Annotated in this window: 43 protein-coding genes and 1 pseudogene; 24 read left to right on the top strand and 20 right to left on the bottom strand. The window is 62.6% G+C overall.

Annotation, left to right across the window (positions count from 1 at the left end):
• Positions 1–1,875: 1,875 nt before the first annotated feature.
• A complete protein-coding gene (locus WH303_RS11090) occupies positions 1,876–2,184 on the bottom strand; it encodes a hypothetical protein (RefSeq protein ID WP_021027801.1) in 309 nt (102 codons plus the stop codon).
• Positions 2,185–2,425: 241 nt separating this feature from the next.
• Between WH303_RS11090 and secA the strand changes: the two genes are divergently transcribed.
• From secA to WH303_RS11070, 4 genes are all read left to right on the top strand, one after another.
• Positions 2,426–5,164, top strand: a complete 2,739-nt coding sequence (secA, locus tag WH303_RS11085; RefSeq protein WP_339518467.1) for a preprotein translocase subunit SecA — start codon at positions 2,426–2,428, stop codon at positions 5,162–5,164.
• A gap of 79 nt (positions 5,165–5,243) precedes the next feature.
• A complete protein-coding gene (gene argJ / locus WH303_RS11080) occupies positions 5,244–6,476 on the top strand; it encodes a bifunctional glutamate N-acetyltransferase/amino-acid acetyltransferase ArgJ (RefSeq protein WP_339518466.1) in 1,233 nt (410 codons plus the stop codon).
• An 84-nt stretch (positions 6,477–6,560) separates the two neighbouring features.
• Positions 6,561–7,517 (top strand): ATP-binding protein, encoded by a 957-nt coding sequence (locus WH303_RS11075; protein WP_339518465.1) that lies wholly within the window; start codon positions 6,561–6,563, stop codon positions 7,515–7,517.
• A 35-nt stretch (positions 7,518–7,552) separates the two neighbouring features.
• A complete protein-coding gene (locus WH303_RS11070) occupies positions 7,553–8,026 on the top strand; it encodes an NUDIX domain-containing protein (RefSeq protein ID WP_339518464.1) in 474 nt (157 codons plus the stop codon).
• A 48-nt stretch (positions 8,027–8,074) separates the two neighbouring features.
• Here WH303_RS11070 and WH303_RS11065 read toward each other — a convergent pair whose 3' ends face one another.
• The 7 genes from WH303_RS11065 to WH303_RS11035 all read right to left on the bottom strand — a co-directional run bounded on the left by WH303_RS11065 (position 8,075) and on the right by WH303_RS11035 (position 14,673).
• Positions 8,075–8,287, bottom strand: coding sequence for a DNA gyrase inhibitor YacG (locus tag WH303_RS11065; RefSeq protein ID WP_116927086.1), 213 nt, complete (start codon positions 8,285–8,287; stop codon positions 8,075–8,077).
• A gap of 48 nt (positions 8,288–8,335) precedes the next feature.
• A complete protein-coding gene (gene zapD / locus WH303_RS11060; protein WP_339518462.1) occupies positions 8,336–9,091 on the bottom strand; it encodes a cell division protein ZapD in 756 nt (251 codons plus the stop codon).
• A 3-nt stretch (positions 9,092–9,094) separates the two neighbouring features.
• Positions 9,095–9,724, bottom strand: coding sequence for a dephospho-CoA kinase (gene coaE, locus WH303_RS11055; RefSeq protein WP_339518461.1), 630 nt, complete (start codon positions 9,722–9,724; stop codon positions 9,095–9,097).
• A gap of 1 nt (position 9,725) precedes the next feature.
• Complete coding sequence (locus tag WH303_RS11050; protein WP_339518459.1) at positions 9,726–10,586, bottom strand: prepilin peptidase; 861 nt, start codon at positions 10,584–10,586, stop codon at positions 9,726–9,728.
• A gap of 17 nt (positions 10,587–10,603) precedes the next feature.
• Positions 10,604–11,824, bottom strand: coding sequence for a type II secretion system F family protein (locus WH303_RS11045; RefSeq protein WP_339518457.1), 1,221 nt, complete (start codon positions 11,822–11,824; stop codon positions 10,604–10,606).
• Between the two features lie 20 nt (positions 11,825–11,844).
• On the bottom strand, positions 11,845–13,578 hold the full coding sequence (gene pilB / locus WH303_RS11040) for a type IV-A pilus assembly ATPase PilB (protein ID WP_312988112.1): 1,734 nt from the start codon (positions 13,576–13,578) through the stop codon (positions 11,845–11,847).
• Positions 13,579–13,743: 165 nt separating this feature from the next.
• Positions 13,744–14,673: a polyprenyl synthetase family protein gene (locus WH303_RS11035; protein ID WP_339518480.1), complete on the bottom strand. Its 930-nt coding sequence runs from the start codon at positions 14,671–14,673 to the stop codon at positions 13,744–13,746.
• Between the two features lie 267 nt (positions 14,674–14,940).
• Here WH303_RS11035 and rplU point away from each other — a divergent pair, with 267 nt between their 5' ends.
• From rplU to proB, 4 genes are all read left to right on the top strand, one after another.
• Positions 14,941–15,252, top strand: coding sequence for a 50S ribosomal protein L21 (gene rplU / locus WH303_RS11030; RefSeq protein WP_027011098.1), 312 nt, complete (start codon positions 14,941–14,943; stop codon positions 15,250–15,252).
• A 15-nt stretch (positions 15,253–15,267) separates the two neighbouring features.
• Positions 15,268–15,528, top strand: a complete 261-nt coding sequence (gene rpmA / locus WH303_RS11025) for a 50S ribosomal protein L27 (RefSeq protein WP_021027814.1) — start codon at positions 15,268–15,270, stop codon at positions 15,526–15,528.
• A gap of 189 nt (positions 15,529–15,717) precedes the next feature.
• Positions 15,718–16,833 (top strand): Obg family GTPase CgtA, encoded by a 1,116-nt coding sequence (gene obgE, locus WH303_RS11020; RefSeq protein WP_312988113.1) that lies wholly within the window; start codon positions 15,718–15,720, stop codon positions 16,831–16,833.
• 85 nt (positions 16,834–16,918) lie between these two features.
• The gene (proB, locus tag WH303_RS11015; protein WP_312988114.1) at positions 16,919–18,058 is read left to right on the top strand and encodes a glutamate 5-kinase; all 1,140 of its coding nucleotides are present in this window, start codon (positions 16,919–16,921) and stop codon (positions 18,056–18,058) included.
• 292 nt (positions 18,059–18,350) lie between these two features.
• On the opposite strand, the pseudogene WH303_RS11010 reads toward proB, so the two are convergent.
• Positions 18,351–18,891: pseudogene (locus tag WH303_RS11010) on the bottom strand (RNA pyrophosphohydrolase); the annotation flags it as partial.
• A 92-nt stretch (positions 18,892–18,983) separates the two neighbouring features.
• Here WH303_RS11010 and WH303_RS11005 point away from each other — a divergent pair.
• Entirely contained in the window at positions 18,984–20,723 is a 1,740-nt protein-coding gene (locus tag WH303_RS11005) for a proline--tRNA ligase (protein ID WP_339518452.1), read from the top strand.
• Positions 20,724–20,850: 127 nt separating this feature from the next.
• Positions 20,851–21,462: a lytic transglycosylase domain-containing protein gene (locus tag WH303_RS11000; RefSeq protein ID WP_232539431.1), complete on the top strand. Its 612-nt coding sequence runs from the start codon at positions 20,851–20,853 to the stop codon at positions 21,460–21,462.
• A gap of 93 nt (positions 21,463–21,555) precedes the next feature.
• On the opposite strand, the gene WH303_RS10995 is transcribed toward WH303_RS11000, so the two are convergent.
• The 6 genes from WH303_RS10995 to hemA form a co-directional block, all read right to left on the bottom strand.
• Entirely contained in the window at positions 21,556–22,896 is a 1,341-nt protein-coding gene (locus tag WH303_RS10995) for a hemolysin family protein (RefSeq protein WP_339518450.1), read from the bottom strand.
• 349 nt (positions 22,897–23,245) lie between these two features.
• Positions 23,246–23,566 (bottom strand): Grx4 family monothiol glutaredoxin, encoded by a 321-nt coding sequence (gene grxD, locus WH303_RS10990; protein WP_021027821.1) that lies wholly within the window; start codon positions 23,564–23,566, stop codon positions 23,246–23,248.
• A 109-nt stretch (positions 23,567–23,675) separates the two neighbouring features.
• Positions 23,676–24,539, bottom strand: coding sequence for a peptide chain release factor N(5)-glutamine methyltransferase (gene prmC / locus WH303_RS10985; RefSeq protein WP_339518448.1), 864 nt, complete (start codon positions 24,537–24,539; stop codon positions 23,676–23,678).
• 22 nt (positions 24,540–24,561) lie between these two features.
• Positions 24,562–26,583, bottom strand: coding sequence for a PEP/pyruvate-binding domain-containing protein (locus WH303_RS10980; protein WP_339518447.1), 2,022 nt, complete (start codon positions 26,581–26,583; stop codon positions 24,562–24,564).
• An 8-nt stretch (positions 26,584–26,591) separates the two neighbouring features.
• Positions 26,592–27,677 carry a peptide chain release factor 1 gene (gene prfA / locus WH303_RS10975; RefSeq protein ID WP_312988121.1) on the bottom strand — a complete coding sequence of 362 codons (1,086 nt, stop codon included), beginning with the start codon at positions 27,675–27,677 and terminating at the stop codon, positions 26,592–26,594.
• 120 nt (positions 27,678–27,797) lie between these two features.
• Positions 27,798–29,114 carry a glutamyl-tRNA reductase gene (hemA, locus tag WH303_RS10970; protein ID WP_339518446.1) on the bottom strand — a complete coding sequence of 439 codons (1,317 nt, stop codon included), beginning with the start codon at positions 29,112–29,114 and terminating at the stop codon, positions 27,798–27,800.
• Between the two features lie 79 nt (positions 29,115–29,193).
• Here hemA and WH303_RS10965 point away from each other — a divergent pair, with 79 nt between their 5' ends.
• The 3 genes from WH303_RS10965 (at position 29,194) to WH303_RS10955 (ending at position 32,091) form a co-directional block, all read left to right on the top strand.
• Positions 29,194–29,472 (top strand): hypothetical protein, encoded by a 279-nt coding sequence (locus WH303_RS10965; protein WP_021027825.1) that lies wholly within the window; start codon positions 29,194–29,196, stop codon positions 29,470–29,472.
• 68 nt (positions 29,473–29,540) lie between these two features.
• Complete coding sequence (locus tag WH303_RS10960) at positions 29,541–30,980, top strand: hypothetical protein (RefSeq protein WP_339518445.1); 1,440 nt, start codon at positions 29,541–29,543, stop codon at positions 30,978–30,980.
• A gap of 136 nt (positions 30,981–31,116) precedes the next feature.
• A complete protein-coding gene (locus WH303_RS10955; RefSeq protein ID WP_339518444.1) occupies positions 31,117–32,091 on the top strand; it encodes a Bug family tripartite tricarboxylate transporter substrate binding protein in 975 nt (324 codons plus the stop codon).
• Positions 32,092–32,172: 81 nt separating this feature from the next.
• Here the strand turns inward: WH303_RS10955 and ugpQ are convergent, their stop codons facing one another.
• The 5 genes from ugpQ to ugpB all read right to left on the bottom strand — a co-directional run bounded on the left by ugpQ (position 32,173) and on the right by ugpB (position 37,283).
• Positions 32,173–32,946 (bottom strand): glycerophosphodiester phosphodiesterase, encoded by a 774-nt coding sequence (ugpQ, locus tag WH303_RS10950; RefSeq protein WP_339518442.1) that lies wholly within the window; start codon positions 32,944–32,946, stop codon positions 32,173–32,175.
• 115 nt (positions 32,947–33,061) lie between these two features.
• Complete coding sequence (locus WH303_RS10945) at positions 33,062–34,069, bottom strand: sn-glycerol-3-phosphate import ATP-binding protein UgpC (RefSeq protein ID WP_021027829.1); 1,008 nt, start codon at positions 34,067–34,069, stop codon at positions 33,062–33,064.
• 54 nt (positions 34,070–34,123) lie between these two features.
• Complete coding sequence (ugpE, locus tag WH303_RS10940; protein WP_021027830.1) at positions 34,124–34,972, bottom strand: sn-glycerol-3-phosphate ABC transporter permease UgpE; 849 nt, start codon at positions 34,970–34,972, stop codon at positions 34,124–34,126.
• Between the two features lie 2 nt (positions 34,973–34,974).
• The gene (gene ugpA, locus WH303_RS10935) at positions 34,975–35,856 is read right to left on the bottom strand and encodes a sn-glycerol-3-phosphate ABC transporter permease UgpA (protein WP_027011101.1); all 882 of its coding nucleotides are present in this window, start codon (positions 35,854–35,856) and stop codon (positions 34,975–34,977) included.
• A 110-nt stretch (positions 35,857–35,966) separates the two neighbouring features.
• Entirely contained in the window at positions 35,967–37,283 is a 1,317-nt protein-coding gene (ugpB, locus tag WH303_RS10930) for a sn-glycerol-3-phosphate ABC transporter substrate-binding protein UgpB (protein WP_133858713.1), read from the bottom strand.
• A gap of 503 nt (positions 37,284–37,786) precedes the next feature.
• Here ugpB and WH303_RS10925 point away from each other — a divergent pair.
• The 11 genes from WH303_RS10925 (at position 37,787) to aspS (ending at position 51,447) form a co-directional block, all read left to right on the top strand.
• On the top strand, positions 37,787–41,698 hold the full coding sequence (locus tag WH303_RS10925) for an FAD/FMN-binding oxidoreductase (RefSeq protein WP_339518440.1): 3,912 nt from the start codon (positions 37,787–37,789) through the stop codon (positions 41,696–41,698).
• Entirely contained in the window at positions 41,695–42,168 is a 474-nt protein-coding gene (locus tag WH303_RS10920) for an HIT family protein (protein WP_339518439.1), read from the top strand. The genes WH303_RS10925 and WH303_RS10920 overlap by 4 nt, the downstream gene beginning before the upstream one ends.
• Positions 42,169–42,271: 103 nt before the next feature.
• Complete coding sequence (locus WH303_RS10915; protein WP_339518437.1) at positions 42,272–42,688, top strand: DUF971 domain-containing protein; 417 nt, start codon at positions 42,272–42,274, stop codon at positions 42,686–42,688.
• Between the two features lie 190 nt (positions 42,689–42,878).
• Positions 42,879–43,610 carry a bifunctional demethylmenaquinone methyltransferase/2-methoxy-6-polyprenyl-1,4-benzoquinol methylase UbiE gene (gene ubiE / locus WH303_RS10910; protein WP_339518435.1) on the top strand — a complete coding sequence of 244 codons (732 nt, stop codon included), beginning with the start codon at positions 42,879–42,881 and terminating at the stop codon, positions 43,608–43,610.
• Between the two features lie 147 nt (positions 43,611–43,757).
• Positions 43,758–44,747: a Tim44 domain-containing protein gene (locus WH303_RS10905; RefSeq protein ID WP_021027837.1), complete on the top strand. Its 990-nt coding sequence runs from the start codon at positions 43,758–43,760 to the stop codon at positions 44,745–44,747.
• 75 nt (positions 44,748–44,822) lie between these two features.
• Complete coding sequence (locus WH303_RS10900; protein WP_339518432.1) at positions 44,823–45,461, top strand: hypothetical protein; 639 nt, start codon at positions 44,823–44,825, stop codon at positions 45,459–45,461.
• A complete protein-coding gene (gene ubiB, locus WH303_RS10895) occupies positions 45,458–47,029 on the top strand; it encodes a ubiquinone biosynthesis regulatory protein kinase UbiB (RefSeq protein WP_021027839.1) in 1,572 nt (523 codons plus the stop codon). Before WH303_RS10900 ends, ubiB begins: the two co-directional genes overlap by 4 nt.
• Before the next feature lie 34 nt (positions 47,030–47,063).
• Positions 47,064–48,545, top strand: coding sequence for a sodium:solute symporter family protein (locus tag WH303_RS10890; protein ID WP_021027840.1), 1,482 nt, complete (start codon positions 47,064–47,066; stop codon positions 48,543–48,545).
• 103 nt (positions 48,546–48,648) lie between these two features.
• A complete protein-coding gene (locus tag WH303_RS10885) occupies positions 48,649–48,945 on the top strand; it encodes an FmdB family zinc ribbon protein (protein ID WP_339518429.1) in 297 nt (98 codons plus the stop codon).
• Positions 48,946–48,958: 13 nt separating this feature from the next.
• Positions 48,959–49,597: a DUF502 domain-containing protein gene (locus tag WH303_RS10880; protein ID WP_339518478.1), complete on the top strand. Its 639-nt coding sequence runs from the start codon at positions 48,959–48,961 to the stop codon at positions 49,595–49,597.
• A gap of 41 nt (positions 49,598–49,638) precedes the next feature.
• Positions 49,639–51,447, top strand: a complete 1,809-nt coding sequence (gene aspS / locus WH303_RS10875; RefSeq protein WP_116927055.1) for an aspartate--tRNA ligase — start codon at positions 49,639–49,641, stop codon at positions 51,445–51,447.
• Positions 51,448–51,525: the final 78 nt, after the last annotated feature.

The following is a 51,525-nucleotide window of genomic DNA, read 5'->3' as shown; positions in this document are numbered from 1 at the left end:
GCTTTACCATTCAGTTCGGAGACCGCATCTCCATCAACTGAAGCCCGTCCCGTTTACACAAAATATCGGACACGCCCAGTGAATGGCATCAAGCCTGTGAGCAGGTGATGAGAGGTTTCTTTCCTGCCGATGAGTGCCCTCAGCATGTGGAGATGACAAAGGACATGACGGACCGCGCGATTCACTCCCTGCGCAGCGCCTTGAAAGATACTGGTGCAGCAGCAGACTAGCAATTGAGAGCAGGGGAAACAGACTAGCGGGCCATGTGCTCGCTTTTCTTTTGTCTGGTCGTGTCCTGATTGCCGGAAATTGCGGAATGTATCCCGCCCCAGACCGTCCGGTTCCCCTTCTTCAATTGCTTGCTGCAAAGAATTCAGGAGGGCGTGGGGGGATGCGGCATCAATTTTGGGGTCGCCAATAGAAACCGGTCGGTTCTCTTTCTGTGCACTTCCGCGAAATGAGATACTTTTTTTGGCGAGGTGAAGCCGACTTAACGCGCTGCTGTCAGCCGCCTGTCAAAACGCTCCACCGAGCTGAGCGAAAGCCGGGGGGGAGCCAAATTGTTGAAAGCGCCTACGATGTGGACACCCCTCCGTTCCGCACGCGCAGAAAATTTCCTCCGTATGAATTTGTTAATCAAATGCGTGGACATGAAAACGGCCCGCTAACCCGCATGGATGCTAGGCTGAGGGCCGCTTTGAGTTCGTTTGATTTGTTAAAGCAGGTTGAGTTTTTGTTAAGGCGGGGAGGGGTGGCCTGAAAGCTTGAGGCCCTTCCGGCTAGGACCGACCACGTAACGTTTTTTTTGCACCGTCAAGATAGAAAATTCGTTTTTTGAAGTGCTGGTCTGGTGGCGGGCATGATTGATCCAGCAGCCTTTGCCTTAGTCGTTGACTATTTCTCGCTGAACACCGCACTCAAGACACGCCTGTTGCATGTCATCTCTCGCGCTGTCTAGCTCCCTTTCGTCAAACACCACGCTGGCTATGAGCTCTTCTTCGTTTTCTTCTCTCACAGCAAAATCGCGCCTATTGTCACCTCCGCTCCATCGGATGAGGGCCTTTAAGGCGTCAGTGCTTGCTCTGTTTGAACTAAAGAAGCCTTGAATGTTCTGATCACGAGTGAATCGATACAAGAGAATCATGGATTTATGATACTGTAAATTGCATGCAGTCCTACCTGAGGTTGTTGGGACTGGTAGGAGTTGGGGCTAACCACAAGGGAGTGATGGATCTGTCGGATCCTGATCTAAAGGGGGCAATGAGCTTTTATTAGGAAAGAGGCGAAGGTCGTAGCGTGCATGGTGCGAGTAAGGATCTTCCAGAATAGACCAACGTAGTGGCGTTTCTCACGCTGCTCATATTTATCGAGGACACTTCATTATGCGAAAAATCATTCCGGCCCAATGCCCCCTTTGCAATTCCGCTGCTCAGTTCTACCCCATAGACCATAGTGAGCGTAACTACTATAAGTGCCCGACCTGCACCAAGTTCATCATCACCCGGTCAAGCGAGAACATTGTCAGGCACGGGTCGAGAGGAGCTGAGCTTTCAGCCTTGGCGAAAAAGGCTACCGAGGATACAGAGTGGGAAGTTCTGGAGATATCTGGAGGGTACATGCCCAGTCATCCGCTGACAGCGCAGGTGGTTCATAAGGCTGACTACCAGCTAGAAAACTCTTGAGTAGGTACTTTTGAGATTGTCGGTACTTTTGGCGGTATCAATGGATGCTGGTTGTGTTGATATCTATGTAAAACAATAACTTATATGTGATTTTTGCATCCGATAACCGCACCAGATTCCCAAGCCGTTCCCAGCAAATGCTGTGAACGGCTTTTTTGCGTCTGGCGGTGTTCAATGGCGCTGGCGGAGTCGCTCAACGCAGTACTTTGAGGCGAATGTCTGCCGTTGGGTAGCCTTTGACGCGCAGATGGGCCGCCATCGCCGGCAGCAGCTGCTTCATCTTGGCGGCGCAGGCATTGTTGGCCACCAGCAGGCACCACTGGTCGCCATCGATGGGCCCGGGCTTGATCGAGGCGCGCAGCATCGGCGGGATCAGCGGCTCCACCAGTTTGAAGCGGGTGGCAGACTCCCGCGTCAAAGCCACGAGGCTGGCCAAAGTGGGCGCCTCGCTTGCGGCTTGTTCTACGGTGACGGCGAAATGCCGACGTTGGGGCTGGATCATGGCTGGGTCATGGCTGGATAGGGGTGTCAGGGGCAGCCCGGGGGCGATAGCCATACATTGCAATGCACCTGCCACAACGCATTCTATTCAGGGTTGTAGAATGTTTTATTCGGCAGGCGTCGTTCCCGGTATTGAAGCCGGGGTCATTGCCTCCATCTGACACAACACTAATCACTAGGAATTCCGGTCGCATGGCAGGGGTGGACGCAAGTGCATTCCCTGGTTGTGTGGTTCTGTTCGCATGGCAACCAATTTCTTCACCAAAATTTTTGGCAGTCGCAATGATCGCCTGCTCAAGCAATACCGCAAGGTCGTCGCTCGCATCAATGCGATGGAGCCCGAGTACGAAAAGCTCAGCGACGAACAATTGCGCGAGAAGACGCAGGAGTTCAAGAACCGCATCGCTGGCGGAGAATCGCTGGACAACATCCTGCCCGAGGCATTTGCCGTGGTGCGTGAAGGCTCCAAGCGGGTGATGAAGATGCGCCACTTCGATGTGCAGATGCTGGGCGGCATGGCCCTGCATTACGGCAAGATTGCCGAAATGCGCACCGGCGAAGGCAAGACCTTGACGGGTACCTTGCCCGTGTACCTGAACGCGCTGAGCGGCAATGGTGTGCACGTGGTGACGGTCAATGACTACCTGGCCACGCGTGATGCGACCTGGATGGGGCGCCTCTACAACTTCCTCGGTCTGTCGGTCGGTATCAACCTGTCGCAGCTGCCCAAGCATGAGAAGCAGGCCGCTTACAACTCCGACATCACCTACGGCACGAACAACGAGTACGGCTTTGACTACCTGCGCGACAACATGGTGCAAGATGCCAGCGAGCGCGTGCAGCGCCGGCTGAACTTCGCCATCGTCGACGAGGTGGACTCGATTCTGATCGATGAGGCGCGCACGCCCTTGATCATCTCCGGGCAGGCCGAAGACCACACCGCCGCCTACCTGGCGATGCGCGAAGTGGTGCCACTGCTCACGCGCCAGGAAGGCGAGGCCGACCCCCGCACCGGTGAGGGCGTGACCAAGCCGGGCGACTTCACGGTCGACGAAAAGGGCCACCAGATCCACCTGACCGAGCAAGGCTACGAAGCGGCCGAGCGCATTCTGGCCGAAAAGGGCATGCTGGCCGAAGGCGCCTCGCTCTACGACCCTGCCAACATCACGCTGGTGCACCAGCTGTATGCCGCATTGCGCGCCCAGCACCTCTACCACCGCGACCAGCACTATGTGGTGCAGGGCGGCGAGGTCGTGATTGTCGATGAGTTCACCGGCCGTCTGATGTCGGGCCGCCGCTGGAGCGAAGGCCTGCACCAGGCCGTGGAAGCCAAGGAAGGCGTGGAAATCCAGGCCGAGAACCAGACCCTGGCATCGATCACCTTCCAGAACTATTTCCGCCTGTACAACAAGCTGGGCGGCATGACCGGTACCGCTGACACCGAGGCCTATGAGTTCCAGGAAATCTACGGTCTGGAAACCGTGGTGATTCCGCCCAACCGCCCCAGCAAGCGCGATGACCAGCTCGACCGCGTCTACAAGACCACGCCTGAGAAGTATGCAGCGGCGATCCAGGACATCCGTGAATGCTACGAGCGCGGCCAGCCCGTGCTGGTGGGCACGACCTCGATCGAGAACTCCGAAATCATCGACGAGATGCTGAAGAAAGAGAACCTGCCCCACCAGGTGCTCAACGCCAAGCAGCATGAGCGCGAGGCAGACATCATTGCCCAGGCGGGGCGCCCCGGCGTCATCACCATCGCGACCAATATGGCCGGCCGCGGTACCGACATCGTGCTGGGCGGCAATATCGAAAAGCAGATTTCCGCCATCGAGGCCGACGAGTCGCTGTCCGAGACGGAGCGCCGCAACAAAGTGGAAGCCTTGCGCGCCGAGTGGAAGATCGAGCACGACAAGGTGACCGAGCTGGGTGGCCTGCGCATCATCGCGACCGAGCGCCATGAATCGCGCCGTATCGACAACCAGCTGCGTGGCCGTGCCGGCCGCCAGGGTGACCGTGGCTCCTCGCGTTTTTACCTGTCGCTGGATGACCAGCTGATGCGCATTTTCGCGGGCGACCGCGTCAAGGCCATCATGGAACGCCTGAAGATGCCCGATGGCGAAGCCATTGAAGCGGGCATCGTGACCCGCTCCATCGAAAGCGCCCAGCGCAAGGTGGAAGCGCGCAACTTTGACATGCGCAAGCAATTGCTGGAGTACGACGACGTTGCCAATGACCAGCGCAAGGTCATCTACCAGCAGCGCAACGAGATTCTGGATGCGGCCGATCTGGCGCCGATGATCGACGGCATGCGCGACAGCGCGCTGGCCGATATCGTGCGCCAGTATGTGCCCGAGCAGTCCATGGAAGAGCAGTGGGACCTGGCCGGCCTGGAGAAGGTGCTGCGCGACGAGTGGCATATCGAGCTGCCCCTGCAGCAGCTGCTGGAAGGCGCCGAATCGATCTCCGACGAGGAAATCGAAGAGAAGGTCGTTGCCGAAGGCGCACGCCTCTTCAATGACAAGCTGGAGCAGGCAGGCAAGGAGAACTTCATGCAGTTCATGCGTGCGGTGCTGCTGCAAACCCTGGATTCCAGCTGGCGCGACCACCTGGCCGCTTTGGACTATCTGCGCCAGGGCATCCACCTGCGTGGCTACGCCCAAAAGCAGCCCAAGCAGGAATACAAGCGCGAGGCTTTCGAGCTGTTCAGCCAGCTGATCGACCAGGTCAAGACCCAGGTCACCCGCGTGATGATGTCGGTGCAGATCCGCTCGCCCGAGCAGCTCGACGAAGCCACCGAGCAGCTCGAGCAGAGCAACGACCGCACGGCCCATGTGACCTACAGCGGCCCCGACGAGTCCGGTGACGCCGAGGCCAGCGAGCCATTGCCCATGCCAGAAGGCCTGCGTGTGGCCCGCAATGATCCATGCCCATGCGGCAGTGGCAAGAAATACAAGCTCTGCCACGGTAAACTCGCATAAATTACCGGATTGCTTCACCACAACGGGCTTTGACTGGTTCATCGCCCGTTTTTTTCATGGTTCCAAGGAAAAGACTGATATGCCCGTCAATTTGAAAGCCCCAGTAGCGCAGGACCTGGCTCCTGTCGCCGGTATTCGCATTGGTGTGACGGAGGCCGGCGTGCGCAAGGCCAATCGCAAGGATGTGACGGTGTTCTTGCTGGACGAGGGCAGCCATGTCGCCGGCGTGTTCACCAAGAACCGCTTTTGTGCCGCGCCTGTGCAGATCTGCCGTGAACACCTGGCCAGCCACAGCCAGTCCATCCGCGCCATCGTCATCAACACTGGCAATGCCAATGCCGGCACCGGTGCCGATGGCCTGGCCCGTGCCCACGCCACCTGCGATGCGCTGGCAGGCCTCTTGAAGATCGATGCCCAGCAAGTGCTGCCGTTCTCGACCGGCGTGATCATGGAGCCGCTGCCAGTGGACCGTATCACTGCGGGCCTGCCTGCAGCCATTGCCGATGCGCAAGCGGGCCACTGGGCCAAGGCGGCCGAAGGCATCATGACCACCGACACCTTGCCCAAGGCGTTTTCCGCCTCGGCCACCGTTGGCGGCAAGACGGTGCAGGTCACCGGTATCAGCAAGGGCGCCGGCATGATCCGCCCCAATATGGCGACCATGCTGAGCTTTTTGGGCACCGACGCAGCCATCAGCCCCGAGCTGATGCCGGCGCTGGCCAAAACGCTGGCCGACCAGTCCTTCAACCGCATCACGATCGATGGTGACACCTCGACCAATGACTCCTTTGTCGTGGTCGCCACCAACCAGGCGGGCAATGCCCCCATCAGCGACTGGAACACCGCCGATGGCCAGGCCTTGATGGCCGCGCTGCGCGAAGTGGCTCAGAAGCTGGCGCAGGCGATTGTGCGCGACGGCGAAGGCGCCACCAAGTTCATCCAGATCGAGGTCGAGCAAGGCCGTACCGAAGAAGAATGCCGCCTGGTGGCCTATGCGATTGCGCATTCGCCGCTGGTCAAAACCGCCTTCTTTGCCAGCGACCCCAACCTGGGCCGCATTCTGGCCGCTGTGGGCTACGCCGGTATCGACGACCTGGACCAGACCCAGATCGAGCTCTACCTGGACGATGTGCATGTCGCCACCAAAGGCGGGCGCAACCCGGCCTACCAGGAGGCCGATGGCCAGCGCGTGATGAAGCAGCAGGAGATTGTCGTGCGCGTGCAGCTGGGCCGTGGCAGTGCATCCACCCAGCTGTGGACCTGCGACCTGAGCCATGACTATGTGAGCATCAACGCGGACTACCGCTCCTGATACTGCTTGGTTAGCGCGCCGGGCTGCCCAAGGCTGGGCAGGTGCCGGCCCCGCTGGCCTTTCAACCTTGTGCGTCTGGATACCATGACCGAGTCTTCCCACTCCCCTTTTTCTCCGCTTGAGCGCCTGGTGCAGCGCGCCGAGCAGCTGATGCAGCGCATCGAGTCCGTCCTGCCCCAGGCGCTGCAGGCGCCGGCTGACTGGAGTGACGCCATTGCCTGGCGCTACCGCAAGCGCGCCAATGGCTGTGGCGTGCTGGAGCCGGTGCGCCATGTGGGGGCCATGTCCCTGTCGGATCTGCAGAACATCGACGGGCAAAAAGAGAAGATTGCGCGCAATACCGAGCAGTTTGTGCAAGGCAGCACTGCCAACAATGTGCTGCTCACGGGCGCGCGCGGGACCGGCAAGTCGTCCCTGATCCGCGCCTGCCTGCATGCCTATGCGCCCCAGGGCCTGCGCCTGATCGAGGTGGACAAGGCCGATCTCACCGACTTGCCCGACATCGTCGATGTGGTGGCTGGCCGGCCCGAGAAATTCATCATCTACTGCGATGACCTGAGTTTTGAAGAGGGCGAGCCCGGCTACAAGGCGATGAAGTCGATCCTGGATGGCTCCGTGTCTGCAGCCACGCCCAATGTGCTGGTCTATGCGACCAGCAACCGCCGCCACCTATTGCCCGAGTACATGACCGACAACCTGGCCCAGCAAAAGGGCGAGAACGGCGAGATCCACCCCGGCGAAGTGGTGGAAGAGAAGATTTCGCTGTCCGAGCGCTTTGGCCTGTGGGTGAGCTTTTACCCGTTCAGCCAGGACGAGTACCTGCGCGTGGTGGGCCAATGGCTGTCTGCGCTGGGTGTGGCGGAGGCCGATATCGAGGCCGCCAGGCCCGAGGCCCTGGTCTGGGCGCTGGAGCGCGGCTCGCGCAGCGGCCGGGTGGCCCACCAGTTTGCCCGTGACTGGGCTGGCCGCAGCCACCGCGAAGTGCAGGGCCGCCAGAAGATTGCCGATGTGGCCGACCTGGGCGAAGAGGCCCAGGATTGAACATACCGGGCTGCCCGCGCAGCCCATGAAGACCTATGAGCCAGACTGATACCACCGAGACCCGCAGCCATACCGACGTGGCCGTGGGCGTGCTGATCCGCGAAAGCGACCATGCCCTGCTGATAACCAGCCGCCCCCTGGGCAAGCCCCGCGCGGGCTGGTGGGAGTTTCCCGGCGGCAAGCTCGAAGCGGGCGAGACCGTCGAAGAGGCGCTGCGCCGTGAGCTGGTCGAAGAGCTGGGCATCCGCATCGACAACTGCATCGCCTGGAAGGTGACCGAGCACGACTACAGCCATGCGCTGGTGCGCTTGCACTGGTGCAAGGTGACGCAGTGGTCGGGTGATTTTGAGATGCGTGAAGGCCAGCAGATGTCCTGGCAGCAGTTGCCGCTGACGGTGAGCCCGGTGCTGGAGGGGTCCTTCCCCGTGCTGCAATGGCTGAGCGAGGAGCGGGGCCTGCCTTTTGACCCTGCGACCTATATCCAGGCGGCAGAAGCTGCAGTGAAATAAGCAAAAGCAGCACCGCCAAGTGCTGCGGTTGCTAAACGTCGGGGATTCTCAGTCTTCCAGTCGGGGATCGCCGTAGGGCTGGTCCAGCGGTGGCGATTGGGCGGGCACCCGAAAATCCTCATTGCCCCAGGCGCCCAGGTCAATGAGCTTGCAGCGCTCGCTGCAAAAAGGGCGAAACCGGTTGCTGCGTGCAAAGCTGGAAGGGCCGCCACACTGGGGGCACTGGATGCTGGGGAGTGCGTTGTCTGCGGAAGAACTCATGCAGGCATTGTAGGGTGCCTGCGGGCTGGCGCGATGGCTGCGCGGTCTTCAGGCGCAGAGCACCATCTCGTACTGGCCATCCTGCGTGGTCAACGCCAGCTGCCCGCTTTCGGTCTTTTGCAGCATGCGTATCGAGATCATCAGGCGGTTGCCGCTGATCTCGGGCACCAGGCTGGAGCTCGGGTCGATCTTGAGGCGCAGCAGCTGGTAGATGCGGCCCTGGGGCAGGTTCTGCTGGAACTGGCCGCGCAGGGTTGCAATGCGCTGCGGCGCACCCGCATCCCGAAAGAGCCGCAGCAGCAAGATGAGGGCGCTGGCCAGGGGCGCAAAGCAGGCCGTCCAGCCCTGCAGATCGGCGCGGCGGCTGTTGCTGTCGGCATGCAGCCAGGCGTGGTAGCTGGGCAGGTCGAAGGTGCAGGTGCCGCCAGGGATGCCGGTGCGGTTGCGAATGGCCATCAGCCACTCGTTCTCGATCAGCAACTGGCTGGGCTTGCCGTTCTGGGCCCGTAACTCGCTGTGGGCGGCGTCGATCTGGCCAATCACCTTGTCGAGCATGTCCACAGCAATCATCGGGTTGTCGCGGTAGGCATTGAACTGCTGGCGCTGGCGTTCGAGGTCCTTGAGCAGATCGGTCTTGAGGTCGCTGCGGGAGGCCACATCCATCACCTCGAACAAGGTGGTGATGGCGAAATGGTGGTCGATGTCCGTGTCGCGCTGCAGGAGTACGTCAAGCCGGCGCAGCAGGTACTCCAGGCGGAGATAGGCTCGCACACGTTCGTTGAAGGGGTACTCGTAAGTTATCACGGATCAGTCGGGCTGCAGAGGGCGGTAGTTCGCTATCAATTCATTGTATAGGTCGAATACGGCCTCGCCTAGCGCTTGTAACGACAGCGTTTCATTCCACAGCACCCAATCGGCCTTGCGCAGGCGCTGTAGCCGGCTCGCCTGCTGGGCCATGATGGCCTCAATCGCCGATGCTGGCAGCTGGTTGCGCTGCTGCACCCGGGCTATTTGCGTGCTTTCCTGGCAATCGACCACGATGACCTGGTCCAGGCGTGGGCTCCACTGGCTGGACTCGGTCAGCAGCGGGATGTCAAAGATCACCAGGGGCGCATTGGTGGCGCTGCAGGCCTGCTGGTACTGCTGGTCGATCTGTTGGCGGATCAAGGGGTGCAAGATGGCTTCGAGCTGCGCCTTGTAGGCCGGGTCGCGAAAGGCGGCCTCGCGCATCTGTGCGCGGTCGAGCGCGCCGTCTGCATCGATAAAGCGGGCACCCATCTGGGCCGCAATCGGAGCGATGGCCGCGCCGCCCGGCAGCGTGAGCGCGCGGGCAATGCGGTCGGCATCGATCACATGGCAGCCCCACTGGGCAAAGCCCTGGGCGACGGTGCTTTTGCCGCTGCCAATACCCCCGGTAACGCCAATGCGCGGCCGCATATCAGGGCTGCAGCAGGCGGTCGACGATACCGGTGCCGAACCACATGACCAAGAAGCCGGCACCTGCGAGAAAGGGGCCAAAGGGGATATAGCCGCCTTCGCGCAGATTGGAGAAGATCTTCATCGCAATGCCGATCACAGCGCCAACAACGGAGGAAAACAGTGCAATCGGTATCAGCGCTTGCCAGCCAAACCAGGCGCCCAGCGCGGCCAGCAGCTTGAAATCGCCATAGCCCATGCCTTCCTTGCCGGTCAACAGCTTGAAGGCCCAGTAAATCAGCCACAGCACCATGTAGCCAATGGCGGCGCCAAACAGCGAATCTTTGAGCGGCACATCGATCCAGCCCATCGCACTGGCCAGCAAGCCTGCCCAAAGCAGCGGCAAGGTCAGGTCATCGGGCAGCAGGGTCGTGTCCCAATCGATCAGCGCCGCAGTCAGCAGCACCGATGCAAAAAAGCACCAGGCCATGCCGGTAGCGCCCAGGCCCCAGCGGTGGATGCAGTAGGCCCACAGCAGGCTGTTGGCGATTTCCACCACCGGGTAGCGCGCAGAAATACGCGCACGGCACTGGCTGCAGCGCCCCCCCAGAAAAAGCCAGCTGAACACGGGCACGTTCTCGTACCAGCGGATCTGGTGGCTGCAATGCGGGCAGCGTGAGGCAGGGGTCCAGAGGTTGAAACGGTCCTCCTTGGCTTGAGCTTCAGGAGGTGTGCCGGACGCTTGGGCACTGTCCGTCGCTGCCAGCATGTCCTGAGCGTCACGCCGCCATTGGCGCTCCAGCATCAGCGGCAGGCGGTGCATCACGACATTCAAAAAGCTGCCCACCAGCAGGCCCAGCAGGGCAAACAGCCCTGTGTTCAATTGCGCTTCTGACACAGTTACACCACCTGGCCCAGCTTGAAGATCGGCAGGTACATCGACACCACAATGCCGCCGATCAGCGTGCCCAGAAACACAATGATGATGGGCTCCATCAGGCTGGACAGGCCGGCAACGGCCTCGTCCACTTCGGCTTCGTAAAAGTCTGCCGCTTTGCCCAGCATATGGTCGATCGAGCCGGATTCCTCGCCGATCGCGCACATCTGCAGCACCATCGAGGGGAACACATGGGCATCCGACATGGCGACGGTGAGGCTGGTGCCGGTGGAGACCTGCGCCTGGATCTTCTCGGTTGCCACCGCAAACACGGCATTGCCGGAGGCGCCACCCACCGAGTCCAGCGCTTCGACCAGGGGAACACCCGCGGCAAACATGGTCGACAAGGTGCGCGTCCAGCGTGCCACGCAGGATTTTTCAATCAAGGGGCCAAAGATCGGCACCTTCAGCAGCCAGCGGTCCATGGTGCGCTGCATTTTCTCGCTGCGCTTCCAGGCCTGCAAAAAGAAATAGATGCTGCCACCAATGCCAAAAAAGATCAGGTACCAGTAACTGACAAAGAATTCGCTGATGGCCATCACGATCAAGGTAGGGCCGGGCAGGTCGGCGCCAAACGAGGAGAACACGTCTTTGAACGCCGGAATCACAAAGATCATGATGATGGCCACCACCACAAAGGCCACGATGACCACCGAGGTCGGGTACATCAGGGCCGAGCGGATCTTGCTCTTGATGGCCTCGGTCTTTTCCATGTAGGTGGCCAAGCGGTCGAGCAGGCCTTCCAAAATGCCGGCTGCCTCACCAGCCTCGACCAGGTTGCAGTACAGCGCATTGAAGTACATCGGATGGCGGCGAAAGGCGGTGCTCAGTGACGAGCCCGACTCCACATCGCTGCGCACATCGTTGAGCAGCTTGGTCACACTGGGGTTGGTGCTGCCCCGGCCGACGATGTCAAAAGCCTGCAGCAAAGGCACGCCGGCCTTCATCATCGTGGCCAGCTGGCGCGTGAACAAGGCGATGTCCTTGGGCTTGATGCGCTTGCCCGAGCGCATGCGGCGCTTTTTGATCTTGGACGGCAAAATGCCTTGCCGGCGCAGCGATGCGATGACCTGGTTTTCTCCACCCGCGCGGGACTCGCCGCGCACGATCTTGCCGTTGCGGTCCTTGCCTTCCCACTCATAAACGGCTTCGTTCGATGTTTTCTTGTTGACTGTAGTTGCCATTTATCCCTGCCCTCATTGCTTTATTCGTTGGTGACGGCTAAGACCTCTTCCAGTGAGGTCAGTCCCTTTTTGACTTTGTGCAGGCCTGAGGTGCGCAAGGAGCGGACATTTTCTATGTCGGCTTGCTCGGCAATTTCCAGTGCGCTGCCATCGCGCAAGATGATGCGCTGTGTTTCTTCGGAGATGGGCATCACCTGGTAGATGCCCAGGCGGCCCTTGTAGCCATTGTTGCAGGCGTCGCAGCCGACGGGCTCGTAGGGCATCCAGGTGCCATCCAGATCCTCTTCCTTGAAGCCCGCTTCCAGCAGCGCTTCATGGGGGATCTCGGTGGGGCGCTTGCAGATGGGGCAGAGCTTGCGTGCCAGGCGCTGCGCGGTGATCAGGATCACGCTCGACGCGATATTGAAGGGCGCAATCCCCATATTGCGCATACGCGTCAAGGTGGTGGGTGCGTCGTTGGTGTGCAGGGTGGACAGCACCAAGTGACCGGTCTGCGCGGCCTTGATCGCAATGTCGGCTGTTTCCAGATCCCGGATTTCGCCGACCATGATGATGTCGGGATCCTGGCGCAGAAAGGACTTGAGCGCGGTCGCAAAGGTCAGGCCGGCCTTTTCATTGACATTGACCTGGTTGACGCCTGGCAGGTTGATTTCCGAGGGGTCTTCCGCAGTCGCAATATTGACCGCTGGCGTGTTCAGAATGTTCAGGCAGGTATAGAGCGACACGGTCTTGCCTGAGCCGGTGGGCCCGGTGACCAGGATCATGCCGTAGGGGCGCTTGATGGCGCTGAGCAGACGCTCCTTCTCTTCGGGCTCATAGCCCAGTGCATCAATGCCCAGCTTGGCGCTGCTCGGATCGAGAATACGGATCACGATCTTTTCGCCAAACAGGGTGGGCAAGGTGCTGACCCGGAAATCGATCACCCGGTCGGCGCCGATCTTGAGCTTCATGCGGCCGTCCTGCGGCACGCGCTTTTCCGAGATATCCAGGCGCGAGATCACCTTGATCCGCGATGCCAGCTTGTCCTTGATACCCGGTGGCGGCGAGGCAATTTCACGCAGCTCACCATCGATGCGAAAGCGGATGCGGTACTGGTGCTCATAGGGCTCGAAGTGCAAGTCCGATGCACGCATATTGAATGCATCGATCAGCATCTTCTGCAAAAACTTGACAATGGGCGCGTCTTCGACCTCGTCTCCATCGTTGCTGGCAGTATCGCTGTTCACCGACTCGTCATCAATCTCGAATTCATTGAGATTGACATCGCCGGTGATCATGTCCTGGAGGTTGTCGCCACCCTTTTTCGCAACGGACTCCAATGCCTTGACCAGCTTGGCATGCTCTGCGATCACCCAGTCCACGCTCAGTTGGGTGGAGAACTTGATCTGCTCGGCCACCGAGTGGTCGGTGGGGTCGGCGGTCACGACGATCAGCCGGTTGCCGCGCTTGGCCAGCGGGATGATCTTGTTGCTGAGTGCCAGCTTGTTGTCGAGCAGCCCACTGGACAGGCGGGTCAGATCGATGGCATCGAGGTCGACCATGGGCGCGCCATAGACCGTCGAGATGATGGTTGCCACATCGCTGCCGGAGACGGCACCGCTGGCCACCAGCTCTCCAATGAAGCTGTTCTTGCTTTTGAGACTGGTGGCGTACAAGGCCTCCGCCTTGGCAACAGGAAGCTTTCCACTGGCCACCAGGGCTCTGGCAATGCCGGGAAGGGCGACGGCTTTGGGGGGGGTGTTGATGTCAGGCATGTAAAGGGAAGACGCCTATCGTCGATAGCCTCGCTGCGTAATCCGGCAAACTGTAGCAGTTGTTCGGAGATTTAACAAAGAAATGCATCCTGCAGACCGCACCACTGCAGTGGATCTGCGACAGTCTGCACGATACCCTTGGCCCATGCGCGCCCGCCTTGGCGGCTACTCTCTGCGGTCCAGCAACTGAGAGGCCAGCGTGGTCAGCGCCTGGGTGTAGGCATTGCTTGGCAGCAAGGCCAGGCAGTCGATGGCCTCCTGGGCCTGCAGCGCCGCGGCTGCCCGCGTGGCTTGCAGCGAGCCGGTGTCCTTGACGACCTGCACGATATGGGCCATGTGCGGCGTGGAGCCTTGCTCGATGGCGCTGACAATCATCTGCCTATCATCGGCGCTGGCGCGTTGCATGGCAATGATCAGGGGCAGGGTGACCTTGCCTTCGCGCAAATCATCGCCAATATTCTTGCCCATCACCGTGGTGTCACCGTCATAGTCCAGTGCGTCGTCAATCACCTGGAAGGCTGTGCCCAGCGAGCGGCCATAGTTGGCACAGGCCTCCTCCAGCTCGGCGGGCGCCTCGGTCAGCACGGCGGCAAGGCGCGCGCTGGCCTCAAAGAGCTTGGCGGTTTTGGAGCGGATGACGGAGAGGTAGCCGGCTTCGTCGAGATCGACATTGTGGGTGTTGATCAGCTGCTGCACCTCGCCCTCGGCGATGATGTTGGTAGTCTCCGACAGGATCTGCATGACGCGCATGCTGTCGGCATCAACCATCATCTGGAAGGCGCGCGAGTGCAGGAAATCGCCGACCAAGACACTGGCCGCATTGCCAAAGCTCTCATTGGCGGTGGGTTTGCCGCGCCGCATCGTGGACTCATCCACCACATCGTCGTGCAGCAAGGTGGCGGTGTGGATGAACTCGACCACCGCCGCCAGGTTGAAATGCTGCTCGCCCCGGTACTCCAGTGCGCCGGCCACCAGCAGCAGCAGTGCAGGGCGCAGGCGCTTGCCGCCTGCCGAGATGATGTAGTGCGATACCTCGCCGATCAGCGGAACGGAGGAGCTCAGGCGCCTGGCAATCACGGCATCCACCTGCCGCATATCACCGGCGACGAGGCTCAAGGGGTTGGACGGGTTGGGAGTGTTGGACTCGGACAAGGCGGCTATCTCGGCATTTTAGGGATACCGCATTATAGAAACGAGAGCAGCGCCCCTTGCGGACATGCCCGCTTGTCCGTCTCGGGGATGCGTTTTCTGGCCCGGTTGTGGTGCAAAAGCGTGCAGGGTTTGCGTCTTTTCAGGGCCCGTGCTACAATCTTCGGCTCTTGCGAAATTTCTTTGCAAGCTATCCCCTTTTTAGAGGTTCTTATGTACGCGGTCATAAAAACCGGTGGCAAACAGTATCGTGTTGCTTCCGGCGAAAAAATCAAGGTAGAACAGATCGCTGCGGACGTAGGCCAAGAAATCGTGATCGACCAGGTTCTGGCAGTCGGCGACGGCGCAGAGTTGAAGGTTGGTACGCCCTTGGTGTCCGGAGCAACTGTGACGGTTACGGTAGTAGCCCACGGTAAGCACGACAAGGTGCGCATTTTCAAGATGCGTCGTCGTAAGCACTATCAAAAGCGCCAAGGCCATCGCCAGCAGTTCACTGAGCTGCAAATCGGTGCGATTGCAGCTTAACAGGAGCTATATCTCATGGCACAGAAAAAAGGCGGCGGCTCTACGCGCAACGGACGTGATTCCAAGCCAAAGATGCTGGGTGTGAAGGCTTTCGGTGGTCAATTGATCAGCGCCGGTTCGATCATCGTGCGTCAACGCGGCACCAAGTTCCACCCCGGCACCAATGTCGGCGTGGGCAAGGACCACACCTTGTTTGCTCTGGTGGACGGCCACGTGTCGTTCGAAACCAAGGGCGCTTTGTCCAAGCACACGGTGAGCATCACCAAGGCTGCTTAAGACAAGACAAGTGTCTTGAAGGCCTTCATTGGCCTTGTCCAAAGCCCCGCGCAGTCGGGGCTTTGGTGTTTTTGGGCCGGACCGCCTGGCGCCTCGGTGCGACAATAGCGGTTTTGGCAAGGCTGCATGTATCGGTATGCAGCAGAACAATTCCCGTAATTCCTGTACCAGGGCGGGTGGATAACGACCATGAAATTCGTAGATGAAGCGTTTATTGACATTGCAGCTGGCGATGGTGGCAATGGCTGTGTGTCGTTCCGCCATGAAAAGTACAAGGAATTCGGTGGCCCCGATGGCGGTGACGGTGGCCGCGGCGGCCATGTGTATGCGCTGGCCGATGTCAACCTCAACACCCTGATCGATTACCGCTACTCGCGCCGCCACGAGGCCGAGCGCGGCGAGCACGGCAAGGGCTCGGACATGTTTGGCAGCGCGGGCAAGGACATCACCCTGCACATGCCGGTGGGCACTATCATCACCGATGCGCAAACGGGCGAAGTGCTGTTTGAGCTGCTCAACCCGGGCGAGGTCATCACCATCGCCAAGGGTGGCGACGGCGGTTTTGGCAACCTGCGCTTCAAGAGCGCGATCAACCGTGCACCGCGCCAGAAGACCCCGGGCTGGAAGGGCGAGCGCCGCAACCTGAAGCTGGAGCTCAAGGTGCTGGCCGATGTGGGCCTGCTGGGCATGCCCAATGCCGGCAAGTCGACCTTTATCTCGGCGGTCTCCAACGCCCGCCCCAAGATTGCCGACTACCCCTTCACCACCTTGCACCCCAACCTGGGTGTGGTGCGCGTGGGGCCGGAAAAGAGCTTTGTCGTTGCCGACATTCCCGGCCTCATTGAAGGCGCCTCGGACGGTGCCGGCCTGGGCCACCAGTTCCTGCGCCACCTGCAGCGCACGCGCTTGCTGCTGCATATTGTGGATCTGGCACCTTTTGACGAGGGCGTGGACCCTGTGGCACAGGCCAAGGCGATTGTTGGCGAGCTCAAGAAGTACGACGAAGAGCTCTACAACAAGCCGCGCTGGCTGGTGCTCAACAAGCTGGACATGGTGCCCGGCGACGAGCGCGTCGCCAAGGTCAAGGACTTTGTCAAGCGCTACAAGTGGAAGGGGCCCGTCTACGAGATCTCGGCGCTGACCCGCGAAGGCTGCGAGCCGCTGATCAAGGAGATCTTCCAGTTCGTGCACAAGATGCAAAAGGCCGAGCAGGAGCCCCAAGAGGTCGATCCGCGCTTTGCGGCAGGCGCCGAGCAGGATGCGCCCGACTACTCGGACGACCCGCGTTTTTCGTCGCCGGACTGAGCGGCAAGGCCTGCACCCTAGATTTCTCATTGTTGGATAGCTGCTTGCGCTTGCCAGGCGGGCGCAATGCCGGAAATAGCAAAAAATGGCATCGAATGTTCTGCGCGACGCACGTCGCATCGTCGTCAAAGTCGGCTCCAGTCTGGTCACCAACGAAGGCAAGGGCCTCGATGAAGGCGCCATCACCGAATGGAGCCGCCAGCTCGCCGCCCTGGTGCATGGCGAGGATGGGGCCAAGCGCGAAGTGATCATGGTCTCCAGCGGCGCGGTGGCCGAAGGCATGAAGCGCCTGGGCTGGCAGCAGCGCCCCAAGGAAATCCATGAGCTGCAGGCCGCAGCGGCTGTCGGCCAGATGGGCCTGGTGCAGATGTACGAGACCAAGCTGCGCGAGCAAAACCTGGGCAGCGCCCAGGTGCTGCTGACCCATGCCGACCTGGCCGACCGCGAGCGTTACCTCAATGCCCGCGTCACCTTGCTGACCCTGCTGCAGCTGGGGGTGGTGCCGGTCATCAACGAAAACGACACGGTCGTCAACGACGAAATCAAGTTTGGCGACAACGACACCCTGGGTGCGCTGGTGGCTAACCTGGTGGAGGCCGATGCGCTGGTCATTCTGACGGACCAGAAGGGCCTCTACACCGCCGATCCCCGCAAGAACCCCGATGCCGAATTTGTGCACGAGGCACAAGCGGGGGATCTGAAGCTTGAAGCGATGGCGGGTGGTGCGGGCTCGGGCATTGGCAAGGGCGGCATGCTCACCAAGATCCTGGCGGCCAAGCGCGCCGCTGGCTCGGGCGCATCCACGGTGATTGCCTGGGGGCGTGAGCAGAATGTGCTGCTCCGCCTGGCCGCCGGCGAGGCCATCGGCACCTTGCTGGTCGCCGATACCCACAAGAACCAGGCGCGCAAGCAATGGATGATGGACCACCTGCAGATGCATGGCTATGTGACGGTGGACGAGGGCGCTGCGCTGAAGCTGCGCGGCGAAGGCAAGAGCCTGCTGCCCATCGGCATGGTGAGCGTGCATGGCGAGTTCTCGCGCGGCGAGGTGATTGGTGTGCGCGATCCGCAAGGCGTGGAGCTGGCGCGCGGCCTGGCCAACTACAGCAGTGCCGAGGCGCGGCGCCTTTGCCGCAAGCCATCGTCAGAGTTTGAGCAACTGCTGGGCTACACCGGCGAGCCCGAGATGCTGCACCGAGACAACATGGTGTTGACGGGGCATTGATCGGCCCGCTCAGCCCGCTTGGCCCTTTTGGCCGGGCCGGGCCATGCGGCGGCGGACCACATGAGCGCCGCGCAGGCACAAAAAAGCGTCCCAAGGGACGCTTTTTGCATATGGCTACTGGTCAGCCGCTATCAGCCGTTTTGCTGCGGGTCATGGCCCGCATTGCCCGGGTCCGGGTCAAAGCTGGCGCCGGGCGGCAGCTCCATCTCCTGCATCATGCGCAGCGGCGAGTGGTAGCTCACTACCGTGGTGGTCGTCGTCACCGACACCTGCAAGGTCTCGGTCACCACGGGGTCTGGCTCATGCGGCTCACCATCGCGCGCACGCGCATTGCTGCGCAAATAGCGGTTGCGCGGGTCATTGCGAGGCACAAAACGCGACAGCTCGGTCAAGGCCATCTCGTAGACGCCGCGCTTGAACTCCACCACCACATCGAGCGGCACCCAGTAGTCATTCCAGCGCCAGGCATCAAACTCCGGGTGGTTGGTGGCGCGCAGATTCAGGTCCCAGTCGTGCCCTGTTAACTGGAGCAAAAACCAAATCTGCTTTTGTCCGCGATAATAGCCCCTGGCATCGCGGCGGATGAAGCGTTCGGGCACCTCGTACCGTAGCCAATCCCGCGTTCTAGCCACAATACGTACATGCTCCGGTCGCAAGCCCACTTCCTCATGCAGCTCTCGAAACATCGCCTGCTCGGGGGTTTCTCCACGGTCAATACCACCCTGCGGAAACTGCCAGCTATGGGTGCGGATGCGCTTGCCCCAAAACACCTGATTGCGCTGGTTGAGCAGGATGATGCCGACGTTTGGCCTAAAGCCATCTCGGTCCAGCATAATCTAACCCCAATTTTTTAAACTGTGTCCATTATGCCTGCGCCTTGAAGCCATCTTCAAGGGGGCAACTACTAGGTCCATTGTCATAGACTATGAAAGCTTCGCAATTTCTCATCTCGACCCTGAAAGAAGCGCCTGCGGACGCTGAAATCGCCAGCCACCAGCTGATGACGCGCGCCGGCATGATCAAGAAGCTCGGCGCCGGCATCTACAACTACATGCCCATGGGACTGCGCGTGATCCGCAAGGTTGAGGCCATTGTGCGTGAAGAGATGAACCGCGCCGGCGCCATCGAGGTGACCATGCCCGTGGTGCAGCCCGCCGAGCTGTGGCAGGAGACCGGCCGCTTTGACAAGATGGGCGCCGAGCTGCTGCGCATCCAGGACCGCCACGCGCGTGACTTTGTCATCCAGCCCACCAGCGAAGAGGTGGTGACCGACATCGCGCGCCAGGAGTTCAAGAGCTACAAGCAGCTGCCCAAGAACCTCTACCAGATCCAGACCAAGTTCCGCGACGAGCGCCGTCCCCGCTTTGGCCTGATGCGGGGCCGCGAGTTCATCATGAAGGACGCCTACTCCTTCGACAAGGACCGCGACGCCGCCCAGATCAGCTACCAGACCATGCGCGCTGCCTACAAGCGCATCTTTGACCGTTTTGGCCTGCAGTACCGCGCCGTGCGTGCGGACAGTGGCGCCATCGGCGGCGACCTGAGCGAAGAGTTCCAGGTGATTGCCGCGACCGGCGAGGACGCGATCGTCTACTGCCCCAACAGCGATTACGCCGCCAATATCGAAAAGGCCGAAAGCCTGGCGCCCACCCAGCTTCGTGCGGCTGCCACGCAGCCCATGGCCAAGACGGCCACGCCTGGCAAGAGCACCTGCGCCGATGTGGCCCAGCTGCTGAACCTGCCTTTGGCCAACACCGTCAAATCGCTGGTGCTGGCCACCGACGAGACCAATGACAAGGGCGACATCCTGGGCTCGCAGGTCTGGCTGCTGCTGCTGCGCGGCGACCATGACATGAACGAGATCAAGGTCGGCAAGGTCGAGGGCCTGGCCAACTTCCGTTTTGCGACGCTGAGCGAGATCGAGGAGCACTTTGGCTGCCAGCCGGGCTACCTGGGCCCGATTGGCTTGCAAAAGCCCGTCAAGCTCGTGGTGGACCGCGATGTCGCCGTGATGGCCGATTGGGTCTGCGGCGCCAACGAGGCCGACTACCACCTGACCGGCGTCAACTGGGGCCGTGACCTGCCCGAGCCTGCCGTGGTGGCCGATCTGCGCAATGTGGTGGCGGGTGACCTGTCGCCAGACGGCCAGGGCGAGCTGGCCATTGAGCGTGGTATCGAGATTGGCCATGTGTTCTACCTGGGCACCAAGTACTCCAAGGCGATGAAGGCCACCTTCCTGGCCGAAAACGGCAAGCCCAGCGAGTTTGAAATGGGTTGCTACGGCATTGGAGTGACCCGCTTGCCCGCAGCCGCCGTGGAGCAAAACCACGACGAGCGCGGCATCATCTGGCCCGATGCGATTGCCCCCTTCACTGTGGTGATCTGCCCCATCGGCATGGACCGCAGCGAAGCGGTCAAGACTGCGGCTGAAAAGCTACACGCAGACTTGTTGGCCGCTGGCGTCGATGTGATACTGGACGACCGCGGCGAGCGCCCGGGCGCGATGCTGGCCGATTGGGAGCTGATTGGCGTGCCGCACCGGGTGGTGCTGGGCGACCGGGGCCTGCAAGAAGGCATGGTCGAGTACCAGCAGCGGCGCGACACCGCCGCCACCAAGGTGCCTGTGGACGAGGTGTTCAGCTTCCTCACCAGCCGCCTGGCCTGATGCGGGCCATGGGCTGCCAACGCAGCCCATGCCGCCAGGCGCCACACCACAATAGTCACAGAGGGATCGATCGAGGATGTCAGGCTCACGCATTGCTTTACCTGCGGGCGTATCACGCCGCGCGGCCATGGCATCGTTGCTGGCCGGGCCAGGCGCCTGGCTGGCTGCGCCGCAGGCTGCGCTGGCTGGTGGCCAGTTGGAAGAGCCCCTGATCGATTCGGTGCGCTCGGCACTGACGGCAGCGATCGGCAGTGCCGCGCCACCGGAGCCGGTGTTTGTCTCGACCGAGGCCAAGATCGTCTACCTGCGCTGGCTGGGCGCGATGAGCGACCGCCTGCGCCGGCGCAAGCCCGATTGGGAAGTGCGCCGCGACTTTCTGCAGACCGTCTGGTATGAGGCGCGGCGTGCGCGCCTCGATGAATCGCTGGTGCTGGGTCTGATCCAGGTCGAAAGTGGATTCCGCAAGTTCGCGATGTCCAATGTCGGGGCCCGCGGCTACATGCAGGTGATGCCGTTCTGGACCCGGGTGATCGGCGACGGCGACCCGGCCAAGCTCTTTCACATGCAGACCAATCTGCGCTTTGGCTGCGTGATTCTGCGCCACTACCTGGACCGCGAAAAGGGCGATCTGTTCATGGCGCTGGGCCGCTACAACGGCAGCCGTGGCAAGGACACCTACCCTAACTTGGTCTACGGCGCACAGCGCCAGTGGCTGTTCGAGAACAAGGTTGAAGCCTGAGGACGGAGGTCCGAGGCGGCTGCCAGCACTGCCGAAAAAATAGAGCCACCGCATGCGGTGGCTTTTTCAGGGGTGCTGAAAGCTGGGTGTTGCTTAGGCGAGCAGGCTGCCAGTGGCCGGCGGCACCGGCGAATCGGGCACCTTGTTCGGGTCCACGATGGTGACTAGCACCTGGTCGATGCGGTAGCTGTCCACGTCCATCACCTCGAACTGGTACTTGCCCCAGACCACCTTGTCGGTGCGGCGCGGGATGCGGCGCAGCATCACCATCAAGAAGCCGCCCAGGGTCTCGTACTCATCGGAATGCGGCAGGTCGTCCAGCAGCAGGGCCCGCTCCACATCCTCGATGGGGGTGATGCCGTCGATCAGCCACGAGGTCTCGTCGCGCCGCACGATCAGCTCTTCATCGACCGGGCCCATCAAATCGCCCATGACGGTGCTCATCACATCGTTGAGCGTGACCACACCGACCACCAGGCTGTACTCATTGACGATGATGGCGAAGTCCTCATGCGCCTGGCGGAACTGCTGCAGCACTTCGGCCAGGGTCAGCCGATCGGGGATGACCAGGGCCTTTTTGACCAGGCCCTCATCGCGCAGCTTCATCGGCAGGTTGTTGAGCGCGCGCTGGAACAGGTCCTTGGCATCGACATAGCCGACCACATGGTCGATATCTCCGGCGCAGACCGGGTAGGTCGAAAAGGGTTCCTCGGCAATGCGGGCGCGGATGATGTCGTCGCTGTCGTCCTGGTAGAAGAAGGCGATGCGGTCGCGCTGGGTCATTGCTGAGCCGACGGTGCGCGTATCGAGCTCGAACAGATTGGCGATCACCTGCTGCTCCTGCGCGGCCAGCACACCGGCCTTGGCGCCGGCCTCGGTCATCGCCAGAATGTCTTCGTAGGTGATCTTTTCATCGCGGATCGTCGACAGTCCCAGCAGGTGAAACAGGCCATCGGCCGCCTTGCTGTAGAACCAGACCACGGGTTTGAAGAGCGTCATGCACCACTGCATGGGGCGCGAGACGCGCAGCGCCAGCGCCTCGGGCTCGGCCATCGACAGGCGCTTGGGCAGCAGATCGGCCAGCAGGATGAACAGCGAGGTGACCACGGTGAACGAGCACAGAAAACCGATGGTCTGCGCGGTAGCGGGCTCCAGCCAGCGGCTGGCGATGCCCGAGACAAAGGGGCTGAGCGCCCCCTCACCAACGATACCGCCCAAAATGGCCACCGCATTCTGGCCTACCTGCACGACGGTGAAGTACTCACCGGGCTGCTCCTGGACCTTCATCACACGCTCTGCACGCGGGTCTCCGTCATCGACCATCTGCCGCAACCGCAGGCGGCGCGAGGCGGCCAGCGATATCTCCGCCATGGAGAAAAAGGCGCTCAAGCTGATCAGCAAGGCAATGACAAAGAGACTCTGCGTAAGATTCATAGACATTCTTGTGGGAGCAGTGCAGACCGGCTGCTCACATTTTTCGGCAAAAGCGGTGGCGGCGCGCGGTGCGCCGCCGGTTTGAATCGGTGTTCAATGGTCGCATGCCCGTCTGGCGACTGGCAAGTGCTTTTGGCAGCAGGTGCTGCAAGCCCGCAGCGGGCGGGCGATGCGCGATGGGTGCTGCTGTGCTGAGCTTACCTTAGTCGACCGGCTATGGCTGCTGGCAAGGCCATTGCGTGTCGCCATCGCACCGCCTAGCACGCGGGCCTGGGCCGCATCGCGGGCGCAAAAAAGCCGCCTCGGAAGGCGGCCTGGTTGCGGCTGGCAAGCTGATGGTGCCAGGCGATCAGAGCGTGGCCACCAGTTGCTGCAGCTCGCCCGATTCGTACATTTCCATCATGATGTCCGAGCCACCGATGAATTCACCTTTGACATACAGCTGGGGGATCGTGGGCCACTGGCTGTAGTCCTTGATGCCTTGGCGGATCTCGGGGTCTTCGAGCACATTGACGGTGGTCAGACCACGGGTCTCCACGCCACTGGCTTTGAGAATCTGAATGGCACGGCCGGAGAATCCGCATTGCGGAAAGCTGGCCGTTCCCTTCATGAACAGCACGATGTCATGACCTTTGACCAGCTGGTCGATGCGTTGTTGGGTATCGCTCATGGATGGGCTCCGTCGGGGCGTGTGGGTTGCAATGTAATCGGGTCAGCGCTTGGATGAGCTACACAAATACGGGCGTTTTGCCGCAGTTCAAGCGCGGGCATGGTCACTATTATTTCACGGAAGGCCATTGTCCGCCGCTGGCGCGTTCGATGCCAGCGAGGTCCTTGCGGCTTTGCGCCTGGGCAAAACCGCGCTGGGCCAGCAGCGCACGCACCGCTTCTGCCTGGTCCCAGCCATGCTCGATCAGCAGCCAGCCGCCTTCGCGCAGGTAACCTGGGGCGGTATCGACGATATGGCGGATGTCGTCCAGGCCATCGGCGCCGCTGGTCAGTGCCTGGCGCGGCTCATGGCGCAGCGCGGGCATATGCGGGTCGTCGTCGCGGATGTAGGGCGGGTTCGTGACGATGGCATCAAACCGCCCTTGCAGCGCCGACAGCCAGTGGCTGTGCGCAAAGCGCAGCGGCAGCTGCAAGCGCGCCGCATTGGCCTGGGCAACGGCCAGCGCATCGGTGCTGGCGTCCACCGCCCAGACCTCGGCCGCAGGCCGGGCATGCTGCAAGGCCAGCGCAATCGCGCCGCTGCCGGTGCCCAGGTCGGCCAGGCGCAGGGCCGGCTGGCCCGGGGTATCGGGCAGCAGCTCCAGCGCCCAGTCCACCAGGGTTTCGGTATCGGGGCGCGGGTCCAGCACGCGGGCGTCCACGGCCAGGTCCAGCCCGTAAAAGCCTTTGTGGCCCGTCAGATAGGCCACCGGCTCGCCATCGGCGCGGCGCTGCAGCCACTGCTGCCACTGTGCGGTCTGCGCGCTGCTCAGGCGATCGCCATCATGGGTGATGAGCCAGGCGCGCGCATGGGTGGGCTGGCCGCAGAGGTGCAGCAGCAGCATCTGCGCGTCGATACGGGCGATGCCCAGCGCAGCGGCCTGCGCCAGCGCCTGGGTGAGCGTGACGGGGGTGTCGGGGGTGGGAGCATTCATGTCGGTTCGCGGTTGCTGCGGGCTAGTGGTTGGCGGCCTGCACAAAGGGCCGCGATTGCAGGACCAGGATCTGGTCATCGGCAATGGCCCATTCAATATCCTGGGTGCGGCCGCCAAACTGCTTTTCGATCGCAGCGCCGGCATCGGCCAGGCGTTTGACCAGGGCGTCGCTGAGCACCTGGCGCTGCGCCACGGCCACTTCCTGCACGCCACCGCCGGGCGCCAGGCGCAGCTCGGTGTCTTCGGCCGAGCGGCTGAGCACCTGCACGGCCTGGCTGCGGCGCGCGTACAGCACCTGCTCTGCCACGCGCCGGCCTTCCACCACGCGGATGCCAATGCCGCGCTTGGCAGCGATAAAGACGCTGTGCGCCGTGCCGCCCAGCGGGTCGCGCGTGACCATCACGCCCGAGGCCTCGGAGTCCACCGCCTTTTGCACCAGCACGGCCATCGCGACCGCATCCTGCGCAATGCCGGCAGCACGGCGCGCCTCCCAGGCCTCAAAGTTAAAGACCGAGGCCCAGACCTTGCGCACGGCACCCTGCAAGGCTGCTTCGCCCTTCACATGGGGCACCGTGGTGTAGAGGCCGGCACCGCTAAAGCCGGGCAAATCTTCCGAGCTCGACGAGCTGCGCACAAACACGCCGGCCTGCTGCAGCTGGCTGGTCCAGCGCGCCTGCAGACTCTGGGCAAAAGCGGCATCGAGCGGCATCTGTTCGATCTCGGCGCGCAGCGCGGCCAGGGCGCTGCGGCGCACCGAGGAGTCGCTGTCAAAGCCCGGCTGCTGCTGCACGCGCGCCACTTTTTCGGCCAGGCCAAAACGCTGCATCGCGCTGGCATAGGCGCCAAAGGGCAGGCAAAAGCCATCGGGCACCTGGACCCCGGCAATGGCGGCATGCCGCACTTCGCCCAGGTTGGCGGCTTTGGCCCCGCACTGGCGGCGGTGGCTGGCGCGCAGGATGGCGAGCGGCTGCAGCGCGCTGCTGCGCGTGTCGGTCTGGATGCTGGCGCCGGCGATGCTGCGTTTGATTTTTGATCGCGCTAGGGCTTGGTCGCGCTCGGCATCGGTGGCGGCGCGCAGCTGGTAGTCCTTGGCGCTGACCGCCAAGTGCACCCATTGGCCGTTGTGCGCTGCCAGCAGCTGGCTGGCATCGCGCACATAGGCATTGGGCACGCCCCAGCCTTTGGCCAGCAGGTTCACGTGCGAGACCATGGTCGAGGGCTGCTCAGTCAGCACGCCTGCCACAGGCGGCAGCGCGATGGGCACCTGGCGCAGCACGACGATGTCGCTGGGCTGCAGGTCCTGCACCTGGTCGATATCGTCCACCAGGCGCAAGCGGCCCACGGCCTGGCCGGGGTTCAAGGGGAAAAAGCGTTGCTGGCCGATCAGCGCGCTTTGCGTGACTGCGGGGATGCCTGCGGCGACCGCCACCTGCTCTTGCGCGCTGGCATTGGCCTTGAACTGCACGGCTGCAAAAAAGTGGTTGCGCAACTGGGCTTCGGTCTCGCGCAGCAAGCTGCCGGTCAGCTGGTCGCCTTCCCAGAATTCATAGACAAAGCCCTCGATCTGCGGCTGCCAGCTCAGGGTGCCCAGGATAAAGCGGCGCCCCGCGTCACGGTAGTTGCGGTTCAGCGCATCCTTGCCGCCGCGCAGCAGGCCTTGCTCGCGCAGAAAACGGTCGTGCAGCTGGTAACGCGGCGTGTTGATGAAGTAGAGCTTGGCAGCAGGCCGCGCCTGGCGGTCGACCACAAAGATCACATGGGGCTGGGCCAGCGGCGTGCCGGCGTTGTAGACACGGGCCAGCTGGTCAAAGGCCGCTTGGCTCATCAGATCAGCGGCAAAGGGCTGGCTGCTGTGGTTGGCCATGGCCTGCGCAGGTGTGCTGCCTGGCCTGGCGATCAGCTCCTGCGGCGCGCGGCCATCCTCGTACATCGAGGGCTTGCGCGCCAGCTGGGCCGAGGCGCTGCTGGCGGCCAGCGCCAGGGTCATGTATCCCGCCGCACGCCAGGCAGCGCGCAACGCAAAACCGGGGTGGTGGCTGGGCATCACCGGCCTTATTGGTTGACTTCCAGCTCGGCCAGCAACTCGGCCTCGCGTTCGGACTGCAGCGCTTCCATCAGCTCGCTGAGGTCGCCGTCCATGATGAAGCTGAGCTTGTACAAGGTCAGGTTGATGCGGTGGTCGGTGACGCGGCCCTGCGGGAAGTTGTAGGTGCGGATGCGGTCTGAGCGGTCGCCCGAACCGATCAGGCCCTTGCGCATGGCGGCCTCTTTGGCGGCGCGCTCGCTGCGCTCTTTTTCCTGGATACGGGCCTGCAGCACCTGCAAGGCCTTGGCCTTGTTGCTGTGCTGGCTGCGGCCGTCCTGGCATTCGGCGACGATGCCGGTCGGCAAGTGGACGATGCGCACAGCAGAATCGGTCTTGTTGATGTGCTGGCCACCGGCGCCGCTGGCGCGGAAGGTGTCGATGCGCAGATCAGCCGGGTTCAGGGTGATGGCCTGCTGTTCATCGGGCTCGGGCATCACCGCCACGGTGCAGGCGCTGGTGTGGATGCGGCCCTGGGTTTCGGTGGCGGGCACGCGCTGCACGCGGTGGCCGCCCGATTCAAAGCGCAGGGTGCCGTAGACGTTGTCGCCGCCGTCGACGCGCAGCACCACTTCCTTGTAGCCCCCCAGCTCGGCCTCGTTGGCGCTCATGATCTCGACCCGCCAGCCCATGCGCTCGGCGTAGCGGGTGTACATGCGGGTGATGTCGCCGGCAAACAGCGCCGATTCATCACCACCGGTGCCGGCCCGCACTTCGACAAAGGCGGGGCGGGCATCGTCGGGGTCCTTGGGTAGCAGCATGCGCTGCAGCTGGGCGGCCAGCTGCTCCAGCTCGGCCTCGCCGCTGCTGATCTCTTCGCGCGCCATGTCGGCCATGTCCGGGTCGGCCAGCATCTCTTTGGCGCCTTCGATATCGGATTCGATCTGCTGGTAGCGCGCATAGCGCTCGGCCACCGCGGCGACATCGGTGTGTTCGCGCGAGAGCTTGAGGAACTGCGGCATATTGGCCATGATGTCCTCGCGCGAGAGCAGAAAATTCAGCTCATTGAGGCGCTCGGCATAGCGTTCCAGCTGTTGGCGGAGAAAGTCTTTCATGGCGGTCTGGTAAGGCTGGGCCTGCGCCGGGGCTGCCGCAAATGCAGCGGTCAAACACGCAGGTCGAGAAAAGGAGGGGGAGCGGGGAGCGAGCAGGGGCGGCTGGGCCGCGCAGCGTCGCTACAAACCCGATTGGTGGCCGTTGCCACCGCCGCGCTGGCTGCGCAGGAACAGGCGCGAGACCATGTCTGCGGTCTGGGCACGCGCCTGGGCGTCGCCCGCGTGCAGCTCGGCCATGGTGCCGTGCAGAATCTTTTGCGACAGGCCGCGCGTCAGCGCATCGAGCACCGCGTCCATGTCTTCGCCCTTGGCGAGGCGCTTTTTGGCGCGCTCGATCTCCAGCGCACGCCAGACATCGGCCTGCGCGTTGATCTGCTGGATCAAGGGCACGGCGCCGCCTTCCGGGGCGCGCTGGTCCATCCAGTGCATGAAGCGCTGCACACCGGCATCGATGATGGTTTCGGCCTGCACAACCGCCGCCTGGCGCTGCTCCTGGCCGGCCTTGACCACATGGGCCAGGTCATCCACGGTGTAGAGGTAGACATCGCCCAGGTTCTTGACCTCGCCCTCGATATCGCGGGGAACGGCCAGGTCCACCATGAAGATGGGGCGGCGCTTGCGTTTTTTCAGCGCACTCTCAACCGCGCCCAGGCCGATGATCGGCAGGCTCGACGCCGTGCAGCTGATGATGGCATCGTATTCGTGCAGGTGGTCAGGCAGGTCCGCCAGGCGCATGGTGCTGGCGCCAAAATGGGCTGCCAGCTTTTCGCCGCGCTCCAGGGTGCGGTTGGCCACCGTGATGTGGGCGGGCTGCTTGGCCGCGAAATGGGTGGCGCAGAGCTCGATCATCTCGCCAGCGCCGACAAACAGCACGCGGATCTTGGTCAGGTCTTCAAACAGCTGGCCTGCCAGGCGCACGGCAGCGGCCGCCATGCTGATGCTGTGCGCGCCAATCTCGGTGGCGCTGCGCACTTTCTTGGCGACGGCAAAGCTGCGCTGGAACAGCTGGTTGAGCGTGGTGCCCAGCGAGCCGGCTTCTTCCGCAGCGCGCACGGCGTTCTTCATCTGGCCCAGGATCTGGGCCTCGCCCAGCACCATCGAATCCAGACCGCTGGCGACGCGAAAAGCGTGGCGGGCGGCCAGGTCGTTTTGCAGGGTGTAGGTGTAGTTTTTGAGCGCCTCGGCGGGCAAGTCGCCGCTTTGGGCCAGCCAGCGCAGGGTGTGGTCAAGCGCCGGCTCTTGGGCGGCGCAATAGATCTCAGTGCGGTTGCAGGTGGACAAGATGGCCGTTTCCACACCGGCGTGGCTGTGCACACCCGAGATCGTGCTGCGCAAACTCTGCAAAGTTGGCGCAATCTTGTCGAGTGCAAATGCAAACCGGCCGCGAATGTCGACCGGTGCCGTCGTGTGGTTGATGCCCAGGGCCCAAACTGCCATGCCAGGGATTATAAAATCTCTGTAAATCCATTGCTTGTCGTATCAGTACCAGCTTGACTTATATCAACCTGCCCGCTCCATGCTTGCCACCACCAGCCTCTGGCACCTGCTGAACTTCTGTGCCCCGGCCGCCTTTTTGGCGCTGCTGCTGGTGCTCGCCCGCTGGCTGTTTGCACGCAAGGCCACGCCGCTGCTGCCCTGGTATGGCCAGCTGGCGCTGCATTTTCTGGTGGGCTGCGCTGCGCTCTTCGTCGCGCTGCTGTGGCAGGGCCGCGACGGCAGCCTGATGGGCTATGCGCTTTTGGTGATCGCACTGGCCAGCAGCCAATGGGTGGTGCTGGGTGGCTGGCGGCGTTGATGCCGAGGCTCCGGTTATTTCTGCGGCGCTAGCTATACGTTTCTTTACAATTCAGACATAATTGTGGGATGACCACCACAACGCCCTTGTATGGCCACCGCTCCCGGTGGCTTTTCTGTATCTGCTGCCTCGTGGTGGGCGCGGCAGCTGCGGCGCTGGTCTGGGGCTCGCAGGCCTTGCTGTTTGCCGATACCAATGATTTTCAGCGCGTGGTGGGCCACCTCTACCTGACGCCCATGGGTGATGGCATCCACTGGGCACTGCCCGATCGGCCCTTTCGCACACCGGGCAATCCGGAGCTGGCCTCGCACATGTTCACTTTTGCCGGCTGGGTGCAGCGCTTTATGCCCGGGAATATGTTTGACCTCGCGCGCACGGCGCTGGCGGCCAAGCTGCTGCTGCTCGCCTATGCCGCTGTGCTGGCCTGGCAATGCGCGGCTGCGCTGCAGCGTGGGGCGCTGGGTTGGTCGGCCATGGCGCTGGCCTGGCTGGCAGTGTTTTTCATGGCGCACAACATCGGTATGGCCCAGTCCTTTTATGCCGAATACGCCTGTCTGATTGCGCTGCCGCTGTTGCTGCTGGGCCTGCTGGCCTCGCGCCGGGCTGTGCGGATGGTCGGCCTGGGCCTGGGGGCGCTGGTCTGCGGCCTGGCCAAGGTGCAGTATTTCTATGTGCCGCTGCTGGCGCTGTTGTGCGTCTGGGCGGGCAGCCGCTGGCAGCGCATGCTGCCCGACAAGGGCTTGCTCAAGCTGCTGCTTGCCGTGCAGGTGCTGTGCCTGGTGCCCTTGCTGATCGGCAAGAATGCGGGCCTCAATGCCTACCATGGCGTCTACCTGGGCTCGTACATGGTGCTCACACCCGGGCAGCTCGATGGCCTGGGTGTGCCCGCTGAGCGCCGGGACTGCATTGGCGTCGATGCCTGGGGCAATGCACTGTCGGGCCCCGGCGGCACCCAGGTGCAGCACACGGATCGCGATTGCTACCCCGTCACGCCCAAGCTGGGCAAGGGTGATGTGCTGCGGCCTTATCTGCACTATCCGCTGACCTTGTGGCGCCTGGCCCGCTTTGCGCTGCCCAGCCATTTCACGGTGCAGTACTTCCATGTGTTTCCCGGCAACTTCTACCTTCACCGCCACGACGGTGGTGCCCAGCCGGTCACCGACCTGCTGCTGCGCATGAGCGCGCTGCGCGACCGCATCGTCACGCCGCTGGCGCCATTCTTCCTGCTGGGCGCACTGGCGCTGTTTGCGGCCAGCCGCAGCCGCCAGGCCGGCCGCTTGCGGCCCCTGGCGGTGGGTGGCTTGCTGCTGGCGCTCCTGGTGGTCTCGCAGGTCATCATCGTGCTGCTGGGCGAAGGCGTGCGCGATATGAGCAAGCACCTGTGGGCCGCGCAGCTGGCGCTGGACATGCTGGTGCTGCTGGTGGCCGTGCAAGGCCTGGGCTGGCTGTGGCTGTGGTGGCGGCGCAAGGCAGCGCGCGCTGCCGAGGCGGCGGCAGCTACCGCCTGACGGGTGCGGCGTCAATCCGAAAAAATGCGAGACAGGCGCCGGTTGTAGAAGCGGGGTGTGCCGGTCATGATGGGTTTTGCAGGCCGCGTTTGCGCTGCCTGCCTCTCTACCGATAACAAACCCAAGGAGACAGACCATGAAGCACATCGCACACGCCTGCCTGGCAGCCATCACCGGGCTGGCGTTCAGCGCCGCGGCCCAGGCGCAGCAGCCTTTTCCCACCAAGCCGGTGCGCGTGGTCATCGGCTTTCCGGCAGGCGGCCCGTTGGACCAGCATGCCCGCCTGCTGACCGACAAGCTCCAGGGCGTGCTGGGCCAGCCCATCATCGTGGACTACAAGCCCGGTGCCGGTGGCGCGGTGGGCGCGCAGGATGTCATGAAAGCGCCGGCCGATGGCTATACCTTGATGCTGGCCAACACCGGGGTGATGGTGATCAACCCCGCGCTCTACCCCAAGCTGCCCTACAGCACCTTGCGCGATTTCACGCCGGTGGCGCGCACGGCGATGCAGCCCTTGGCCCTGCTGGTCAACAACAAGGTGCCGGCCAAGAACCTGCAGGAGTTCATCAGCTACGCAAAGGCCCACCCCGGCAAGGTCAACTTTGGCTCGGCCGGCAATGGCGGCATCAGCCACCTGGTGCCCGAGATGTTCAAGAGCGCCACCGGGCTGGACCTGGTGCATATCCCCTACAAGGGCAGCGCGCCGGCCTTTACCGATCTGGTGGGCGGCCAGGTGCAGTTCATGGCAGAGAGCATTCCGCAGGCCGCTGCCTACCACAAGCAGGGCAAGGTGCGTGCGCTGGCCGTCACCAGCAAGGAGCGCAACCCGGCGCTGCCCGAGGTGCCGACGGCCATTGAAAGTGGGCTCAAGGGCTTTGAGGTCGTGGGCTTCTATGGCTTCCTCGCGCCCGCTGGCACGCCCAAGGAGGTGGTGAACCAGCTCAGCGCCGCCTTTGGCCAGGTGATGCAGATGCCCGATGTGCGCGGGCGCATGGTGGAGCAGGGCGCCGACCCGGCCTTTCTCGGTGCCGAGGCGTTCAGCCAGTTCTTGGCCAGCGAGATGCCGCGTTGGGCCGAGGTGGTCAAGGCCTCGGGCACCAAGATGGACTGAGGCGCATCGCGCACAGACAAAAGCCCAGCCATGCCGGGCTTTTGTCTGGCTGTCAGCCAAAGTGCGATGGGCGCGATGGAATTACAGCAGCGGACCATCCTGCGCCGGGCTGAACAGGTCCACCCGGTCGGTGATGATGCCATCAGTGCCCAGGTCGATCAGGCGCTGCGCGGCCCATTCGTCGTTGACGGTGTAGCTGCTGCAGTAGAGGCCTGCGGCATGGACCTTGGCCACTAGCGCGGCATCCCAGAGCGCATGGTTGAGCACCAGCGCCTGGCAGCCCAGCTTCAGCGCCAGCTGCAGCTCGGCGTCGCCGCTGCCATCGGCCAGCTTGTCGACCAGCAGGCCGCGTGGGATATGCGCTGCCACTTCGCGGGCGCCGCGCAGCGAATCGGCCTTGAACGAGGTGAAAAGCGGCGGCACCACGGTTTGCGGCCAGATGCGGTTCATCAGCGCACCGGCTGCACGGCCTGTTTCCAGCTCCTGGCCGGGCGTGGGCTTGATCTCGACGTTCAGGAAAAGGTGGTTGGCCAGGCACCAGCGGGCCAGCGCCTCCAGGGTGGGCAGGTTCTCGCCCGCATGGCTGCGCGAATGCCAGCTGCCGGCATCGAGCTGGGCGAGCTCACCCATGCTCAGGTCGCTGCCGGTGCCCTGGGCATTGGTGGTGCGTTTCAGGTCCGCATCGTGCATCAGAAACAGCACGCCGTCGCGGCTGAGCTTGGCATCGCACTCGAACATGCGGTAGCCGTGCGCGGCGCCCAGGCGGAAGGCGCTCATGGTGTTCTCGGGTGCCAGTTTGCCTGCGCCGCGGTGGGCCACCCAGCGTGGATAGGGCCAGTTGCTAGAAAGCGTCATATCAATCTCGATGAGAAAAAAGAAAAGCGCCACAAGTGCTGCACTTGGGCGCTGGTGTTCAAGCGTTCAGGTCAGGAGCCAAGGCGTGGCCGCTGTGCACATCGCCTTGCTGCGCTCAGATGCGCTTGCCGGTTTCTGCGTGGAACCAGTGCAGGCGGTCTTCGCGGGCGCTGATGCGCGCCACTTCACCGGGCTTGGGGAAGGGCGTGCCTTCTTCCACCCGCACGGTGACTTGCTCGCCGCCCACTTTGCCGTACAGCAGGCGCTCAGCGCCCAGCAGTTCCACGGTTTCCACCTGGAACTCCCAGCCGCCCGAGGCCACCAGATCGATGTGCTCAGGGCGGATGCCCAGGATCTGACCAGCCTTGCCATTGGCAGAATTTTTCAGCAGGTTCATCGGCGGCGAGCCGATGAAGCCGGCGACAAAGGTCGATGCGGGCGTGTGGTAGACCTCTTCGGGCGTGCCGAACTGCTCGACATTGCCGCCGTTCATCACGATCATGCGCTGGGCCAGGGTCATCGCTTCGACCTGGTCGTGGGTCACGAACAGGCTGGTGATGCCCAGCTCGGCGTGCAGCTTCTGGATTTCGATGCGGGTCTGGCCGCGCAGCTTGGCGTCCAGGTTGGACAGCGGCTCGTCAAACAGGAAGACCTGGGGCTGGCGCACGATAGCGCGGCCCATGGCCACGCGCTGGCGCTGGCCGCCCGACAGCTGGCGCGGCTTGCGGTCCAGCAGGTGCGACAGCTCCAAAATCTTGGCAGCCTTGTCCACGCGGCGCTTGATCTCGTCCTCGGGCACCTTGGCGAGCTTCAGGCCATAGGCCATGTTCTCGTAGTTGCTCATGTGCGGGTAGAGCGCATAGTTCTGGAACACCATGGCGATGTTGCGCTTGGCGGGCTCGAGGTTGTTGACGATCTTGTCGCCAATCATCAGGTCACCGCCGGTGATTTCTTCGAGGCCGGCAATCATGCGCAGCAGGGTCGACTTGCCGCAGCCCGAGGGGCCCACCAGAACGATGAATTCACCGTCCTTGATTTCGGCATTGACGCCATGGATCACGGGCACGGCCGATTTGCCGGTGCCGTAGCGTTTGACAATGTTCTTGAGAGAGATGGAAGCCATAAGAAGGTTTCGTTGTATCGGTCAAAGATGGTGGAGGGACAAGATGGCGAGGGGTTACTTTTCGGTATCCACCAGACCTTTGACAAACCACTTTTGCATCAGCATCACCACCAGGGTCGGTGGCAGCATGGCCAAGATGGCGGTGGCCATCACGATATTCCAGTCCACAGCGGCTTCGCCGCCTGCCAGCATGCGCTTGATACCGATCACCACGGGGTACATGTCTTCCGAGGTGGTCATCAGCAAGGGCCAGAGGTACTGGTTCCAGCCGTAGATGAACTGGATCACGAACAGGGCCGCAATCGAGGTGCGCGACAGCGGCACCAGGATGTCCTTGAAAAAGCGCATCGCGCCGGCGCCGTCGATGCGTGCGGCTTCCACCAGCTCATCGGGCACCGTCAGGAAGAACTGGCGGAACAGGAAGGTGGCGGTGGCCGAGGCGATCAGCGGCAAGGTCAGACCGGCATAGCTGTTGAGCAGGCCGAGTTCCGCCACGACCTTGTAGGTGGGCAGAATCCGCACTTCAACGGGCAGCATCAGCGTGAGGAAAATCGCCCAGAAGCAGATCATCTTGAAGGGGAAGCGGAAGTAGACGATGGCAAAGGCCGACAGCAGCGAGATCGCGATCTTGCCGACGGTGATGATCATCGCCACCCAGAAGCTCACCCACATCATGTGCATGACATTGGTGTTGGAGCCCAGCTTGCCCGAGCCAAACAGCGCGGCCTGGTAGTTTTCCCAGAGGTGGGCGCCAGGCAGCAGCGGCATGGGAGACTGCACGATGGCATCGGCCGTGTGGGTCGATGCAATGAAAGCCAGGTACAGCGGGAAGGCCACAATCGCCACGCCGAGCACCAGCACGGCGTGCGAGAGGAAATTGAGCCAGGGATTGCGGTCAACCATGATCAGTACTGCACTTTCTTTTCAACATAGCGGAACTGCACCACGGTCAGCACGATGACGATCAGCATCAGCACGACGGACTGCGCTGCGGAGCCGCCCAGATCCAGCGCCTTGAAGCCGTCCTGGTAGACCTTGTAGACCAGGATCGAGGTCGATTGGCCGGGGCCGCCTTGCGTTGCCGCATCGATGATGCCGAAGGTGTCGAAGAACGCGTAGACGATGTTGATCACCAGCAGGAAGAAGGTGGTGGGCGAGAGCAGCGGCAGCTGGATGTTCCAGAAGCGGCGCCAGGGGCTGGCACCATCGATCGATGCCGCTTCGATCAGCGCCTTGGGGATGGACTGCAGGCCCGCCAGGAAGAACAGGAAGTTGTAGGAAATCTGCTTCCACACCGAGGCCATGACGATCAGCGCCATCGCCTGGTTGTCATTCATCATGTGGTTCCAGTTGTAGCCCAGCTTGCCCAGGTAATAGGTGACCACGCCGATGGATGGCGAGAACAGGAACACCCACAGCACGCCGGCAATGACGGGCGCAACAGCGTAGGGAACGATCAGCAAGGTCTTGTAGACCATCGCAAAGCGCACGATGCGGTCGGCAAAGATGGCCAGCACCAGCGAGATGGCAATGCCCGCGCCTGCGACCAGCACCGAGAACATGGCGGTGCGCTTGAAGGAATTCAGATAGGTGGGATCGGCGAACAGGTTGCGGAAGTTCTCCAGCCCCACCCATTCGGTGCTCATGCCGAAGGCGTCTTCCATCTGGAAGGACTGCAGCACAGCCTGGCCAGCGGGCCAGAAAAAGAAAATGCCAATGATCAGCAACTGCGGTGCAATCAACACCCAGGGCAGCCATTTAGAGCGGAAAAGTACGCGTTTTTCCATGATGGAGCTCAAAAACAAAAAAACCGCCGGGGCTGAGGACAGCCGCCGGGCGATGGCTCATCGACTGCGCCCGCCCCACGCGTGCAGGGTGGGCGCATGTGATGAAAGGATTAAGGCTTGTACGACTTTTCGAAGCGGGCCAGCAGTTCGTTGCCACGGCTCACGATGGAGTCCAGGGCTTCCTTGCCGGTCTTCTTGCCAGCCCAGACCTGTTCGAGTTCTTCGTCCTCGATGGTGCGGATCTGTACGTAGTTGCCCAGGCGGATACCACGCGAGTTGTCGGTGACCTTGCGGATCATCTGCGTCACGGCGGTGTCGGTGCCAGGGTTCTTTTGGTAGAAACCGGACTTTTCGGTCAGGTCATACGCGGCCATCGTCACAGGCAGGTAGCCGGTGCGCTGGTGCGAAGCGGCCTGCACCTTGGTTTGCGACAGGAATTCGAAGAACTTGGCCACGCCCTTGTACTCTTCGGATTTCTTGCCGGCCATCACCCACAGCGATGCGCCACCGATCACGGTGTTCTGAGGCGCGCCCTTGACGTCAGGGTAGTAAGGCAGGGGTGCCAGGCCGTAGGCGAACTTGGCGTTCTTGGCCACGTCGCCGTAGAAACCGGACGAGGTCTGGATCATCGCGCATTCACCGGCGGTGAACGAAGCCTGGGCGGTGGACGCACGGCCCTTGTAGACAAACTCACCGGCCTTGGCGGCAGCGGCCAGGTTGTCGATGTGCTTGACGTGCAGTGGCGAGTTGATCTTCAGGCGTGCCTTGTAGCCGTTGGCAGACAGGCCATTGTGCTCGGTCGCGAACTCGACGTTGTGCCAGGTGGAGAAGGACTCCAGCTGGGTCCAGCCTTGCCATGCCAGGGTCATCGGGCAGCTGTGGCCGCTTTCCTTGAGCTTCTTGGCAGCAGCGAACACTTCAGGCCAGGTGGTGGGCGCCTTTTCCGCGTCCAGACCGGCCTTCTTGAAGGCGTCCTTGTTGTAGTAGAAGATGGTCGTCGAGCTGTTGAACGGGAAGCTCAGCATCTGGCCGTTAGGCGCGGTGTAGTAACCGGCAACCGCTGGGATGTAGGCCTTGGGGTCGAAGGACACGCCGGCGTCGGACATCACCTTGCCCACGGGCACGGTGGCGCCCTTGGAGGCCATCATCGTGGCGGTGCCCACTTCAAACACTTGCAGGATGTGGGGCGCATTGCCCGAGCGGAAGGCGGCGATCGCTGCCGTCATCGACTCGTCGTACACACCCTTGAAGGTTGGCACAACCTTGTATTCCTTTTGGCTGTCGTTGAACTCCTTGGCCAGGTCGTTGACCCATTCGTTGTTCACGGCGGTCATGGAGTGCCACCATTGGATCTCGGTGACGGCATGGGCGGACAGGCTGGTAGTGGCTGCAATACCGGCAGCGATGACCAAACGCTTGAAGTGCATGAATGCTCCTAGGGGTTTATAAAACGCTCAAAAACGAATCGTATGTGGCGTTTGTGAATGTTCTGTGACGTTGTGGCATATCCGCTGGTTTTAGGCAACTGGGGAAAGCCAGCGCCCGTCCGCACAGCGTCAACAAATACAAGGCGTTACGATTGTAGTTCAGCCGCCATTCGTATTCGAGAGAAAAGTGTAACCTTAGGGGTTTAGACGCGACAGTGCTTTGGGGTTGTCACATGGGACTGTCAAACAGTTGTGGTAGAGGTGGGTGGGGGGTTCGAAATGCTCAATTTCGATCAAATAAGAAAAAATAGGAAAAAGTAGGCGCTGACGCAGGCGGGCGCCGGGATGGCTCCAGCGCCGGCAGGGGCCATGCGGCAAAGCCAGACTGCGGCGTACCATGTTTTAAAACGGGCAGCCATGCGTGCAAGCCCGGTGTCATAAAATCGGTGGCCCCACTGCTTACCCATAAAAGGGAGCGCCCGCTCCCGTACAGGTCCCCACACATGAACGCACCGATTGCGCTGGCAAGCTTGCAAGCACAGGTTGACGGGCCCGCCCGTCTCCGCGAGATCCCCTACAACTACACCTCGTTCTCCGACCGCGAAATCGTCATTCGCTTGCTGGGCGCGCAGGCCTGGGATCTGCTCGACCAGCTGCGCCAGGAGCGCAAGACGGGCCGCTCGGCGCGCATGCTCTACGAGGTGATGGGGGATATCTGGGTGGTGCAACGCAACCCCTATCTGCAAGACGACCTGCTGCACAACCCAGGCCGCCGCAAGCAGCTGGTGGAGGCACTGGAGCACCGCCTGGCTGAGGTGCAAAAGCGCCGCGCGCCCGCCGAGGACCCGGCGCGCGATGCGCTGGTGGGGCAGCTGATTGCCGCAGCACAGGTGGCGGTGTCCGAGTTCGACACCACCTTGCAGGAGGCCACCGAGTTGCGCCGCAAGGTGCAGCGCACCTTCAAGCCGCTGACGGCGAAGGACAACGTCAAGTTCGACGGCCTCTCACGTGTGAGCCATGTGACTGATGCGACCGACTGGCGCGTCGAATACCCGTTTGTCGTGCTGACGCCCGACACCGAAGAGGAAATGGCCGTGCTGGTCAAGGCCTGTATCGGCCTGGGGCTGACGATTGTGCCGCGCGGCGGCGGCACCGGCTACACCGGCGGCGCGATTCCGCTGAGCTGGCGCAGTGCCGTCATCAATACCGAAAAGCTCGAGAAGATGTCCGAGGTGGAGATGGTGTCCCTGCCAGGCATCGACCACCTGGTGCCCACCGTCTGGTCGCAGGCCGGTGTCGTGACCCAGCGCGTGGCCGATGCGGCCGAGCGCGGCGGCTTTGTGTTTGCGGTCGATCCGACCTCGATCGAGGCCTCGTGCATCGGCGGCAATATCGCGATGAATGCCGGCGGCAAGAAGGCCGTGCTCTGGGGTACGGCGCTGGACAACCTGGCGAGCTGGCGCATGGTCACGCCCGATGCGCAGTGGCTGGAAGTCACACGCCTGGACCACAACCTGGGCAAGATCCACGACGCCGAGATGGCCAGCTTCGAGCTGAAGTACCTGGAGGCCGACGGCAAGACCCTGGTGCGCACCGAGCGCCTGGACATCCCCGGCTACAAGTTCCGCAAGGAAGGCCTGGGCAAGGATGTGACCGACAAGTTCCTCTCGGGCCTGCCGGGCATCCAGAAAGAGGGCTGCGATGGCCTCATTACCAGCGCGCGCTGGGTGGTGCACCGCATGCCTTCGCACACCCGCACCGTCTGCCTGGAGTTCTTTGGCAATGCCAAGGATGCCGTGCCCTCGATCGTCGAGATCAAGGACTATATGTTTGGCGAGCAAAAGCGCTGCGGCGTTCTGCTGGCCGGGCTCGAGCACCTCGACGACCGCTACCTGAAGGCGGTGGGCTATGCGACCAAGAGCAAGAAGCACGGCGGCCTGCCCAAGATGGTGCTGTTTGGCGACATCGTCGGCGACAACCCCGATGAGGTGGCGCGCGTGACCAGCGAAGTGGTGCGCATCGCCAACTCGCGCAGTGGCGAAGGCTTTATAGCCATCAGCCCCGAGGCGCGCAAGAAATTCTGGCTGGACCGCAAGCGCACCGCCGCCATCAGCCGCCACACTAATGCCTTCAAGATCAACGAAGATGTGGTGATCCCGCTGCCCCGCATGGCCGAGTACACCGATGGCATCGAGCGCATCAACATCGAGCTGTCGCTGAACAACAAGATCAAGCTCTGCGACGCGCTGCACGAATTTTTTGCCAAGGGCAAGCTGCCGCTGGGCAAGCAGGACGATGCCAACGACATCCCGTCCGCCGAGCTGCTGGAAGACCGCGTCGCGCAAGCGCTGGTGCTGGTTACCGAGGTGCGCAACCGCTGGCAGGGCTGGCTCGATGGCGTGGCCGAGCAGTTCCGCCAGCTGCAGGACCATAGCCTGCGCGCCAGCTGGAAGAGCGATCTGCGCGCGCCGCTGGCCGCGATCTTTGGTGGCTCGGCCTATAAGCCGATCATGGACGAGGTGGTGGCCATCCACCAGCGCGTGCTCAAGGGCCGCGTGTTTGTCGCGCTGCACATGCATGCCGGCGACGGCAATGTGCACACCAACCTGCCGGTCAACAGCGATGACTATGAAATGCTGACCACCGCGCATGCCGCCGTGGCCCGCATCATGGCGCTGGCGCGCAGCCTGGACGGCGTGATCTCGGGAGAGCACGGCATCGGCATCACCAAGCTGGAGTTTTTGAGCGACGACGAGCTGCGCCCCTTTGCCGAGTACAAGGCCAAGATCGACCCGCATGGCCACTTCAACAAGGGCAAGCTGCTGCGCCCCGAAGAGCGCCGCCTGCTGCTGGAGCAGACCTATGCGGGCGACAAATCGCGCAAGTCGCTGATGTATGCCGACCTGACCAATGCCTACACGCCATCGTTTGGCCTGATGGGGCATGAGTCGCTGATCATGCAGCAAAGCCATATCGGCGCGATTGCCGACTCGGTCAAGGACTGCCTGCGCTGCGGCAAGTGCAAGCCGGTTTGCGCCACCCATGTGCCGCGCGCCAACCTGCTGTATTCGCCCCGCAACAAGATTCTGGCGACCTCGCTTCTCGTCGAGGCCTTCCTCTACGAAGAGCAGACGCGCCGAGGTGTGTCCATCCGCCACTGGCAGGAGTTCGAGGATGTTTCGGACCACTGCACGGTCTGCCACAAGTGCGCCACGCCTTGCCCGGTCAAGATCGACTTTGGCGATGTGACGATGAATATGCGCAACCTGCTGCGCCAGATGGGCAAGAAGAGCTTCCGTCCGGGCAACAAGGTGGCGATGGCCATGCTCAACGCGACCAATCCGGACACCATCAAGCTGCTGCGCAAGACCATGGTGGGCGTGGGCTTCAAGGCCCAGCGCCTGGCCGTTGATGTGCTCAAGGGCTTTGGCAAACGCCAGACCGCGCACCCGCCCGCCAGCGTGGGCACGGCACCGCTCAAGGAGCAGGTGATCCACTTCGTCAACAAGAAGTTGCCCGGTGGCCTGCCCAAGCAGACGGCGCGCGCGCTGCTCGATATCGAGAACAAGGACTACGTGCCCATCATCCGGGACCCAAAGACCACCACCTCCGAGACCGAGGCGGTGTTCTATTTCCCCGGTTGCGGCTCCGAGCGCCTGTTCAGTCAGGTCGGCCTGGCCACACAGGCCATGCTCTGGCATGCCGGTGTGCAGACCGTGCTGCCGCCGGGCTATCTGTGCTGCGGCTATCCCCAGCGCGGCTCGGGCCAGTTCGACAAGGCCGAGAAGATGATCACCGACAACCGGGTGCTCTTCCACCGCGTCGCCACCACCTTGAACTACCTGGACATCAAGACCGTGGTGGTGAGCTGCGGCACCTGCTACGACCAGCTCCAGGGCTACCAGTTCGACAAGATCTTCCCGGGCTGCCGCATCATCGACATCCATGAGTACCTGCTGGAAAAGGGCGTGACCTTGCAGGGCAAGAGCTCCTACCTGTACCACGACCCCTGCCACACGCCGATGAAGCAGCAGGACCCGATGAAGACCGTCAAGGCCCTGGTGGGTGACAACGTGCTGAAGAGCGAGCGCTGCTGCGGCGAATCGGGAACCTTGGGTGTGACCCGTCCCGATATCTCGACCCAGATCCGCTTTCGCAAGACGGAAGAAATCCGCAAGGGCGAAGCGCAGTTGCGCGAATCCGGCCAGGTCGAAGCCAAGGAGAACGTCAAGATTCTGACCAGCTGCCCGAGCTGCCTGCAGGGCCTCAACCGCTACCAGGACGACCTGCAAAACGGCCTGCTCGAAGCGGACTACATCGTGGTCGAGATGGCGCGCGAGATCCTGGGTGAGAACTGGATGCCCGAGTATGTGCAGCGTGCCAACCACGGTGGCATCGAGCGGGTGCTGGTATGACGGCCACCCACGCCAACGCTAACCCCGACTGCCCGCTGTGCCAGACCGAGGGCGGACGCCTGGTCTGGCAGGGCGCCCGGGGTGGCGCGCTGCTGCGCGTCATCCATGCCGACGAGGCCGGTTTTCCCGCCTTCTACCGCGTGGTCTGGGGCGCGCATGTGGCCGAGCTGTCGGATCTGTCCGAGTCCGAGCGCCAGTGGTGCATGGATGCGGTGATGGCGGTGGAGCTGGCGCTGCGGGCGCTGGAGCCCGCACCGGCCAAGATCAACCTGGCGACCCTGGGCAATATGGTGCCCCATCTGCACTGGCATGTGATTGCGCGCTTCGCGGAGGACAGCCATTTCCCCGCGCCCGTCTGGGCTGCGGCCCAGCGGCCACGCGATGCGCAGCGCGAAGCGGCGCTGGCAGCGCAGCTACCCGCTGCCGAGGCCCGCATGCAGGCAGCGCTGGAGCGCCTGCGTACGGCATAATTGCTATTGTTTTTGATAGCATGGCGCTGGCGCAGAGGGCCCGCCCTGCATTCATCTGGGCTTGGGCCTGCGGGCCGCTTGGCCTGGTTTGCAAAGGATTGACATGGCTGGCTTGAACCAGGATACCCCCACCCCGACCGCACTGACGGTGCATGGCGCAAGCCGCGTGCTGGAAGTGCAATACGCCGATGGCGCGGCCTTTCGCCTGCCGTTCGAGCTGCTGCGCGTGTACTCGCCGTCCGCCGAAGTGCAGGGCCACGGCCCGGGCCAGGAGGTGCTGCAGACCGGCAAGCGCGAGGTGGCGATCGTCGCGGTGGAGCCGGTGGGCAACTATGCCATCAAGCCCGTCTTCTCAGACGGCCATGAAAGCGGCCTCTACAGCTGGCAGTACCTCTACGAGCTGGGCAGCCGCCAGACCGAGCTCTGGCAGGACTACCTGAACCGCCTGCAGGCCGCAGGCGCGGACCGCGACCAGCCCATGCCTGGCAAGGCCGGCAACGCCTGCGGACACCAGCACTGAGCCAGCACTGGCCCTGATCACCGAATGGCCACGCGGTCATTCGGAAAAATTTTGTATTTAAAGCTATTAAACTTATAGCTTTGAGTATTCACCACCATTGGCTTTGGGCGTTTTATGCATTGAACTGCATACCCTCGAATAATTCGGGGTATGGGGGTCGGACGTTACAGAGCTTGCTAGCATTCACACCATGAGTACCACCCACTTTGGATTTGAGACGGTTGACGAGAAGGACAAGGCGCGCAAGGTGCGCGGCGTGTTCGACTCGGTCGCGAGCAAATATGACGTGATGAACGACCTGATGTCCGGTGGCCTGCACCGGGTCTGGAAGCACTACACCGTCATGGTCGCCAACCTTAAGGAAGGCCAGCGCGTGCTGGACATCGCGGGCGGTACCGGTGATCTGTCGCTGGCCTTTGCCAAAAAGGTGGGCCAGAGTGGCCAGGTGGTGCACACCGATATCAACGAAGCCATGCTGCGCGTGGGCCGCGACCGCCTGATCGACAAGGGCCTGAACCTGCCCACCACGGTTTGCGATGCCGAGGCCCTGCCTTTCCCCGACCAGTACTTTGACCTGGTGAGCGTGGCCTTTGGCCTGCGCAACATGACCAACAAGGACCAGGCGCTCAAGGAAATGTGCCGTGTGCTCAAGCCGCGCGGCAAGCTGCTGGTGCTGGAGTTTTCCAAGGTGGCCAAGCCGCTGGAGAAGGCCTACGACTTGTATTCCTTCCAGGTGCTACCACGTATAGGGAAGATGGTGGCGGGCGATGCCGACAGCTACCGCTACCTGGCCGAATCGATTCGCATGCATCCTGGCCAGGCCGAACTCAAGGCCATGATGCAAAGAGCAGGCTTTGGCCATGTGGACTACCACAATATGACGGCAGGGATTACCGCCTTGCATGTCGGGATCAAATGCTGAAAAAGTGAGACGCGATACCGGTCGCAAAGCCAGGCGCCTGCCCAGTGCCCAGCGCAATACAACACAACAGACCGGTGTTGCTGAGAAGTGGGCGTGGATGTAATAGCCGGCGCAAAGGCGTACCGGCCCTAACAAAACGGAGCAAATATGACAAAACTGTGGTCAGTGGTCTTGGTGGTACTGCTGGCATTTGTGCACCTCGATGCCGATGCCAAGCGCATGGGAGGTGGCAAGTCCATGGGCCAGCAGTCCGGCAATGTGACCCAACGGCAGGCGACGCCTGCGCAAGCGCCTGGCAACAATGCCACCGCGCCTGCACAAGCCCAGCGCCCCGCCACCCCGAATGCCGCCCCTGCGGCGCCCAAGAAGCCTTGGGGCGCGATGCTCGGCGGCCTGGCCGCTGGTCTGGGCCTGGCCTGGCTCGCCCACTCGCTGGGCTTTGGTGAAGCTTTTGCCAACATGCTGCTGATCGGCCTGGCCATCATGGCGGTGCTGGCCATTGTCGGCTTTGTGATGCGCCGCAAGGGTGCTGCTGCGGCCCAGCCAGCGCAGTCGCCCTTCGCCTTCCAAGGTGCTGGCAACGCCGCGCCGCAAGCGCCGGTCTCGGCTCCGGTGGCTCCGCAGTACAACCCCGAGAAGGTCGGTAACGACGCCTCGGCCCGCCCCTGGGAGCAGGGCGCTGCGCCTGCCGCCGCCGCTGGTGGCAGCATGATCGGTTCCGGCCTGGCCGGTGCCCAATCCTGGGGTGTGCCAGAAGGTTTTGATACCAATGGCTTCCTGGAGGCCGCCAAGCGCAACTTCGTGACCCTGCAGTCCGCCTGGGACCGCTCGGACATCAACACCCTGCGCTCGATGATGACCGACGACATGCTCGGCGAAGTCAAGGGCCAGCTGCAGGACCGTGAGCAGCACCGCGAAGGCGTGCAGCCCAACCAGACCGATGTGGTGATGCTCGAAGCCCAGCTGCTGGGTATCGAGGATGTCGGCAATGCGTACATGGCCAGCGTCGAGTTCTCGGGCATGATCCGCGAAGAAGCCCATGCAGGCCCCAGCCCCTTCCGCGAAGTCTGGAACATGACCAAGCCCAAGGACGGCACCAGTGGTTGGCTCGTAGCAGGTCTGCAAGCGCTGCAGTAAGCAAACCGTAAAACTCCACCGCTTTGCCTGTTAATGCTGACGACAGGCGGCGGACTTGGGGAATAATTGGGGACTATGGCAACACAGTCCCCTTTTTCTTTTCCGGGCGGCATTTTTGCGCGCATTCTGGAGTCGGCCCAACCCCCGCAGTGGCTGGTGTCGGAGGTGCAGCACCGCGTGGTGCTGTTCCTGAACCACGTGCTGATGCAGGAAAGTGCGGCCATGGAGCGCCTGGTGCGCCAAAGCGGGCGCGTCGTTCAGGTGCAGTGGCGCAGCATTGTGCTGGCGCTCAAGATCACGCCCGCCGGCCTGCTGGACCTGGCAGGCGCCCAGGAAACCCCCGATCTGCGTGTGCAGGTGGTCGATGATTCGCCGCTGGCCTTGGCGCGCGGCGTCATCCAGGGCGAGAAGCCCGCCATCCGCATCGATGGCGATGTGCAGTTTGCCGCCGAGATCCAGTGGCTGGTCGACCATGTGCGCTGGGATGTGGAAGAAGACCTGGCCCGCCTGGTGGGTGACACCCCCGCGCATTGGCTGGCCCAGCTCGGCCAGCGTGTAGCGGCTGCACTGCGCCAGTTCGTCAGCATGGGCGTGCGCACCGCGGATCGCTTTGGCGCCGGCCGCTCCGGCGCGCAGGCCCAGCCGCCTGCACCGCCCACGCCCCCCGGCTACGCTGCGGACAGCGACCCGGCCAGCGAGCGCACTCCGACATGAAGCGCTTTTTTCGCGGCTTCACCATTTTGTGGGTGGTCTGGCGCTATGGCTTGCATGACATGGTGCTGTCGAGCTTCAACCACCCCTGGCTCAAGGGCATCACCCGCGTACTGCGCATAGGCCGCAAATGGACCGAGCCGCGCGGCCAGCGCCTGCGCGAGGCGCTGGAGCAACTGGGCCCGATCTTTGTCAAGTTCGGCCAGGTGCTGTCGACCCGGCGCGATCTGCTGCCCCCCGATATCGCCGAAGAGCTGTCCCTGCTACAGGACCGCGTGCCCTCGTTCGACCCGCGCATTGCAGTGCAGACCATCGAGCGGGCCTTCCGCAAGCCGCTGGCCGAGGTTTTTGTCAGCTTTGACGAAAAGCCCATTGCCAGCGCCTCGATTGCCCAGGTGCACTTTGCCACCATCCGCACCCGTGCGGGTGAGCTGCGCGATGTCGCCGTCAAGGTGCTGCGCCCGGGCATGCTGCCGGTGATCGACAGCGACCTGGCGCTGATGCGCACGATGGCCGAGCTGGTCGAGAAGTTCTCTGCCGACGGCAAGCGCCTCAAGCCGCGCCAGGTGGTGGCCGAGTTCGACACCTACCTGCACGACGAGCTTGACCTGATGCGCGAGGCCTCGAACGCTGCCCAGCTGCGCCGCAACATGGAAGGCCTGGACCTGGTGCTGATCCCCGAGGTGTTCTGGGATTTTTGCCACCAGGAGGTGATGGTGATGGAGCGCATGAATGGCGTGCCCATCAACCAGGTCGATACCCTGCGCGCTGCCGGTGTCGATATCCCCAAGCTCGCCCGCGATGGCGTGACCATCTTCTTCACCCAGGTGTTCCGCGACGGCTTCTTCCATGCGGACATGCACCCCGGCAATATCCAGGTCAGCCTGGAGCCCGAGAGCTTTGGCCGCTATATCTCGCTGGACTTTGGCATTGTCGGCACCTTGACCGAGTTCGACAAAGAGTACCTGGCGCAGAACTTCACCGCGTTTTTCCGCCGCGACTACAAGCGCGTGGCCGAGCTGCACATCGAAAGCGGCTGGGTGCCACCTGACACCCGGGTCGATGAGCTCGAAGCCGCCATCCGCGCGGTCTGCGAGCCGTACTTTGACCGCCCGCTCAAGGAAATTTCGCTGGGCATGGTGCTGATGCGCCTGTTCCAGACCTCGCGGCGCTTCCAGGTCGAGATCCAGCCCCAGCTGGTGCTGCTGCAAAAAACGCTGCTCAACATCGAAGGCCTGGGCCGCCAGCTCGACCCCGACCTGGACCTCTGGAGCACGGCCAAGCCGTTCCTCGAGAAATGGATGCTCGACCAGATGGGCCCCCAGCGCCTGTGGCGCGAGCTCAAATCCCAGGCGCCGCGCTACGCCAAGCTGCTGCCCGACATGCCCCGCCTGGTGCACCAGTACCTGGCGCGCAATGGCGGCGGCGGCCACCACGACGAGACGCTCAAGGAGCTGCTGGTGCAGCAGAAATTGACGAACAAGCTGCTGCAGATCATCATTTGCGGAGGCATTGGTTTTGTCCTGGGGCTGGTGGTGCTGCAAGTGCTCATCCGCATCCGACTTTTTTAAACCCCTAACCCTTACGCTTTGCAGGAGTGACAACGTGCTGCTCTACATGGTGATCGCCTACCTATTTGTAACCATCGGCGTGGGTCTGTGGGCCGCCAAACGGGTCAAGAACACCGCAGATTTCGCCGTTGCCGGCCGCCATCTGCCGCTGTTCATGATCATCACCACGACCTTTGCGACCTGGTTTGGCTCCGAGATCGTGCTGGGTGTGCCGGCCAAGTTCATCGAAGGCGGCCTGCGCAATGTGGTCGAAGACCCGTTTGGCGCCGGCATGTGCCTGATCCTGGTGGGCATGTTCTTTGCGGCCAAGCTCTACCGCATGAACCTGCTGACCATCAGCGACTACTACCGCAAGCGCTACGGCAGCGCAGTCGAGATCATCTGCTCGCTGATCATCATGCTGAGCTACCTGGGCTGGGTCTCCGCCCAGGTCACCGCGCTGGGCCTGGTGTTCAACCTGCTCTCGGGCGGGGCGGTCAGCATCCCCATGGGCATGGTGATCGGCGTGGTGTCCATCCTGGCCTATACCTTGTTTGGCGGCATGTGGTCGGTGGCAGTGACCGATTTTGTGCAGATGATCATCCTGGTGGTCGGCCTCATGGTGCTGGCCTTCTTCGCGTCGGACATGGCCGGCGGCGCCGGCAAGGTGATCGACCTGGCCACCAGCCGCGATCTGTTCCAGTTCTGGCCCGAGCCGAGCTGGCATGACATCGTCTTCTTCTTTGCCGCTGCCATCACCATGATGCTGGGCTCGATCCCGCAGCAGGACGTGTTTCAGCGCGTGATGTCGGCCAACACCGAAAAGTCGGCCGTGCGCGGCACCATCATTGGTGGCTCGGCTTACATCCTGTTCGCCTTTGTGCCTATGTTCCTGGTGGCCAGCGCGCTGATCATCATGCCCGAGGCCACCTCGGCCTTGCTCAAGGACGATCCGCAAAAAGTGCTGCCCACGCTGGTGATGGAGAAGATGCCTTTTGTGATGCAGGTGCTGTTCTTTGGCGCGCTGCTGTCTGCCATCAAGTCCTGCGCATCGGCCACCTTGCTTGCCCCGAGCGTGACCTTTACCGAGAACATCTGGCGCCAGTTCCGCCCCAGGGTGAGCGACCGCGAAAACCTCAAGACCATGCGCATCAGCGTGCTGGTGTTCAGCGCCTGCGTGCTGGCCTATTCGATCCGCATGCAGGGCACCCCCATCTATGAACTGGTCTCGGGCGCCTACCAGGTGCCGCTGGTCGGCGCCTTTGTGCCGCTGGTGATGGGCCTGTACTGGAAGCGCGCCACCACCCAGGGCGCGCTGCTGGCGGTGTTCCTGGGCATCGGCATCTGGCTGGCCGGTTTGAACATGGCCTGGGGCGCTGCCTTCCCGGCCCAGCTCGCTGGTGTGCTGGCCGCCTTCACCGGCATGATTGTCGGCTCGCTGGCGCCGCAAGCCATCCGCAATCAGAAGACGGACGTGCAGGCCTTTGTGGCCGATACCGCGCCCGCCGCCAGCGGCGCAGCAGTGGCGGGGCGCTGAGCGAACGGCGCTGAATGCGGGGCGTAGTGCTAAGCCTACGCCCCGGATCGGTTTTGCAACCCGCCTATAATCAAGAGTTTCCCTCCGTTTTCTTACACGCGCGATGCCTATTTACGCCTACAAGTGCAGTGCCTGCGGCTATGCCAAGGATGTTTTGCAAAAAATATCGGATGCACCGCTGACGGACTGCCCCGAGTGCAAGCAAGCCAGCTTCTCCAAGCAACTGACGGCCCCGGGGTTCCAACTCAAGGGCACGGGCTGGTACGCCACCGACTTCAGTGGCAAGTCGGCTACGGCGGCACCGGCCAGCGCGCCTGCGGCCGACGCGGCTGCGCCCGCAGCGGCAGCAACGCCCGCACCTGCATCTGCACCGGCTGCCAGCGGCGGCTCGGCGGTCTGAGGGCTACGAGGTGATGGCGTCCCTGCGCAAATGGTTGCTGACCGGCTTGCTGGTCATCGTGCCGGGGGTCATCACGGTCTGGGTGCTCAACTGGATCATCGGCACGCTCGACCAGACCTTGCTGATCCTGCCGCAGCACTGGCAGCCCGACGAGGTCCTGGGCTACCATATCCCCGGTTTCGGCGTGGTGCTGACCTTGGCGATCTTGCTGATCGTCGGCGGCATTGCCAGCAATTTTGTCGGCCGCAAGCTGGTGGGCTGGGGCGATGCGCTGGTCAGCCGGATTCCGGTGGTGCGCTCGATCTACTCGAGCGTCAAGCAGGTCTCCGACACCTTGTTTTCCGAAAGCGGCAATGCTTTCCGTACCGCGGTCATGGTGCAGTGGCCCCATCCCGGCATGTGGACCATCGGTTTTGTGACCGGCGCGCCCAGCGGTGAGCTGGACAGCCACCTGCACCAGAGCCCGGACAGTGCCGATACCGCGTTTGTCAGCGTCTATGTGCCCACCACGCCCAACCCCACGGGTGGCTACCTGGTGATGGTGCGCAAGAGCGACTGCATTGAATTGAACATGAGCGTGGATGCTGCGCTTAAATACATCGTCTCGATGGGGGTCGTGGCTGCGCCCGATGTTCCCACGGGGTCTAAATAACTGAGAACTAAGGCACCTTCATCGGTGCAGGAAGATTGGCTATGGCAATGCGTTCCCAATACTGCGGTCAAGTGACCGAAGCCCAGATGGGCGAAACCGTGAGCCTGTGCGGCTGGGTCAATCGCCGCCGTGACCACGGTGGTGTGATTTTCATCGACCTGCGTGACCGCGAAGGCTATGTGCAGGTGGTCTGCGATCCTGACCGCGCCGAGATGTTCAAGGTCGCCGAAGACGTGCGCAATGAGTTCTGCGTGCAGGTCAAGGGCCTCGTGCGTGCCCGTCCTGAAGGCACCACCAATGACTCGATCAAGAGCGGCAAGATCGAAGTGCTGTGCCACGAGCTGACCGTGCTCAACGCCTCGGTGACGCCTCCATTCCAGATCGACGACGAGAACCTGTCGGAGACCGTGCGCCTGACCAACCGCGTGCTGGACCTGCGCCGCCCCACCATGCAGCGCAACATGATGCTGCGCTACAAGACGGCCATCCAGGTGCGCAACTTCCTCGACAAGGAAGGCTTCATCGACATCGAAACGCCGATGCTGGGCAAGAGCACGCCCGAAGGCGCGCGTGATTACCTGGTGCCCAGCCGCGTGCACGACGGCGAATTCTTCGCGCTGCCCCAGTCGCCCCAGCTGTACAAGCAGATGCTGATGGTGGCCGGCTACGACCGCTACTACCAGATCACCAAGTGCTTCCGCGACGAAGACCTGCGCGCTGACCGCCAGCCCGAGTTCACGCAGATCGACTGCGAAACCTCGTTCCTGAACGAAGAAGAGATCCGCGCCATTTTCCAGCGCATGATCAAGGAAGTGTTCCAGACCCAGCTGAATGTGGACCTGGGCGAGTTCCCGATCATGACCTACCAGGATGCGGCCTTCCGCTTTGGTTCGGACAAGCCTGACCTGCGCGTCAAGCTGGAGTTCACCGAGCTGACCGACGTGATGAAGGACGTGGACTTCAAGGTGTTCTCGGGTGCTGCCAACATGAAGGGCGGCCGCGTGGTGGGCCTGCGTGTGCCAGGTGGTGCGCGCGAGCAGGGCGGTCTGTCGCGTGGCGACATCGACGCCTACACCGACTTCGTCAAGATCTATGGCGCCAAGGGCCTGGCCTACATCAAGGTCAACGAGCTGGCCAAGGGCCGTGACGGCCTGCAGTCGCCCATCGTCAAGAACATCCATGACGCCGCGATTGCCGAGATCCTCAAGCGCACCGAAGCGCAAGACGGCGACCTGATCTTCTTTGGCGCCGACAAGGAAAAGATCGTCAACGACGCCATCGGCGCGCTGCGCATCAAGATCGGCCACAGCGCCTTTGGCAAGAGCACCGGCCTGTTTGAAGACCGTTGGGCACCGCTGTGGGTGGTGGACTTCCCGATGTTCGAACACGACGAGGAAAACGACCGCTGGGCCGCCGTGCACCACCCCTTCACGTCGCCCAAGGACGGCCATGAGGACCTGATGGACACCGACCCCGGCAAGTGCATCGCCAAGGCCTACGACATGGTGCTCAACGGTTGGGAACTGGGCGGTGGCTCGGTGCGTATCCACCGTGCCGATGTGCAGTCCAAGGTGTTCACCGCGCTCAAGATCAGCGCCGAAGATGCACGTGCCAAGTTCGGCTACCTGCTGGATGCGCTGCAGTACGGCGCGCCTCCCCACGGTGGCCTGGCCTTCGGTCTGGACCGTCTGATCACCTTGATGACCGGCTCCGAGTCGATCCGCGACGTGATCGCCTTCCCCAAGACCCAGCGCGCCCAGGACCTGCTGACCCAGGCCCCATCGCCTGTGGACGAAAAGCAGCTGCGCGAGTTGCACATCAAGCTGCGCAACCCAGCCGGCGCGCAGTAAGCGGACCGCGCGCTGCATGGGCCTGCCTGATGCACGGCGCCGCCACAAGGCCAAAGCCCTCCAGGCTTTGGCCTTTTT

The sequence above is a fragment of the Comamonas sp. MYb69 genome (assembly GCF_037479315.1).
Classification (GTDB): Bacteria; Pseudomonadota; Gammaproteobacteria; order Burkholderiales; family Burkholderiaceae_C; genus Comamonas.
The sequence above is the reverse complement of the archived record's forward strand: the minus strand, read 5'-3'. Positions and strand labels throughout refer to the sequence as shown.

Excerpts from the sequence above, each read along its gene's own strand:
- WH303_RS10900 (WP_339518432.1), top strand. The coding sequence starts at position 44,823 with ATGGCAACACAGTCCCCTTTTTCTTTTCCGGGCGGCATTTTTGCGCGC.
- WH303_RS10980 (WP_339518447.1), bottom strand. The coding sequence starts at position 26,583 with ATGCCCAGCCACCACCCCGGTTTTGCGTTGCGCGCTGCCTGGCGTGCG.
- ugpA (WP_027011101.1), bottom strand. The coding sequence starts at position 35,856 with ATGGAAAAACGCGTACTTTTCCGCTCTAAATGGCTGCCCTGGGTGTTG.
- ugpB (WP_133858713.1), bottom strand. The coding sequence starts at position 37,283 with ATGCACTTCAAGCGTTTGGTCATCGCTGCCGGTATTGCAGCCACTACC.
- WH303_RS10880 (WP_339518478.1), top strand. The coding sequence starts at position 48,959 with ATGGCGTCCCTGCGCAAATGGTTGCTGACCGGCTTGCTGGTCATCGTG.
- WH303_RS11090 (WP_021027801.1), bottom strand. The coding sequence starts at position 2,184 with ATGATCCAGCCCCAACGTCGGCATTTCGCCGTCACCGTAGAACAAGCC.
- WH303_RS10955 (WP_339518444.1), top strand. The coding sequence starts at position 31,117 with ATGAAGCACATCGCACACGCCTGCCTGGCAGCCATCACCGGGCTGGCG.
- WH303_RS11035 (WP_339518480.1), bottom strand. The coding sequence starts at position 14,673 with ATGCGGCAGGTGGATGCCGTGATTGCCAGGCGCCTGAGCTCCTCCGTT.
- coaE (WP_339518461.1), bottom strand. The coding sequence starts at position 9,724 with ATGCGGCCGCGCATTGGCGTTACCGGGGGTATTGGCAGCGGCAAAAGC.
- WH303_RS11070 (WP_339518464.1), top strand. The coding sequence starts at position 7,553 with ATGAGCCAGACTGATACCACCGAGACCCGCAGCCATACCGACGTGGCC.
- WH303_RS11065 (WP_116927086.1), bottom strand. The coding sequence starts at position 8,287 with ATGAGTTCTTCCGCAGACAACGCACTCCCCAGCATCCAGTGCCCCCAG.
- WH303_RS11005 (WP_339518452.1), top strand. The coding sequence starts at position 18,984 with ATGAAAGCTTCGCAATTTCTCATCTCGACCCTGAAAGAAGCGCCTGCG.
- WH303_RS11000 (WP_232539431.1), top strand. The coding sequence starts at position 20,851 with ATGGCATCGTTGCTGGCCGGGCCAGGCGCCTGGCTGGCTGCGCCGCAG.
- WH303_RS10945 (WP_021027829.1), bottom strand. The coding sequence starts at position 34,069 with ATGGCTTCCATCTCTCTCAAGAACATTGTCAAACGCTACGGCACCGGC.
- hemA (WP_339518446.1), bottom strand. The coding sequence starts at position 29,114 with ATGGCAGTTTGGGCCCTGGGCATCAACCACACGACGGCACCGGTCGAC.
- WH303_RS10925 (WP_339518440.1), top strand. The coding sequence starts at position 37,787 with ATGAACGCACCGATTGCGCTGGCAAGCTTGCAAGCACAGGTTGACGGG.
- secA (WP_339518467.1), top strand. The coding sequence starts at position 2,426 with ATGGCAACCAATTTCTTCACCAAAATTTTTGGCAGTCGCAATGATCGC.
- grxD (WP_021027821.1), bottom strand. The coding sequence starts at position 23,566 with ATGAGCGATACCCAACAACGCATCGACCAGCTGGTCAAAGGTCATGAC.
- aspS (WP_116927055.1), top strand. The coding sequence starts at position 49,639 with ATGGCAATGCGTTCCCAATACTGCGGTCAAGTGACCGAAGCCCAGATG.
- pilB (WP_312988112.1), bottom strand. The coding sequence starts at position 13,578 with ATGCCTGACATCAACACCCCCCCCAAAGCCGTCGCCCTTCCCGGCATT.
- ubiE (WP_339518435.1), top strand. The coding sequence starts at position 42,879 with ATGAGTACCACCCACTTTGGATTTGAGACGGTTGACGAGAAGGACAAG.
- WH303_RS10995 (WP_339518450.1), bottom strand. The coding sequence starts at position 22,896 with ATGAATCTTACGCAGAGTCTCTTTGTCATTGCCTTGCTGATCAGCTTG.
- WH303_RS10965 (WP_021027825.1), top strand. The coding sequence starts at position 29,194 with ATGCTTGCCACCACCAGCCTCTGGCACCTGCTGAACTTCTGTGCCCCG.
- WH303_RS10920 (WP_339518439.1), top strand. The coding sequence starts at position 41,695 with ATGACGGCCACCCACGCCAACGCTAACCCCGACTGCCCGCTGTGCCAG.
- prfA (WP_312988121.1), bottom strand. The coding sequence starts at position 27,677 with ATGAAAGACTTTCTCCGCCAACAGCTGGAACGCTATGCCGAGCGCCTC.
- WH303_RS10885 (WP_339518429.1), top strand. The coding sequence starts at position 48,649 with ATGCCTATTTACGCCTACAAGTGCAGTGCCTGCGGCTATGCCAAGGAT.
- WH303_RS10905 (WP_021027837.1), top strand. The coding sequence starts at position 43,758 with ATGACAAAACTGTGGTCAGTGGTCTTGGTGGTACTGCTGGCATTTGTG.
- ubiB (WP_021027839.1), top strand. The coding sequence starts at position 45,458 with ATGAAGCGCTTTTTTCGCGGCTTCACCATTTTGTGGGTGGTCTGGCGC.
- rpmA (WP_021027814.1), top strand. The coding sequence starts at position 15,268 with ATGGCACAGAAAAAAGGCGGCGGCTCTACGCGCAACGGACGTGATTCC.
- rplU (WP_027011098.1), top strand. The coding sequence starts at position 14,941 with ATGTACGCGGTCATAAAAACCGGTGGCAAACAGTATCGTGTTGCTTCC.
- WH303_RS10960 (WP_339518445.1), top strand. The coding sequence starts at position 29,541 with ATGACCACCACAACGCCCTTGTATGGCCACCGCTCCCGGTGGCTTTTC.
- proB (WP_312988114.1), top strand. The coding sequence starts at position 16,919 with ATGGCATCGAATGTTCTGCGCGACGCACGTCGCATCGTCGTCAAAGTC.
- ugpE (WP_021027830.1), bottom strand. The coding sequence starts at position 34,972 with ATGGTTGACCGCAATCCCTGGCTCAATTTCCTCTCGCACGCCGTGCTG.
- obgE (WP_312988113.1), top strand. The coding sequence starts at position 15,718 with ATGAAATTCGTAGATGAAGCGTTTATTGACATTGCAGCTGGCGATGGT.
- prmC (WP_339518448.1), bottom strand. The coding sequence starts at position 24,539 with ATGAATGCTCCCACCCCCGACACCCCCGTCACGCTCACCCAGGCGCTG.
- ugpQ (WP_339518442.1), bottom strand. The coding sequence starts at position 32,946 with ATGACGCTTTCTAGCAACTGGCCCTATCCACGCTGGGTGGCCCACCGC.
- WH303_RS11045 (WP_339518457.1), bottom strand. The coding sequence starts at position 11,824 with ATGGCAACTACAGTCAACAAGAAAACATCGAACGAAGCCGTTTATGAG.
- WH303_RS10915 (WP_339518437.1), top strand. The coding sequence starts at position 42,272 with ATGGCTGGCTTGAACCAGGATACCCCCACCCCGACCGCACTGACGGTG.
- WH303_RS11075 (WP_339518465.1), top strand. The coding sequence starts at position 6,561 with ATGACCGAGTCTTCCCACTCCCCTTTTTCTCCGCTTGAGCGCCTGGTG.
- argJ (WP_339518466.1), top strand. The coding sequence starts at position 5,244 with ATGCCCGTCAATTTGAAAGCCCCAGTAGCGCAGGACCTGGCTCCTGTC.